Here is a 56,112-nt window from a genome sequence, read left to right as displayed (position 1 = left end):
GACATGCAGCGGCGGGCCTCGTAGGCGGCCGTCTCGGCGTCGAGCCCCTGGACGACCTCCTCGAACCCGGAGGTGCGTCGGGCGGCCTCGAGGCGTGGTCGGACCGCGTGCGGGGCGTCGGCGTAGTACCAGGTGTTGAGCGACGCGTACTCGGCGATCGGTGCCTCGGTCGGCTCCGCCACGGGGCTCTGGCGCAGCCACGCGTCGATCGCGCGGGCCGCGCGCGCCCCGTGCCCGACGCCGACGGTCACCGTCCGCTGGGCGGGCACCACGTCGCCGCCGGCGAAGATGCCGGGGTGGCCGGTCATGAAGGACGAGTCCACCTGGACCGACCCGTCGCTGAGCGCGACGTCCGGCACGTCGTCGACGAGCGTCAGGTCGCTCTCCTGGCCGAGCGCGAGGACGAGGGAGTCGGCCTCGAGGTCCTCGAACTCACCGGTCGGTTGCGGGAAGCCGCTCTCGTCGAGCTCCATCCGCTCGACGCGCAGGTGCCCGGCGTCCGCGTGCGCGACCGTGGACAACCACTTCACGACGACGCCCTCCTCCAGCGCCTCCGCCATCTCCGAGTCGTGCGCGGGCATCCGGTCGCGGGTGCGGCGGTAGACGATGACCGCGTCGGTCGCACCGAGGCGCTTCGCGGTCCGCGCGGCGTCGACCGCGGTGTTCCCGCCGCCGTAGACCACCACCCGACGGCCGAGCAGGGGCGGCTCGCCCTGCGCGACGTCGTGCAGCATCGAGACGGCGTCGACGATCCGCGCGGCCTCGCCGGCCGGCACGTACGCGCGCTTGCCGAGCTGCGCGCCGACCGCGAGGAACACGGCGTCGAACCCCTCCGCCATGGCGGCCAGCACGTCGTCCACCCGCCGGCCCAGCTCGAGCGTGATGCCCAGGTCGATGATGCGGGCGACCTCCGCGTCGAGGACGTTGCGCGGCAGCCGGTACGCGGGGATGCCGTAGCGCATCATCCCGCCGGGCTTCGGCGAGGAGTCGCGGACGGTGACGTCGTGGCCCAGCCGGCGCAGCTGGTACGCCGCCGACAGGCCCGTGGGGCCGGCGCCGACGACGAGCACGTGATACCCGGTCGTCGTCGCAGGTGCGGGAAGCGTCCACCCCTGCTCGATGGCGTGGTCGCCGAGGAACCGTTCGACGGCGTTGATGCCCACCGCCTCGTCGAGGAAGGTGCGGTTGCAGGCCGTCTCGCACGGGTGGTAGCAGACGCGTCCCATGATCGCGGGGAACGGGTTGGACTCCACGAGCGTGCGCCAGGCCTGCTCGTACGAGCCGTCCTCGGCGGCGTACAGCCACTTCTGGGGGTCCTCCATGGCGGGGCACGCGTGCGCGCATGGCGGCGTGAGGTCCACGTAGACCGGTCGCTCCTGGCGCCAGGCACCCGTGTGGTTGGCCAGGCTGGAGCCGACGTCGAGCGTGATGGCGAACGGCTTGGTCATCAGTGCACCTCCTCCAGCAACCCGTACCGGGCGATGTTCCGGTCCGCGATGGCCTGCAGGCGGTCGATCACGTCGTCGCGCCGGACCGGCGAGAACAGGTGCGCGTAGCGGCCCTGCAGCGCGAGGTACTCCTCGACGGGGACGCGGTGCCGGATCGGGCGCACCGACGTGACCTCGCCGCGCTCGGCCTCGAAGACCGGGAAGTAGCCGCTCTCGGTGGCCAGGCGCGCGATCCGCACGGTGTCCTTGGCCGCCGACGCCCAGCCGAGCGGGCACGGGACCAGCACGTGCAGGTAGCGGGCGCCGTGCATCCCCATGGCCTTCTCCACCTTCGCCTCGAGGTCGCGCAGGTCCGCGACGGTGGCCGTCGCGACGTACGGGATCTCGTGGGCCATCGCGATGCGCGGCACGTCCTTGCCCTGGCCGAAGACGTTGCCGGGGTGCTCGCCGACGGCCTGCGTGGTCATGGTGCGAGCGGCGGGAGGCGTCGCGCCCGAGCGCTGCACGCCGGTGTTCATGTAGCCACCGTTGTCGTAGCAGACGGCGAGCACGTCGTCGTTGCGCTCGAACATCCCTGACAGGCACGCGAAGCCGATGTCCACCGTCGCCCCGTCACCGCCCTGCGCGACGACGCGCACGTCCGGCTTGCCGGTGGCACGCAGCCCGGCCGCGACGCCGGTGGCGACCGCGGGTGCGTTGCCGAACAGGGAGTGCAGCCACGCCACGCGCCAGGACGTCTCCGGGAACGGCGTCGAGAAGACCTCGAGGCACCCCGTCGCGTTGACGGTGACCATCCGGCCGCCCGACGCGCGCATGGCCGCGTCGAGCACGTACCGGGCGCCGAGCGCCTCGCCGCAGCCCTGGCAGGCGCGGTGACCGGAGGTCAGCGAGTTGGCGCGGCCCTGCTCGGACTGCGCGCTGCGCAGCTCCGGGTCGAGCAGCCGGTTGCCGACCGCGAAGCTGCCGACCTGGTAGAACTTCACCGGCGTGGCGCTCATGACCGCACCTCCCTCAGGCTCGGGTGGAGCCGGGCGAGCTCGCGGTCGACGACCGCGGTGTCGAGGTCGAGGAACGTGAGCTCGGGGAGCTCGTCGCGGACCGCGCGGCCGAGCAGCTCGCGCAGCGACGTCGTCGTGACGGGCCGGCCGCCCAGCCCCGCGATCACCGTGCGCTGGCCGATCCCGGTCCCGGCGAGTGCGAGACGGACGTCGCCGGAGACGATCCCGCCCGCACCGACGGCGAGCGCCCGCTCGATCACGACGACGCGCCGCACCCCCGCCAGCGCGTCCGCCAGCGCCGCGTACGGGAACGGCCGGAACGACGTGACCCCGAGCAGCCCGACGCTGACTCCCTCGTCGCGCTCGGCGTCGACCACGTCCTGGAGGGTCCCGAACACCGATCCGAGCGCGACGACGACGGTCTCGGCGCCCTGGGTCCGGTAAGGCCGCAGCAGACCGCCCGAGTCCCTGCCGAACCGAGCCGCGAAGTCGGCGGCGACACGGGGGATGACCTCGAGCGCCTCGAGCTGGCGCAGGTGCGCGAGGTAGCGCACCTCGGTGAACGCGTCCGGGCCGACCATCGACCCGATCGACACCGGCTCGTCTGGATCGAGGATCTGGCGGGGCTCGAACGGCGGCAGGAACGCGTCGACGCCCGCCGCGTCGAGCACGTCGATCCCCTCCGTGGCATGCGTCAGGACGAACCCGTCCATGCACACCATGACCGGGACGGACAGCTCCTCGGCGATGGCGAACGCCTGCGGGTGCAGGTCCGCGGCCTCCTGGTTGCTCGACGCGTACAGCTGGATCCAGCCGGAGTCGCGCTGGGACATGGAGTCGCCGTGGTCGTTCCAGATGTTGATGGGCGCCCCGATGGCCCGGTTGGCCACCGTCATCACGATCGGCATCCCCATGCCGGACGCGTTGTACACGGCCTCGACCATGTACAGCAGGCCCTGGCTGGAGGTCGCCGTGTAGGACCGCGCTCCGACGGCGCTGGCGCCGATCGCCCCGGACATCGCGGCGAACTCCGACTCGACGTTCACGTACTCGCAGCCCGTCAGCTCGCCGGCCTTCACCAGCCGGCTGAGCTCCTCGACGATGTGCGTCTGCGGCGAGATCGGGTAGGCGCAGATGACCTGGGGCCGGCACGCGGCGACGGCGGCCGCGACGGCCTTCGAGCCCTCAACCTGCCGGAGCATGAGCGGCCTCCTCGACGACGAGCCGGTAGGCGGCCTCGGCGGCCGCGGCGTTGGACCGGGCGAGCGGTCCGGGGAAGCGCTCCTCGAGGGCGGCGACGACCCCGTCGAGGGTGATCACCCCCGTCAGCGCCGCGAACGCGCCGAGCAGAGGGACGTTCGGCACAGGCCGGCCGACGTGCTCCATCGCCAGCTCCGACGCGGGCACCGTCACGACGTGGCCGGGTGGCAGGGCCGCCACCGCCGACCCGAGCCCGAGCTCGGCGGGCGTCCGCACGGTGTTGAGCAGCACGTAGCCGTCTGGCACCATCCCGGCGAGCACGTCGACCCGTCCCAGCAGCGACACGTCCTGGATGATCAACGCGTCCGGCGCGGCGACCGGGTCGTGCGAGCGGATCGGCTCGTCCGCGATGCGGCAGAAGGACACGACGGGGGCGCCGGTGCGCTCGGAGCCGAAGCTGGGGAACGCCTGCGCGTGACGGCCGGCGCGGAACGCGGCCACCGAGAGGAGCTCGGCGGCCGTGACCACGCCCTGCCCGCCCCGTCCGTGGATGCGCACCTGGAACATGCCGGTCACCGGCCCTTCGCCTTGCTTCAGGGAACGCCTCCAGGACCTGCTCGCAAGAGGGCCGAACGTCCCGTCTCGCGCGTCCCATTCGTCCGGGATGCCCCCGAGACGCGCCCGGCCTAGCCTGCGCTGAGGCGGCCACCCAGACCGCCCCTCACCATGGGAGGCAACGTGCGCAAGACCCTCCTCGCGCTCACCGCGCTGGTCGGCCTGCTCCTCGCGTCGGCGACACCCGCTGCCGCGATCACAGGCAACTACGTCAAGGACGTCGAGCACCCCTACGTGGGCCTGCTCACCACCTTCGACGCCGACGGTGTGTTCGCGGGCCGCTGTTCGGGTTCGCTGCTCACCCCGACCGTGTTCCTCACGGCCGGCCACTGCACCGAGGACGTCGCGACCGCGGTCGTCTACTTCCAGCAGGACGCGGGCGTGAACTACGACCCCGCGACGGGGCTCGACCCGATCACGGGCTACCCCGAGTTCTGCGCCGGTGACACCCTCGGTGTCGTCTGCGCGACGTCCGACGAGACCTACAACTGGGGCTTCGACGACTTCGCCGGCTTCCCGGACACCAAGGACGTCGGGTTGGTGATCCTCGACCAGCCGATCGAGCTGGCGGAGTACGGGTCGCTGGCCGCGGTCGGGTCGCTCGACAGCCTTGCGACGGCGCAGGGCACCAAGAACGTGACCTTCACGGCGAGCGGGTACGGGTTGTCCTACAGCAGCCCGGTCGCGGTCGAGTCGTTCCGCGAGCGGCTGATGGCGTCCGCTCGCCTGACGAACCTGACCAGCAACAACACCGGTGGGTTCAACATCCAGACCACGGGGAACGGCAAGGGCAAGGGCGGCACCTGCTCGGGTGACTCCGGCGGCCCGGTGTTCTACGGCGGCTACACGTCGAACACGATCGTGGCCGTGACCTCGTTCGGTCTGAACTCGTACTGCCGCGGCACCGACTTCGGCTACCGCGTCGACACCCAGGCGGCGCAGGACTGGATCCGGTCCGTCATCGGCGACGAGGAGTTCGCGCAGATCGACATCGTCGCGATCTGAGCGGGTCGTCGGCCCTCCCCCGGGAACCTTCGTGGTCCCGAGGGAGGGCCGCGCCGTCGCGTTCTGGGACCTTGTACCCCCACGGCTGCGAGATCACCCGCTGGCAGCGCGGACGACCGGGTGATCCGCGGTCCTGGCGCGCTGATCGGCGCTCGCGCAGGAGGAGAGTGGAACCGGCCACAAGCCGCTCTACCTGCCATGAGTGCTCAACGAGGAGACCCTTCATGCACCCGGACCTTGCCATCGCCATGTACCGCCACGAGGAGCACCAGCTCGAGGTCCGCCTCGAGCAGCGCCGGTCGCACCTCGAGAAGGCAGGCCCGGGTCTCCCTCGTCGGCTGCGGCCGCACCGGCACCCGCTGCGCGCGCGGCGGTAGCCCCGACCCAGCCGCGGGGTCGTCCTGGGCTAAACGCTTAGGCGGGGTTGTGATCGTGGAAAACGCTCTCCTACTGTCGTGAAACCGGTCTCTCGCAGCCCGGGGAAGCTCCCACGACGAAGTGAGGCAACGATGAGACGACCACTCGCACCCCGGCTCCTGGCAGCGGGGACCACGGTGGCGCTGGCGACCGCGATCGGCGTGACGGCCCTGACGGTCTCGGCTGCGCAGGCGGCGACGGGCCCGGCGACCGGCTTCGCGTCCGTCAACAGCGGCACCACCGGAGGTGCGGGCGGGCAGACGGTCACCGCGACCACCGGCACCGCGATCCACACGGCCCTGTGCAACCGCGCGAGCAGCAGCACGCCGATCACGATCCAGGTGCAGGGCACCATCAACCACGCCAACACGGCCAAGGTGTCCGGCGACAGCTGCAGCACCGCGGCCGGCGTGATCGAGCTCAAGCAGATCAGCAACGTGACGATCGTCGGCGTGGGCAGCGGCGCCGTCTTCGACCAGCTGGGCATCCACATCCGCGAGTCCAGCAACATCATCATCCAGAACGTCACCATCAAGAACGTGAAGAAGTCGGGCTCGCCCACGTCCAACGGCGGCGACGCGATCGGCATGGAGAGCGGCGTCCGCAACGTGTGGGTGGACCACGCCACGCTGGAGGCCTCGGGCGGGGAGTCGGAGGGCTACGACGGCCTCTTCGACATGAAGGACAACACCCAGTACGTGACCTTGTCCTACAGCATCCTGCGCAACTCGGGCCGCGGCGGGCTCATCGGCTCGAGCGAGAGCGACCGGTCGAACGGCTTCGTGACGTTCCACCACAACCTGTACGAGAACCTGGACTCGCGCACCCCGCTGCTGCGTGGAGGCATCGCGCACATCTACAACAACTCGTACTCGAAGCTCAACGAGTCGGGCATCAACTCGCGTGCCGGCGCCAAGGCGAAGGTGGAGAACAACTACTTCAAGGACTCCAAGGACGTCCTCGGCACCTTCTACACCAGCGAGGCCGGGACGTGGCAGGTGGCCGGGAACGTCTTCGACAACGTGACATGGTCCGCCCGCAGCGGCGACAACCAGCCGGCCGGCCCGAACCCGACGTCCACGACGACGGTCGGCATCCCGTACTCGTACACGCTGGACGGCGCGAGCTGCGTGCCGGCGATCGTCAAGGCGACCGCCGGGGCGGGCACGGGCCTGAAGGTCTCGAACGGCTCGTGCACCCCCACGACGCCGACCCCCACCCCGACGACGCCGACCCCGACGCCGACGACCACGACCCCCGTCCCGACGCCCACCCCGACGTCGACGGCGCCCACCGGCACCAACCTCAGCATCGGCGCGGGCGCGGACGGCTCGAGCAAGGCGAGCGGGACCAGCTACGGCAACGTGATCGACGGGTCCACGAGCACCTACTGGTCGCCCAACGGCTCGACGGGGAGCATCTCCGTCAAGTGGGGATCAGCGAAGTCGGTGTCGACGATCACCATCCGTGAGGCGTCCGGGGCCACCGGCCGGATCGGCACCTGGCGCGTGCTCAACGGTGACACGGGCGCGGTGCTGAAGACCGGCAGCGGCGCGGGTGTCATCAGCTTCACGACGACGTCGCTGAAGAAGGTCACGTTCGAGATCACCGGGTCGTCGTCGACGCCTCGGGTGGCCGAGTTCGAGACGTACGCCACGTAGTCCCCTCAGCGCGGCCCCCGGTCCACGGACCGGGGGCCGCGACTGTGTCCCATCGGCCCTCCGACCCGGCATCCTGTGCTCATGCAGGTCACGGTCGTCGGCGCAGGGATCGGTGGGCTCGCGGTCGCGGTGGGACTTCACCGCCGAGGGCACGACGTCACGGTGCTGGAGCGCAGCCCCGACCTGACGGCGCCCGGCGCCGGGATCTCCCTGTTCGCCAACGGGCTCGCCGCGCTGGGAGTTCTCGGCCTGGCCGACGAGGTCCGCGCGGTCGCCGCGGCGTACGACTCGACCCTGCGGACCGGCCAGCGGCAGCCGTCGGGGCGGTGGCTGGTCGAGGTCCCCGCGAGCTCCACGCAGGACCTCGCGGTGGTGCACCGGCAGGACCTGCAGCGCGTGCTGCTGCGCGCGCTGCCCGCGGGCACGGTGCGCACGGGCGTGACGGTCACCGGCGTCGAGCACGCGCGCGGGGTCGTCGTCGACTCCTCGGGCGGCCGCACGGCCGGGGACCTCGTCGTCGGCGCCGACGGTCTGCGCAGCGCGGTCCGGGGGACGTTCGCCCGCGGAGCGTCGCCCCGGTACGCCGGCTACACCGCGTGGCGGGGGGTCACCGAGGGTGCCGTCGACCTGCTCGGCGGCGCGGGCGAGACGTGGGGCCGTGGCGAGCGCTTCGGGTACGTGCCGCTCCGGGACGGCCGCGTGTACTGGTTCGGCGTCGCGAGCGCCCCCGCGGGCACCCGGTTCGCCGACGAGGGCGCGGAGGTCCGTCGGCGCTTCGACGACTGGCACGACCCCATCCCTGCGCTCGTCGCCGGCACCGACCCCGACGCGGTCCTGCGGCACGACATCCACGACCTCAACCGGCGGCTGCCGTCGTTCGTGCAGGGGCGGGTGGCCCTGCTCGGGGACGCCGCGCACGCGATGACGCCGGACGTGGGGCAGGGCGGCGGGCAGGCGCTCGAGGACGCCGCGACGCTCGCCGTCCTGTGCGACGGCGACCTGCGCGCGGCGCTGCGGGAGTACGACCGGCTGCGGCGTCCGCGGACGCAGGCGATCGCGCGCCGGGCGCGGATGGTCGGGCGCGTGGCCAAGCTGGGCTGGGGGCCCGCCGCCGCGGCACGGGACCTGCTCCTGCGGGCGATGCCCGACTCCGCCTCGGCCCGGGCGGCCGCAGCCGTGCAGCGGTGGGACCCGCCGGCCTGACCGATCCGGCCCTCCCCGGCGAGCCCACCACCGAGTGTCAGTGGTCGGCTGCACCCTGGTGGACATGATCACTCTGTCCTGCTCCTGCGGCTCCGCCGGCTCCACCCGCCGCCACCCCCTGCGCGGGATGTCGGCCGACGAGCGTGCGGCGCTCATCCGGGACGCGTTCTCGGTCAGCGGCGGCTTCCTCGCGCTCGAGGTCGACGCCTCCTGGCACCCGGGGGCCGACGAGCCGAGCGAGGGGTGCGTCGTGCTCGCGGACCTCGACTCGCTCGACGCCTCGGCAGGCCTCGACGCCGCCGGCGCGAAGGCGATCCGCGACCTGCTCGAGATCGGTCACGTGCGCGGCCAGGCCCTCCCCGCGCCGGTCGAGGTCGGGTCGGTGCGCTTCCGTGTGGCACCTGCCGACGAGTTCGGTCCGGCGATGGCGTACATGGTGACCGACGGCACGGAGACACTCCTCGACGCCACGGTGCCGGTCCCGCACGAGGACCTGCTCGCCGACCTCGTGGACCTGCACCGCGACCTGGGCGCCGACGCCCTGGTGCACGTGGACGCGCTCGCAGCCCGTACGGGACTCGCCGCGGCGATCCGCCGCGTGCGGACGGAGCGTGGCGCCGCCGTCGCCTGATCGGGCGGACGGCTGAACGGTCCGGGCGGCGGTCAACCGGGCGCGCCTGACGACCGATGTCGCCAGCATGCGTTCCCACCGGTCGCTCGTCGCCCTCCTCGGTCTTCTCGTCGCAGCCACCGCGACCGGCTGCAGCGCGGCCGCCGCCTCCGACCTCGGTGCCGGTAACGACGCCGTGACGGTCGTCGGGGTGGTCGACGGGAACACGGTCGAGCTGGAGCAGGACGGGACCTCGACCGCCGTCACGCTGCTCGGGCTCGACTCGCCGGCGCTGGACGAGTGCCTCGGGGCCGAAGCGGCACAGGCGCTCGGGGAGCTGCTGCCCGCCGGGGCGGAGGTGCGCGTCGAGGTCTCCGGCGAGAACCTCGCCGCCGTCTACGCCGACGACGTGCTGATCAACGCCGAGCCGGCTCGGCTCGGGCTGGGGCACACGCTCGCCAACACGATGGTCACCGACGAGGTGCTTGCCGCGGAGGAGGAGGCGATCGCGGCCGGGGTCGGGCTGTTCGGCGCGGATGCGCAGTGCACGGTGTCGGCGCAGGTGAGCGCGCTCGAGGTCGCCGGCGAGGAGCCCGTCGCCGCGGCGGCGTCGCTGCCTGCCGGTGCCGGGCTCGACGAGGTGGACCGGCGTGGAGCCGCGGTCGCGGCCGCGCTGGTGACGGCAGCGGCGGTCACCTCCCAGCTGGACGGGGACGCGGCGTCGGGGCTGCCGGCGGTGATGGTCGCGGACCTGCGCAGTCGGACGGCTGCGGTGACCGAGCGTCTGCGAGCAGCCGAGGCCGCCCTGCAGCAGGCGCGGGTCGCGGAGGAGCAGCGCGTCGAGGCGGAGCGGGTCGCTGCCGAGGCAGCCGCGGCCAAGGCTGCTCAGGCGGCGGCGGACGAAGCGGCCCGGCAGGCGCAGGCGGCCGCCGACGCGGAGGCCGCTCGCGTCGCCGCCGAGGCGGTAGCGGCGAGCAAGGCACCCGGCACGTCGTCGGGCGGCGCGGTCTCCTACAAGAACTGCGACGCGGTCCGGGCTGCGGGCGCAGCGCCGCTCCGCGTGGGCGACCCCGGCTACAGCGACAAGCTCGACCGCGACGGAGACGGGGTCGCCTGCGAGAAGAAGTGGTGACCGCAGCCCGACCTCACACCTGCGGCGCGTGCCGGTCCAGGAATCGGTAGACCTCGGTCGTGTCGACCCCGGGGAACACCCCCACGGGCAGCGCGGCCAGCAGGGAGGCGTGCGGGCGGGCGCTCGGCCAGGACTTGTCGGACCAGCGCTCGGCCAGGTCGGTCGGCGGCTGGCGGCAGCACGTCGGGTCCGGGCACTTCGACGCCGCGCGCTCGGTGGTCTCGCGGCCCCGGAACCAGCGGACCTGGGCGAACGGCACCCCGACGGACACGGAGAACGCGCCCTGCGACGACGGCTGCACGCGGCTCGTGCACCAGTACGTGCCGGACGACGTGTCGGTGTACTGGTAGTACGGCGAGAACCGGTCGGGCAGGGTGAACACCACGCGGGCGGTCCACTGCCGGCAGACGGGCTGCCCCTCGATGGCGCCCAGCGGGTCCGCCGGGAACTTCACGCCGTCGTTCTCGTAGGCCTTGTGCAGGGTGCCACCCTCGTGGACCTTCATGAAGTGCACGGGGATGCCCAGGTGGCGGGTGGCCAGGTTGGTGAACCGGTGCGCGGCGGTCTCGTAGGGCACGGCGAAGGCGTCGCGAAGGTCCTCCACCGACAGCCGGCGCTCGGCCTTGGCCTCCTGCAGGAACGGCACCGCGCCGTCCTCCGGGAGCATCAGCGCGGCGGCCAGGTAGTTGGCCTCGACGCGCTGGCGCAGGAAGTCGCCGTAGTCCTTGGGCTCGGCATGACCGAGCACGTGGCTGGCGATGGCCTGCAGGAGCGGTGAGCGGGCGTCGCTGGTGCCGGGGTTGCCCTGCGGCAGGTAGATGCGGCCGTTGGCCAGGTCGGTGACCGAGCGCGTGGAGTGCGGCAGGTCGGGCACGTAGTGCAGGCCGAAGCCCAGGTGCGCGGCGATGTCCGCGGTCGCGCGCTGGGACAGCGGGCCGCCGGGGTGGTCGATCGCGGCGAGCAGGCGGCGGGCGTGGTCCTCGAGCTCCGGGAAGTAGTTGTCCTGCGCGCGCATGCGGATGCGGAGCTCCGCGTTGGCGCGGCGGGCCTCCTCCGGCGTGGCGGCGTTCTCCGTGAGCAGGCGCTGGATCTCGGCCTGCAGGCGCACCAGCGCCTCGAGGGCGTCGGCCGGAAGGGAGCGACCGACCTTCACGGGTGAGACGCCGAGGGACGCGAAGAGCGGTCCCCGCTGCGCGCGCTCGAGCTCGACCTCCAGGGCGGCGCGGCGCGTGGGCGGCTCGGTGCGCAGCAGCTCGGAGAGCGGGACGTCGAGCGCCTCCGCCACCTGGGCAAGCAGCGAGAGCTTGGGCTCGCGGTGACCGTTCTCCAGCATCGACACCTGCGAGGGCGCGCGACCGATCGCCGTGCCCAGGTCGTCGAGCGTCATGTTCCGGCCCGTGCGCAGGTGCCGGATCCGTCGTCCCAGCACCAGCGTGTCGAGGCCGCCGTTGGCCGTCGTCGTCATGCGTCCACCATCGCCTGCCGTCTGCGCTTCTGTCCAGGAGAAGGAACGCCGATCTTCTGCCGACTTTGCCAGGGAAGAACCGTGGAACAGCGAGGAAAGTCGAGGTCAGGCCGAAGGGCCGAGAAGAACCGCCAATGACGGAGGATCACGATGAGCACGTACAGGCACGGCGACCAGACCGAGACCGCGGCCGAGCTCGCGGCGAGCTGGGACCTCGACGCGCGGTGGGCCGGCATCCGCCGCACCCACACCGCCGAGGACGTCGTCGCCCTCCGAGGGTCGGTCCGCGAGGAGAGCACGCTCGCCCGCAGGGGGGCCGAGCGCCTGTGGCAGCTCCTGCACTCCCGCACCCTGGTGCCGGCGCTGGGCGCGCTGACCGGCAACCAGGCCGTGCAGCAGGTCCGCGCCGGGCTCGAGGCCATCTACCTGTCCGGCTGGCAGGTGGCGGCCGACGCCAACCTGTCGGGCCAGACCTACCCGGACCAGTCCCTGTACCCGGTCAACTCGGTGCCGGCCGTCGTGCGCCGCATCAACAACGCGCTCCTGCGCGCCGACCAGATCGAGTTCGCCGAGACCGGTCGCCGCACCCGGGAGTGGCTGGCGCCGATCGTTGCCGACGCCGAGGCCGGGTTCGGTGGGCCGCTGAACGCCTACGAGCTCATGCACTCGATGATCCAGGCGGGTGCGGCGGGCGTGCACTGGGAGGACCAGCTGGCGGCCGAGAAGAAGTGCGGCCACCTGGGCGGCAAGGTCCTGGTGCCGACGTCGCAGCACGTGCGGACCCTGTCCGCAGCGCGGCTCGCGGCCGACGTCGCCGGCGTGCCCACGGTCATCGTCGCGCGCACCGACGCCCTTGGTGCCGACCTGCTGACGTCGGACATCGACAGCCGCGACGAGCCGTTCCTCACCGGGGAGCGGACCGCCGAGGGCTACTACCGGGTGCGCCCGGGACTGGACCCCGTCGTCGCCCGCGCCGAGGCGTACGCGCCGCACTCCGACCTCATCTGGGTGGAGACGTCGACGCCGGACGTCGCGGCCGCGATCGAGTTCGCCGAGCGGATCCACGACCGGTTCCCCGGCAAGCTGCTCGCGTACAACTGCTCGCCGTCGTTCCACTGGCGCTCGCAGCTGGACGACCTGCAGATCGCGCGGTTCCAGCGGGAGCTGGCCGGCCACGGGTACGTGTTCCAGTTCATCACCCTGGCCGGGTTCCACGCCCTCAACCACTCGATGTTCGATCTCGCCCGCGGCTACGCCGAGCGCGGCATGAGCGCGTACGTCGAGCTGCAGGAGGCCGAGATCGCCTCCGAGTCCGACGGCTACACCGCCACGCGCCACCAGCGCGAGGTCGGCACCGGCTACTTCGACCGCGTCGCCACGGCGATCTCCCCGGAGAGCGCCACCCTCGCGCTCGCGGGTTCGACGGAAACAGCCCAGTTCACCCACTGACCTCCCTTCCCCAGGCCGCGAGTTCGGTGGTTCGCGTCGAGTTCGGCAGCTGTAGCAACCGAGCTCGACCGGAACTGCCGAACTCGCGGCCCCCAGCACCAGGAGCACCGCCATGACCATCACCATCCCCCCGCCGCTGATCCGACCTCATCTGGAGCAGACCGGGCCGTCCGTGCCCGGCGCGACCGAGATCCTCACCACCGAGGCCATCGACTTCCTCACCGACCTGCACCTGCGCTTCTCCAGCCGACGCCACGACCTGCTGCTGGGCCGCCAGCACCGCCGGACGCGGTTCTCCAACGGAGCCGACCCCGACTTCCTGCCCCTGACCGCGGGCATCCGGGCCGACCCCAGCTGGCGCGTGGCCGGTCCGGGTCCGGGCCTGGAGGACCGGCGCGTCGAGATCACCGGCCCCACCGACCGCAAGATGACGATCAACGCGCTGAACAGCGGCGCGAAGGTCTGGCTGGCGGACATGGAGGACGCCACCAGCCCCACGTGGACCAACGTCATCGGCGGGCAGCACAGCCTGTTCGACGCCATCCGCGGGCAGATCGACTTCACGTCGCCCGAGGGCAAGGAGTACGCGGTCGGTGCGGTGACCCCGACGATCGTCTTCCGTCCCCGCGGCTGGCACCTGACCGAGAAGCACCTGGAGTTCACGGACCGCGCGGGTCAGACGTGTGCGGCCTCCGCGAGCCTGGTCGACGCCGGCCTGTACCTGTTCCACAACGCGCAGGCGCTCATCGACTCCGGCCGCGGCCCCTACCTCTACCTGCCCAAGCTGGAGGGGCACCTGGAGGCGCGCCTCTGGGACGAGGTGTTCCGGTTCACCGAGACCTACCTGGGCCTGCGGTACGGCACCATCCGCGCGACGGTGCTCATCGAGACCATCACGGCCGCGTTCGAGATGGAGGAGATCCTCTACGAGCTGCGCGACCACTGCGCTGGCCTGAACGCCGGCCGCTGGGACTACATCTTCAGCGTCATCAAGAACTTCCGCGCTCGCGGACCGCGCTTCGTCCTGCCGGACCGTGGCAGCGTGACGATGACGGTCCCGTTCATGAAGGCGTACACCGAGCTGCTCGTCGCCACCTGCCACAAGCGGGGCGCCCAGGCCATCGGCGGCATGAGCGCGTTCATCCCCGACCGCCGCGACCCGGAGGTCACCGACAAGGCGCTGGCGCAGGTCAGGGCGGACAAGCAGCGGGAGGCCGGGCAGGGGTACGACGGCACCTGGGTGGCTCACCCCGACCTCGTGCCCGTCGCCCGCGAGGTGTTCGACGAGGCGCTCGGCGACCGGATCGACCAGCGTCACCGGCTGCGGTCGGAGGTCCACGTCACCGCCGCGGACCTGCTGGACATCCCGTCGGCCGGCGGCGGCGAGCCCGGAGCTGTCACCGACGGGGGCCTGCGCGGCAACGTGTCGGTGGGCGTCCGGTACCTCGAGGCGTGGCTGCGGGGCATCGGCGCCGTCGCGATCGACCACCTCATGGAGGACGCCGCCACGGCCGAGATCTCGCGGTCGCAGGTGTGGCAGTGGGTGCACCAGGAGGTCGTCACCGCCGAGGGCACGCGCATCGACGCCGAGCGGGTCGAGAAGGTGCTGGCCGACGTGCTGGGCGAGCTGCCGCGGTGGGACGGGGACCGGTACGACGACGCGGCCGACCTGTTCCGGCAGGTGGCCCTGGCGGAGGACTTCCCGACGTTCCTCACGGTGCCGGCGTACACGCAGTTCCTGGTCGACCGCGCCTGAGCGACGACCGCGACGCGGCCCGGGTCAACGCCGACCCGGGCCGCGTTCGTGCCCGAACCGGGCCGCACCGGGTACCGGTCTCCAGGCACCCCAGCGGGCCTGGCCGTCACAGGCGCGGCCGGATCGACCGCTCCTGCGGGCTCGTCGGCACCCCGAAGCGTGCGCCAGGATGGCGGGCATGGCCGACGACGAACGCCCCGTGCTGGTCACCGGTGGCACCGGGACCCTGGGCCGAGCCCTCGTGCACACGCTCCTCGACGCCGGCCGGCCGGTGCGGGTGCTCAGCCGGCGTGGTCCGTCGCCCGCCGTCCCGGACGCGGTCGAGTGGGTGGTCGGCGACCTGCTCACCGGCGACGGTCTGCGCGAGGCGCTCGGCGGCGTCGCCGCGGTGGTGCACTGCGCCAGCGACCCGCGCAAGCCCGACCGCGACCTCGACGCCGCGGTGCAGCTGCTCCTCGCGGCCCGCGCAGCCGAGGTGCCGCACCTGGTCTACATCTCGATCGTCGGCGTCGACCGGGTGCCCTTCCCGCTCTACAAGGCCAAGCGCCGGGTCGAGGAGATCATCGAGGACGGCGGCGTGCCGTGGACCATCCAGCGCGCGACCCAGTTCCACGACTTCGTCGCCACCCTCCTGGAGGTCCTGTCGCGGGGACCGGTCGCGCTCGCCCCGGCGGGCATGGACGACCAGCCCGTCGACGTCCGCGAGGTCGCTCGGCGGTTGGTGGAGCTGGTGGACGCCGGCCCGTCCGGCCGCGTGGACGACCTGGGCGGGCCGGAGGTGCTCTCCACCACGGAGCTCATGCGCACGTACCTCGCGGCGACCGGTCGGCGCCGACCGGTGTGGAGCGTGCCGGTGCCGGGGCTGGGCGGGTTCCGCCGCGGCGACCACCTCACACCCGAGAACGCGATCGGTCGGGTGACGTTCGCGCGGTGGCTCGAGACCGTCAGCTCTCGAAGAGGCAGAACGGGTGGCCGGCCGGATCGAGCATGACGCGGACGTCCTCCTGCGGCTGGAGCTCCGCGAGCGTGGCGCCCTCGGCGAGCGCGTGCTCGACGCCGCGCGGCATGTCGTTCACCCAGATGTCCAGGTGCTCCATCATCTGCTGGTGGTCCGTGGTCGCCGGCCAGACCGGTGCCTCGTAGAGCGGGTCGGAGCTGAACGCGACGCCGGTCCCGCCGCCGGGCGGTCGGAGCAGCACCCAGCCGGGCTCCTCGCCCATCACGCGCCAGCCCAGCAGGCGTCGGTAGAAGTCCGCGAGCGCGTTGGCGTCGCGCGCCTCCAGCACGGTCGTCGAGAGGGAGAGCTCCAGGCCCGCGTGCCGCGTGATCGGCTCGCGGACGGCCGGCCCGCCGAAGATCGTGAGCGGTGACGGGTGCCGCGGCTCATACAGCCCGAGCGACCCGCCGCTGGGCAGCGGGATCCGGGTGACGACGCCCCAGTCCTCGGTGTGCGGGTGCCCGATCGGCCGCACGCCCTTGGCCGCCAGGTCGGCCAGCGTCCGGTCCAGGTCGTCGCACATGAGGTGCAGCGTCGCGCCGTCCGCGCTGTCGCCGGGATGCACCCCGAGCTCCGCCGGCGGGAGCGCGAAGATCAGCCACCCGTCGCCCGACGTCGCGTCCTCGACCGACGACCACCCGAGCACGTCACGCAGGAACGCCCGGTCGGCCGCGGGGTCGGAGCTGGCCAGCAGCACGTGCAGCGCGGAGATCACCCGTCCAGGGTCGCCACGTGTTCCCGTGTTCGCCACCCGGAAAACCCCTTGGCGCCGTCCGGATCCGGACGTACGGTCGTCGCACACGGGAAGGAGGTGGTCCAGGACATGTTCTATTCCAGGACGCGTGAGGTGACTGTCCGCTAGTCGCCCGAAAGTACTCGGACGGATTGCACAGACGATCCGCCCGCAGGCCCACCCGGACCGGCGAGCGAATCCATGGCAGTCACCGCAGCCCGTGGGAGCCGCGACCTCGTCCTTCGCGGCAGGGCCTCTTCGGAGGCCTGGCCCACGGGCTGTTGCCTGCCCATCTCGTGGCAGGCTGGAGGCGTGGCTCTCAAGAACCCCTCCCAGATCGACCAGATGCGCCCTGCCGGGAAGTTCGTCGCCGGCGTGCTCTCCTCCTTGCGTGACGTCGCCCGCGAGGGGATGACCCTCAAGCAGCTGGACACCCACGCGCACCAGATGATCGACGCCGCCGGCGCCCACTCGGTGTACCTGGGCTACCACCCGTCCTTCGGCGCGATGCCGTACCCGGGCGTGCTGTGCACCTCCGTCAACGACGCCGCCCTGCACGGCCTGCCGTCCGACTACGTGCTCGCCGACGGGGACGTGCTCAGCATCGACTTCGCCGCGCAGGTGCAGGGCTGGGTGGCCGACTCCGCGCTGACGTTCCAGATCGGCACGCAGGACCCGACCGTGCAGAAGCTGATCGAGACCACCGAGCGGGCTCTCGACGCCGGCATCGCCGCGGCCCGGCCCGGAGCGCGGATGGGCGACATCTCGTCGGCCATCGGCACCATCGGCCGCGCCGGTGGGTACGGGATCAACGCCGACTTCGGGGGCCACGGCGTCGGGCGGACCATGCACGAGGACCCGCACGTGCCCAACCTCGGGCGCCGCGGCACCGGGCAGAAGCTCAAGGCCGGCCTGGTGATCGCGATCGAGCCGTGGTTCATGGCCGGCGGCGACGAGTACACGATCGACGACGACGGCTGGACCATCCGCACCGGCGACGGCTCCCTGGCCGCCCACGCGGAGCACACGGTGGCGATCACCCCGGACGGCCCGCTGATCCTCACGGCTCGCGACTGATCCCGATCCTCCCGCAGCGTCCGCACTCGATCGGCCTCTGCCCCGCACTAGTGCGGACGTTCCGTGTTCTTGACGGCGGACTTAGATTGGCTCGATCCGGCAACGCCGGCGGATCCGCACGGAAGAGGGCCTCTGATGTCCGCGCTCGTCGAAACTGCTCCGCTCATCGGTCACGTCGTCGGGGGCCAGGTGACGACCCCCGAGGGGTCCCGGACCCAGGACGTGTTCGACCCCGCGACCGGGGAGGTGTCGGGCCGGGTGCTCCTGGCGGAGCAGGCGGACGTCGACGCGGCCGTCGCGGCAGCGGTCGTCGCGGCGAAGAGCTGGTCGCAGGAGCCGGTCGCCAAGCGGGCCGCGGTGCTGTTCGCGCTGCGCGAGCAGATCGTGCAGCACACCGACGAGCTGGCCGCGATCATCACCGCGGAGCACGGCAAGGTGCTGGCCGACTCCCACGGGGAGATCGCCCGCGGGCTCGAGGTCATCGAGTACGCCTGCGGCATGCCGCAGCTGCTCAAGGGCGAGTACTCCGACCAGGCGGCGACGGGTGTCGACGTGTTCTCGTTCCGGGAGCCGCTGGGCGTCGTCGCCGGCATCACCCCGTTCAACTTCCCCGCCATGGTGCCGCTGTGGATGTCGCCGATGGCCATCGCCACGGGCAACGCCTTCGTCCTCAAGCCGTCCGAGCGGGACCCGTCGTCGTCCCTGTTCCTGGCGAAGATGTGGAAGGCCGCGGGGCTGCCGGACGGCGTGTTCTCGGTGGTGCAGGGCGACCGGGTGGCCGTCGACGCGCTCCTCACCCACCCGGACATCGCGGCGGTGTCGTTCGTCGGTTCGACGCCGATCGCGCAGCACGTGCACGCCACCGCGACCGCGCACGGCAAGCGGGTGCAGGCGCTCGGCGGGGCCAAGAACCACGCGGTCGTGCTGGCCGACGCCGACCTGGACCTCGCGGCCACGCACCTGACCGGCGCGGCGTTCGGCGCGGCCGGCGAGCGGTGCATGGCGATCTCGGTGGCGGTCGTGGTCGACGAGGTCGCGGACGCGCTGCTCGAGCGCCTGCGGGCCGGGGCGGAGAAGGTGCGGGTCGCACCCGGCACGGACCCGAACAGCGACATGGGTCCCGTCATCACCAAGGCGTCACAGCTGCGGATCGAGGAGATCGTCACCGACGCGGTCGCCAACGGGGCCTCCGCGGTCGTCGACGGTCGCGGGCACTCCGTGGCCGGTCACGAGAACGGGTTCTTCGTCGGCCCCACGGTCCTCGACGGCGTCTCCACCGACATGCGGGCGTACGTCGAGGAGATCTTCGGGCCGGTGCTCGTGGTGATCCGGGCGGCGGACCTCACCGAGGCGATCGCCCTGGTGAACGCCAACCCGTACGGCAACGGCACGGCCCTGTTCACGTCCTCCGGCGACGCGGCCCGCACGTTCCAGCGCGCGGTGAACGTCGGCATGATCGGGATCAACGTGCCGATCCCCGTGCCGGTGGGGTGGCACTCCTTCGGCGGGTGGAAGAACTCGCTGTTCGGCGAGAGCCACATCTACGGCCCCGAGTCGGTGCGCTTCTACACGCGCGGCAAGGTGGTCACCAGCCGCTGGCCCAGCAGCCCGGCGACGGCCAAGTTCCACTTCGGCCGCACCACCTCCCACTGACCGCAACGTCCGCACTCGAGAAGGCCTGAACCCGACGGAGTGCGGACGTCCCTGCCAGGGACCAGCAACGTCCGCACTCGAGCGGGTCTGAACCCCATCGAGTGCGGACGTTGCGGGTTCTACAGCGAGCGCTGGTACAGGCGCATCGCGGCGACGGACCACCACGCGACCAGCGTCGCCAGAGCCAGGAGCAGTGCGCCCCGGGTGGCGACGAGCGACCAGTCCACCGACGGGGACATCGCCGTGCGGGCGATCTCCGTCGCCCACGTGAGCGGGTTGTACCGCGCGGCCGTCTGCACCCAGTCGGGCAGCAGGGCGGCGGGCATGAGGGCGGTCGAGACGAAGGTCGCCGGCAGCACGATGATCGTCGAGATGCCGATGAGCGCCGTCTGGTCGCGGGCCAGCAGAGCGACGGCGGCCGACAGCGAGCAGAACGCCGCCGCGAGCAGCAGGGACGCGCCGATGGCGAGGGCCATGCCTCCGACACCTCCGGCGTAGCGCGCACCCGCCAGCGCGCCGATCCCGATCACGCAGATCCCCTGCACCACGCAGACGAGCAGCTGCTGCACCAGCTGACCGGCCACCAGCGACGACCGCGACACCGGGGACGTGAGCATCCGGTCCATCACGCCGGAGCGGATGTCGTCGATGAACCCGGTCCCCGCCCACGCGCCGGAGTACAGGACGGTCATCATGAGGATGCCCGGCACCAGGAAGGTCAGGTAGTCGTCGGTGCCGAACCCCGGCACGGTGCCGACGGACGAGAACACGTTCCCGAACAGGACGAGCCAGATCACCGGCTGGATGATCGCCACGCCGAGGCCCCACGGCTGCCGGATCGCGTCGACGGTCCAGCGGCGGGTGATCTCCACGGTCTGCGTGACCCAGGACGCGCGGGTCGGCGTGGAGACGGGACGGGTGACGGTGAGCGTGCTCATCGGGCGACCTCCTTCGAGGCGACGTCGGCCGAGGTCCACGAGCGGCCGGCGTGCCGCAGGTAGACGTCGTCGAGGGTGGGGCGGGAGACGGCGACGGCTCCGTGCCGCACGCCGGCCGCCTGCAGGGCGGAGATGACGGTGCCGACGACGGCCGGTCCGTCGGTGGTGCGTGCGACGAGGCGACCGGTCGGCCCCTCGACGTGGACGACGACCTCGCGCAGCGCGGCGATCGACGCGACCGCGGACCGCACGAGGTCCGGCGTCGGCTCGACCAGGTCGACCGTGAGCGTGTCCCCCTCGAGCGTGGCCTTCAGCGCGTCCGGGGAACCGGACGCGACCACCCGGCCCCGGTCCACGATCGTCAACCCGTCGGCCAGCCGATCCGCCTCCTCGAGGTAGTGGGTGGTGAGCACGACGGTCAGCGAGTCCTCACCCGCGAGCCGTCTGATCTCCGCCCACATCGCGGCGCGCGCCTCGGGATCGAGCCCGGTGGTGGGCTCGTCGAGGAACAGGACCTGCGGGGTGCCCACGAGGCCGAGTGCCACGTCGAGCTTGCGCCGCGTGCCGCCAGAGAGCTTGCCGGCGCCACGGTCGGCAGCCTCGGCGAGCCCGAACCGGTCGACGAGGGCAGCTGCTCGGTCGGACGAGGCTGCGCGAGAGAGCCCACGCAGACGTGCGGCCATGACGAGGTTCTCGCGCGGGCTGAGCAGCGGGTCGGCGCCGGTCCCCTGCGAGACGTAGCCGATGCTCCGGCGGACGGCGTCGGCGTCGCGGACGACGTCACGACCGCCCACGCGGGCGACCCCGGAGTTGGCACGCGCGAGGGTGGTGAGCACCTTCGTGGTGGTCGACTTGCCGGCGCCGTTGGGGCCCAGCAGCCCGTGCACGGTGCCGCCGGGGATGCTGAGCGTGAGGCCGTCGAGGGCCCGGACGTCCGGTCGGCCGCGGCCGCCGGGGTAGGTCTTGACGAGGTCGAGCGCTTCGACCACGGGTGCTGCGGGCATGGTGCCGCCTTCTCGGTCGTGCCGTCCGGGGACGGCGGGTGGTCCGACCGAGCTGCCACCTATGCTGATTCGTGCGGCGGATCGCACAGGTGCCCTCACGGGTCCCGGTCGGTTCGTGGTGGTCGGCCCGGGTGTTCCAAGCACCTGGGCCGACCTTCTTCATTGCGGAGGGCTCAGATACGGCGCGAGCGCCTCCGCAAGCTCATCGGGGTCCAGCCGGCCGTGCGTGCTGGCGCGTCGGTGCAGGTCCCTCCACAGGTCGACGCCCTCGAACGACCCGTCCGCGATGCTCGTCGCGAGCGCGGTGACGAACCCCAGCTCGGCGCGGACGATCGTGACCTCGTACTCGCTCTCCAGCGAGAAGATCGCCGGGAGGCCCATCGCGCGCGCGTCGACGAGCCCGCTCTCGAGGCCGGCGACCTGCCGTTCGAGGGACGTCTGGCGCAGGCGCAGCAGGCGGACGACGTCGTCGGGACCGAGCAAGGGCAGGAACGACAGCGCGGCCTCGAACTGCGGGAACTCCTTGGCCGGCGTGCGGACCAGGTCGGTCAGCCAGTCGATGGCCTCCGTCGCGCCCGCGTCCGTGATCCGGTACACCGTGCGCGTCGGGCGGTTGCCCTCCCGCTCGGTCGACGCGGCCTCGATCAGCCCGTGCTTCACCAGCGAGTCGACCACCGAGTACAGCGAGCCGAAGTTCAGCCGGACCGACTCGTCCTTGCGGCGCTCGCGCAGCGTCATCGACATCTCGTACGGGTGCATCGGGCGCTCCCACAGGAGCGCGAGCACGGCGAGAGCCAGCGGGTTGGTGCGGCTGCGTGACGCCACGGCTCCTCCTGCTCCAGTTCGAATGCTCGATTCAGAATATATCTCGACTAGTACGCGTCTGCCAAGCACGAACGGCCCGCACCCTGGGGAGGATGCGGGCCGTTGCGGGAGCGAGGGTCAGTCGACGCGGACGACGACCTTGCCGCGCACGTGGCCGGTCTGGCTGGCTTCGTGGGCCGCGGCGGCGTCGGCCAGCTCGAACACCTCGGCGACCTCGACCTTCACCGTGCCCGCGTCGATCAGGGCTGCGAGGGCGTCGAGGTCCGCGGTGCTCGGTCGGACCCAGACGTAGTGGCCGCCGAGCTCATCGCGCGCGGCGGCGTCGACGATCGAGGCCACGACCCCGCCGTCGGCCAGCAGGGCCTTCGAGGTCTCGACGAGGTCGTCACCACCGAAGTCGAGCACGACGTCGATGCCGTCGGGCACCAGCGCGCGGACGCGCTCGACCAGCCCGTCGCCGTACTCCACGGGCTCGGCGCCGAGGCCACGCAGGTACTCGTGGTTGCGCGTGGACGCGGTGCCGATCACCCGGGCGCCCACCGAGCGGGCGATCTGCACGGCGAACGCGCCGACCCCGCCCGCGGCGGCGTGCACGAGGACGGTCTGACCGTCGCGGACGCCGGCTCGTCGGATCGCCTGGAACGCGGTCAGGCCGGCCAGCGGCACGGCCGCAGCCTCCTCGAACGAGAGGGTCGACGGCTTCCGCGCGAGGGTCCGCACGGGCGCGGCGACGTACTCCGCGAACGTGCCGCCCTGCACCCAGTCGCGGCGCACGTACCCGTAGACCTCGTCGCCGACCTGGTACTCGGGGGTGTCGAGGCCGACGCGCTCGACCACGCCGGCCACGTCCCAGCCGGGGACCGCGGGGAACGTCACGTCCATGATCGCGTCGAGGTACCCGGCCCGGACCTTCCAGTCGACGGGGTTGACCGAGGCGGCGCGCACGCGGACGAGCACGCTGTCGGGGCCGACCTTCGGGGTCGGCTGCTCGGTGAGCTCGAGGACGTCGGACGCGCCGTAGCGGGAGTAGGTGATGGCTCGCATGCTCCCGACAACCGGGCGACGACGGGCCGTGATTCCCTCCGTGGCAAACGTCACGTCGCCGCCCACCCCCGTTCACCTGCCTGCCGCAACTCGGACATCCGGCCTGGTCACCCTCGGTGCACACCGATCGAAGGGGACCTCGATGCCGTACGCCCGCCGCACCCTTGCCGCGCTGACCTGCACCGCCGTGCTCTGCGCGGGCCTGGGAGCGACCGCCGCGGCGGCGCACCCCCAGCCGTCCCCCCAGGCTCTGTTCCACCGCCTCGCCACGTACCCCGTCTACCTGAACCGCCCGGCGGACGTGCCGGCAGCGGACCCGACCGTCGCGGAGATCTCCGCAGTCAGCGAGGACGGTCGGACGTTCATCCACACCGACGCGCTCGCGGGCCGGATCGGCTTCGTCGACCTGACGGACCCGGCGAAGCCGCGGGGCCTGGGCACGCTCGACCTGGCGGCGGACCTCGGGGTGGGCGACCACGCGGAGCCGACGTCGGTGGCCGTGGTCGGCGGCTACGTGCTCGTCGTCGTCGACACGTCGGAGAGCTTCACGAATCCGTCGGGACTGCTCGCGGTGGTCGACCTGGCCACGCACGCGCTGGTGCGGACGATCGACCTCGGCGGCCAGCCCGACTCGATCGCGCTCACGCCCGACAAGACGCACGCGGCGATCGCGATCGAGAACCAGCGCGACGAGGACGTGAAGCCGACGGGCGGCGCCAAGGGCGATCTGCCGCAGCTGCCCGGCGGGTTCCTGCAGCTCGTGGACCTGCCCGGGACCGACCCCGCGACCTGGACCACCCGGGCGGTGCCGTTCACGGCGGAGGCGCTCGCCGGGCTCGACACCCCGCAGGACCCGGAGCCGGAGTACGTCGCGATCGACCCCACGGGGACCACGGTCGCGGTGACCCTGCAGGAGAACAACGGCGTCGCGCTCGTCGACATCGCCTCCGGGACCGTCTCGCGCGTGTTCAGCGCGGGCAGCGTCGCGGTGACCGGCATCGACACCGCGCAGGACGGTGTCATCAACCAGACCGGGTCCATCCCGGCCACGCCGCGCGAGCCCGACGCCGTCGCGTGGCTCGACGCGACGCACCTGGCGACCGCGAACGAGGGCGACTGGAAGGGCGGCACCCGCGGGTGGACCGTCTTCGACACCTCCGGCGCGGTGGTCTGGGACGCCGGTGCGGAGCTCGAGCGGCTGGCCGTCCGGACCGGGCTGCACTCCGAGTCGCGCGCCGGGAAGAAGGGCGTCGAGATCGAAGGGCTAGCGGTCGCGACCCTCGGCGGGAAGCGGTACGCGTTCGTCGGCTCCGAGCGGTCGAACTTCGTCGCGGTGTACGACGTGGACGACGCCGCGCACCCGCGGTTCGTGCAGGTGCTGGCGACGACCAACGGGCCGGAAGGCATCCTGCCGGTGCCGTCGCGGGACCTGGTGCTGGTCTCCAGCGAGACCGATGACGCGTCGGTCCTGGTCCGCTCGTCGGTGACCGTCTTCGGCCGTGGCAAGGCCTATGCCAGGACGGCGGGCACCCCGAAGTTCCCGAGCGTCGTCTCCGCCGACGACGCCGCGGGCAACCCGATCGGCTGGGGCGCGCTCGGTGCGCTGAGCGCGGACCCGACCGACAGGAAGCACCTGTGGACCGCGTCGGATGCGGCCTACTCCACGGCGCACCTGCTCCGGCTCGACGTGTCGCGGACGCCGGCGGTGATCGACCGCGACGTCGTCGTGACGCAGGGGGGCACGACGGCTTCGCTGGACATCGAGGGCGTCTCGGCGCGCCGGCGGGGCGGGTTCTGGCTGGGGTCCGAGGGGGCGACGGGCGCCGCGAACGCCCTGGTCCGCACCGACGCGAGCGGCGCGATCCAGCAGACGGTGCCGCTGCCCGCGGACGTCTCGGCGGGGCTGAGCAAGTGGGGCATCGAGGGCGTCGCCGCCACGGAGGACTCCCGCGGCGAGCACGTGTGGGTCGCGCTCCAGCGCGGGCTCACCGGCGACGAGACCCGGGCGCGCATCGGCCGCTACGACGTCCGCACCGGCACCTGGGCGTGGTTCGCCTACCCGCTGGGCACGACGACGACCGCCGGCGACTGGATCGGCCTGTCGGAGATCACCGTCGTGGACCGCGACACGCTCGCGGTCGTCGAGCGCGACAAGCTCAACGGCCCGGACGCCAAGGTCAAGGCCGTCTACACGGTGCGGATCCCGGCCAGGGACCCCGCACCGGGCACCGTCGGCACGCTGACCAAGACGCTGGTCCGCGACCTGGTCCCGGACCTGCGGGCGACCAACGGGTGGACGCAGGAGAAGCTCGAGGGCCTGACCATCGGTGGCGACGGCCAGGTCTACGCGATCACGGACAACGACGGGCTCAAGGACGCCACCGGCGAGACCGTGCTCCTGCGGCTCGGCCCGGCGGCGAAGGTGTTCCGGGCGCACAGGTGACGCCGAGCGGCGATCATGGCGGGATGCCCACCCCGTACTCCGTCATGGTCGTCTGCACCGGCAACATCTGCCGCTCCCCGATGGCCGAGGTGGTCCTGCGCGAGCGGTTCGCCGCCGCCGGCCTGGGCGACCGGGTGGTCGTCGACTCCACCGGCATCAGCGCCGAGGAGCACGGCAACCCCGTGGACCGTCGCGCGCGGGCCGTCCTGCAGGCCCACGGCTACCCCGCGGGCGACGGCCACCGGGCGCGTCAGGTGCGGCCGGGCGACGAGCGCGACCTGGTGCTGGCCATGACGAACGCGCACGCGCGGGCGCTGCGGCGGCTGGACGTCGAGCCGGTGCTCTACCGCTCGTTCGACCCGGCGGCGACCGGCGACCTCGACGTCGCCGACCCTTGGTACGGCGGCGCGCAGGACTTCGAGGACTGCCTCGCGCAGATCGAGGCAGCGGCGGACGGGATCGTCGACCATGTTCGAGCGGCGCTGGGGAATGCGCAGGTCAGTCGCCATGGTTGACCGAGGCATGTCCCTCGACGAGATCCCGCTGACCACCCTCAAGGGCGAGCCCACGACGTTCGGCGCCTACGCGGACAAGGTGAAGCTGGTGGTGAACGTCGCGTCCCGGTGCGGGCTGGCCCCGCAGTACGAGACGCTCGAGCAGCTGCAGAAGACCTACGGCGACCGCGGCTTCACCGTGCTGGGCTTCCCGAGCAACCAGTTCCTCCAGGAGCTCGGCTCCGAGGAGGCCATCGCGGAGTACTGCTCGGCCACCTGGGGCGTGACGTTCCCGATGTTCGAGAAGGTCAAGGTCAACGGCCGGCACCAGCACCCGCTGTACTCCGAGCTGACCAAGACGCCGGACGCGTCGGGCAAGGCCGGCCGGGTCACGTGGAACTTCGAGAAGTTCGTCGTCACGCCGGACGGGTCGGTGCACCGGTTCCGCCCGCAGACCGTTCCGGACGCGCCCGAGATCGTCGAGCTGATCGAGGCGTCCCTGCCCGCGTAGCTACAGCCAGCGGTTGCGCCGGAAGGCTCGGTGCAGTCCGACGCAGACGACGCCGATACCGGCCAGCACGATCCAGAACCCGAGCGCCCAGTCCGAGGCCGGCAGGTAGTCGAAGTTCATCCCGTACAGGCCGGCGATCGCGGTGGGTACCAGGGCGATCGCCGCCCACGCGGAGATCTTGCGCATGTCGGAGTTCTGCTGTACCGTCACGCGGTTCTGCTCGACGGTCACCTGCGCGAGGTCGGCCTGCAGGACGCCGGTGAGCAGCGCGTCCGCGGCCTCGATGAGCTCCGCGGCCCGCAGGGCGTGGTCCTGGACGTCCCGGAAGTACGGGCGTGAGTAGGCCGGGATGCACGGCATCTGCTGCTCAGCCAGCCGGGTCAGCGGCTGGACCAGCGGCACGACCGCGCGGCGGAACTGCTGCACCTCGCGCTTGAGCTTGTAGATCCGCTCGGCGTGGTCGTTGCCCGGGTCGTCGCCGAACACCTGGTCCTCGATCTGGTCCAGGTCCTCGTCGATCGCCGCGGTGACGTCGAGGTACTGGTCGACGGCCTTGTCCAGGATCCCGTGCAGCACCGCGGGCGGGCCGTGCTGCAGCATCTCGGGGTCGGCCTCGAGAGCCGCCCGCACGAGCGCCGGGATCCTCGTGTCCCCGTGCCGGACCACGATGACGAACCGCTCGCCCAGGAAGATCGCGAGCTCGGTGACCTCGACCACCTCGACGTGGTCGACGTAGTGCACGGGCTTGACCACCGCGAACGTGACCCCGCCGTACTGCTCGAGCTTGGGCCGCTGGTGGGCCCGGATGGCGTCGTCGATGGCCAGCTGCGGGAGCTCGAAGCCCTTGGCGAGCTGGTCGAACTCCTCGGCGGTGGGCTCGACCAGGCCGATCCACACGAAGCCGTCCTCCGCCTCGGCCTCCTGGAGGGCCAGGCGCAGGTCATCGATGTGGTGCCGCCGGCGTCCGGCGGAGTAGAGCGCGCAGTCCACGATCACGACATGAAGGCTAGACCGGGCGGTGGACCGTCCAGCACGACAGACTGGCAGGGCCGTCGACGAACGCCGGCGGCACCCGCGGAAGAACTCCCGGAGGTTGTCGTGAAGTTCGAGATCTACAAGGACAAGGCGGGCGAGTTCCGGTTCCGGATCGTCGCCACCAACGGCAACGTCCTCGCATCGAGCGAGGGCTACTCGGCGAAGGCGTCGGCCCAGAACGCCATCGACCGCATCAAGTCCGACGCGGCCGGGGCGGACACCGTCGACAACAGCTGACCGTCGGGTGCACGGGTCCGGCGCCGATGCCGGGCCCGTGCGCCACGATGAGCCCATGAAGGTTGCCGCTCGCGCCCACGTCCCGCCCTTCGCCGTGATGGAGATCCTGGCCGCCGCCAACGCGCGGCGGGCAGCGGGCGAGGACGTGCTGAACCTCTGCGCGGGCGAGCCGTCGACGGGGGCCTCGGAGGTCGTGCGGCAGCGCGCGATCGACCTGCTGACCTCGGGCGACCTCGGGTACACCGAGTCACTGGGTGCCCCAGCCCTGCGCGCGGCGATCGCGCAGCACTACCGCGACACGTACGACGTCGACGTGGCGCCCGGCCGGGTCGCCGTCACCACGGGCTCGTCCGGCGGCTTCGTGCTCGCGTTCCTCGCGGCGTTCGACGTCGGCGACCGGGTGGCGCTCGCGGTCCCCGGCTACCCCGCGTACGCGAACATCCTCGCGGCCCTCGGGTGCGAGGTCGTGGTGATCCCGTGCGGGCCGGAGACCCGGTACCAACCGACGGTCGCGCAGCTCGAGGCGCTTTACCCGCCGGTCGAGGGGCTCGTGATCGCCAGCCCGGCCAACCCGACCGGCACCATGATCGACCCCGACGAGCTGGCCGCGATCGCGGACTGGTGCGCCGGCAGCGGCGTCCGGCTGATCAGCGACGAGATCTACCACGGGATCACCTACGGCTCCGAGGCGACCGCGACCGCCGCCCGGTACCTGGACCGCGGCGCCGTCGTCGTGAACTCGTTCTCCAAGTACTGGGCCATGACGGGCTGGCGCCTCGGCTGGCTGGTGCTCCCGGACGACCTGATCACGACAGTCGACGCGCTGGCCGGCAACGTCGCCCTCTGCCCGCCGGCCCTGGCCCAGCACGCCGGGGTCGCCGCGTTCAGCCCCGCCGGCTACGCCGCCGCCCGGGAGAACGTCGAGCGCTACGCCGCGGCACGGGCACACCTGCTCGACCGGCTGCCGGAGCTGGGCTGGGCGCGCATCGCCCCGGCCGACGGTGCGTTCTACCTGTACGGCGACATCTCCGCGAGCGGCCTGGACTCGATCACCTGGTGCGCGCGGCTGCTCGACGAGGCGGGGGTCGCCCTGACGCCGGGCACCGACTTCGACCCGGTGGACGGGCACCACTGGGTGCGGCTGTCGTTCGCGTCGTCGGTGGACGTGGTGCGCCAGGCCGTGGACCGGATCGTCGCCTGGCAGCGAACCCTGGCGTAACACGCGCCCCCTACAGTCGCGGCCATGGACGTGGCGGTGCTCGGTGCGACGGGCGATGTGGGACGGCAGATCTGCACGCAGCTGGTGGAGCGGCGGATCCTGCCGACGAGCTCGCGGCTGCAGCTGGTCGGCCGGCTCGACGGCGCCTCCGGCCGCGCGGTGCACGGGCTGCGCGCGGACCTGATCGACGCGTACGACGAGCACGCGCCGCTGCTCGACGTGGCCCTGGACCCGGCGGACGTGGTCGCGGACGTCGTGGTGGTCGCCGCGGGCGCGACCGCACCGGCGTCGGCGGGGGCCCCGATGACCAGGGCGGAGCTCGCGGAGCAGAACCTCGCCGCGTTCACGGCCTACGCGGACGCGCTGGCCCGGTACGGCTCGGGCCAGGAGGTCGTCGTCGTGGTCTCCAACCCCGTCGAGCTCGGGGTCGCGGTCATGGCCTCCGCGCTCAAGCGGCACCGCGTGATCGGGATGGGCGCGTGGCTGGACACCCTGCGGTTCCGGCGGGAGATCGCGGTGTCGCTCGGGGTCCGACGCCACCGCGTGGCCGGGTTCGTCGCCGGGCAGCACGGGGACGACCTGGTGCCGCTCTGGTCGTCCGTGCGGATCAGCGGGCTCGACGTGGACGAGCGGCGGCGGGCGGTGGCCCGGCTGCGCGGCGGGCGGTCGCTCGACGGGTTCGGCGCGGAGATCGCGGCCGCCAAGGAGCAGCTCGGGGCCACCCGGGACATCGGTGAGGCGTTCGCGCTCATCGACAGCTGGCCGCCGGACCTGCGGGTGGTCGCCCGCCCGTGGATGACGCACCAGAGCGGGGCCAAGACCGCCGCCGGCACCGCGAGCGCGACGATCGACCTGGTCGACACCATCCTGGACGGCCGGGACATCGTGGTGGCCGGGCAGGTGGCGCTCGCGGGTGAGGTGCTGGACCGCACCGGGGTGCTCGGCGTCCCGGTGGTGGTCGGGCAGGAGGGCTGGTCGCGGGTGCTGCTGGACGAGCCGGCGCCCGACGAGGTCCGCCGGCTGACCGCCGTGGCCGACCGGATCGACGCGGCGAACGCGCCGTGGCTGGGGGGCGGCGCATGATCTCCGACGACGACGACCGCTGGGTGGCGTTCGTGCGGGCGGACCACCGCACCGGCACGATCGCGGCGCTCGCCGGCGTGTTCGCCACGCGCGGTGTGAACTTCGAGTCGCTGGCCACGGGGGACGTCGCCGGTGACGACGGGCTGGTGGTCGTCACGTTCCGCACCAGCGAGCGTCGTCAGCGCGTGCTGGTCCGCAGCGTCGAGCGGCTGGACGCGGTGCGCAGCGTGCGGGTGCGCCGGGCCGAGGACCTGGGCGTCCGGGCGGCGGCCGTGGTGCACCTGCCCCGCACAGTCGACTTCCGGCCGCCCAAGCACGCGGCCGTGAGCTGGTCGGGCTCGTCGCTGCAGGGCCAGCCCGTGCTGGTCGAGGGGCCGCTGGTGGACGTCGAGGCGGTCGTGGCCGCGGCGCGTGCTGCGGGTGCCCGGTCCGAGGCGACGGTCATCCAGCCGCCCGCCGCGACGTAGGTTGGATCTCGTGCCTCTGTCCGCCCTGGTCCCCCCGGGTCCGCCCCTGACCCCTGCGCAGACCGAGCGCGGGTCCCGCCACCTGCTGCTCGCGGAGATCGGGGTCGACGGCCAGCGCCGGCTGCGCAACGCCCGGGTGCTCGTCGTGGGCGCCGGTGGCCTGGGCGCCCCGGTGCTGCAGTACCTCGCGGCGGCCGGCGTCGGGACGATCGGGATCGTCGACGACGACGTGGTCGACGTCAGCAACCTGCAGCGCCAGGTCATCCACGGGTCCGCCGACGTGGGCCGTGCCAAGGTCGACAGCGCGCGCGACTCCGTGGTCGCCCTCGACCCGGACATCCGCGTGGTGGCGCACCGCACGCGGTTGACCAGCGACAACGTGGACGAGATCCTGCGCGGCTACGACGTGGTCGTCGACGGGACCGACAACTTCCCCACCCGCTACCTGGTCAACGACGCGTGCGTCCGGCTCGGCCTGCCCGAGGTGTGGGGCTCCGTGCTGCGGTTCGACGCCCAGACCACCGTGTTCTGGGGACGGGCGGGCGTGGAGCTGCGCGACCTGTTCCCCTCGCCGCCCGCGCCCGACGAGGTCCCGTCCTGCGCGGAGGCCGGCGTGCTCGGCGCGCTCTGCGGACAGGTCGGCTCCGTCATGGCCACCGAGGTGGTCAAGCTGATCACCGGCACCGGCGAGAGCCTGCTCGGCCGCGTGCTCGTCATCGACGCGCTGCGTGGCCGGTGGACCGAGATCCCCCTGGCCGCACGCCCCACCGCACGCCCCAGATCCGAGGAGCCCGCCATGTCCGACGTCCCCGTCGTCACCGCCCCCGAGCTGGTCGCGAGGCTGGCCGCCCGCGAGGCCGGCACCGACGACTTCCTGCTCATCGATGTCCGCGAGCCCGCCGAGCACGCCCAGGCGTCCATCCCCGGCGCCGTCCTCGTCCCGCTGGGCACCCTGTTCGATGGCACCGCCCTGGCCGACCTGCCGCACGACAAGGAGATCGTCGTGCACTGCCAGGTGGGCGCTCGCTCCCTGACCGCCGCGCAGATCCTGCGTGGAGCGGGCTTCGACGCGTCGAACGTCGACGGCGGGATCCTGGCCTGGATGGACGCGCGCTGACTGTGCGCTCCCTCACCGAGCACCGCGCGGCCGCCCTCGCGCTGGCCTCGCCCCTGCCCGCGGTCGAGGTGCTCCTCGACGACGCGGACGGCCTCGTGGTCGCCGACGACCTGCGCACCGACGAGCCGCTGCCCCGCTGGGACAACTCCGCGATGGACGGCTACGGCGTGCGCCACGCGGACGTGGTCGAGCTGCCGGCGACCCTCCGGGTGGTGGCGGACCTGCCCGCGGGCACGGCCGACGAGCCCGTGGTCGGTCCCGGCACCGCGGCGCGGATCATGACGGGTGCACCGGTCCCCGCGGGCGCGGACACGATCGTGCCGGTCGAGCTGACCGACGCCGGGACCGCGACCGTGCGGGTGCGCGAGGCGCCGGCGGCCGGGGTCCACATCCGCCGGGCGGGCGAGGACGCCGTGCCCGGTGACGTCGTCGTGGCCGCCGGAACCCTGCTCGGACCCGCCGCGATCGCCGCCGTCGCCTCGCTCGGCCGGGCCACCGTCCGGGTGCACCGCAGGCCGCGCGTCGGGGTCGTCTCCACCGGCGACGAGCTCGTGGCTCCGGGCACCCCGCTGCGCCGCGGCCAGCTCCCCGACTCGAACTCCTGGCTGCTCGCGTCCGCGGTCCGGGACGCCGGTGGCACGCCGGTACGGATCGGTCCCGTGCCCGACGACGTCGACGCCCTGCGGTCGGTGCTCGCGGACCTCGACGGGTCGGTGGACGCGATCATCACGTCCGGCGGGGTCAGTGTCGGTGCGTACGACGTGGTCAAGGCCGCGCTGGCCGACGAGCCGGGCGTCGAGTTCCTGCCCGTCGCCGTCCAGCCCGGCAAGCCGCAGGGCCTGGGCCGGCTCCCCGGCGGCACCCCGATCTACACGCTCCCGGGCAACCCGGTGAGCTCGTTCGCGTCGTTCGAGATGTTCGTGCGCCCGGCGCTGCTGCGGATGCGCGGGCTGGCCGAGGTCGAGCGACCCACGGTCCAGGCGGTGGCCGACGAGGGCTGGACCACCCCGCCCGGACGCGCGCAGCTCATGCCCGTGCGCTGGGTGGGCCCCGACCGCGTGGTGCGCGCGACCGCGCGCGGCTCCGGCTCGCACCTGGTCGCCCGCCTCGCCCTGGCCGAGGGGCTCGCCGTCATCCCCGCCGAGATCGACGCGGTCGTCGCCGGCGACCGCGTCACCGTCCTGAAGGTGAGCCCATGACCGAGCAGTTCACGCACCTCGACGCCGCCGGGCACGCCCGGATGGTCGACGTGACCGCCAAGCAGCCGACCGTCCGGGCGGCCACCGCCAGCGGCCGGGTGCAGTGCGGGCCCGCCGTGATCGCGGCGTTGCGCGACGGCGCGGTGCCGAAGGGCGACGTGCTCGCGGTCGCCCGGATCGCCGGCATCGCCGCCGCCAAGCGCACCCCCGAGCTGCTCCCGCTGGCGCACGTCATCGGGGTGCACGGCGTGGTGGTCGACCTCGAGATCACCGACGAGGGCGTGTCCATCACCGCCACCGTCCGCACGGCCGACCGCACGGGCGTCGAGATGGAGGCCCTCACGGCCGTGTCGGTGGCGGCGCTCGCGGTCGTCGACATGGTCAAGGGCCTGGACAAGTCCGTCCGCATCGCCGACGTGCAGCTGGAGGCGAAGTCAGGCGGCCGCTCGGGCGAGTGGCGGCGCGAGGCGTGACCTTCGACGCGATCGTGCTGGCCGGCGGGCGGGCGCGGCGGCTCGGCGGCGCCAGCAAACCGGAGGTCGAGGTCGGCGGGGTCGCCCTGCTCGACCACGCGCTCGCGGCGGTCGCCGGTGCCTCCCATGTCGTCGTCGTGGGTCCCCCGCAGCTGGCGAGGCCGGGGATCGTGACCGTGCTGGAGGACCCCCCGGACGGTGGCCCGGTCGCGGGCCTCGCCGCCGGGCTCGACCGGCTGCCCGACGACGGGCCTGAGCTGGTCGTCGTCCTCGCGTGCGACGTGCCCTTCGCCGGACGCGTGCTGCCCGCGCTGCTGGCCGCCGTGCAGGATGCGGACGGCGCCCGGATGGTCGGTGCCGAGGGTAGTGCGCAGCACCTGGTGGCCGTCTACCGGCGGGCCGCGCTGCGGTCCGCGCTCGACGCGCTTCCCGACGTGCGCGGCGCCGCGATGCACCGACTGGTCGGCGGACTGCGGCTGGTGGACGTCCCCGACGAGCACGGCGCGACCGCCGATGCCGACACCTGGGCCGACGTCGAACGACTCGACGCGTCGCTCAGTGACAGGATCGAGCCATGACCGACGACCCCCGCCGCGCACCCGGCGCCGACCTGCCCGCCTGGATCGAGAGCCTGACCGCGGCGCTGGGCGTGGACCCCGCGCTCGTGGACACGGACCGGCTCCTCGGGGTCGCCGCCGACGTCGCGCACCAGGTGGCCCGGCCGGCCGTGCCGATCACCATGTTCATCGCGGGTCTCGCGGCTGCGGGTGCCGACCCGGCGCCGATCCTGGCGCGGATCGAGGCGGAGGCCGGAGCCTGGACCGTCGAGCAGTGATCACGGTCCGCTACTTCGCCGCCGCCGCGGAGGCCGCGGGGGTGGACACCGAGCAGCTGCCCGCGGGGTCGGCCGCTCAGGTCAGGGCCGCGATGGTCGCCGCGCACGGTCCCGGGCTCGATCGCGTGCTCGGCCGGTGCTCGCTGCTCGCAGACGGCACTCGCGTGGAGGCCGACGACCCGGTTCCGGCCGGCGCCACGCTCGACGTGCTCCCCCCGTTCGCGGGCGGCTGACCGCAGCGCGCCGTTCGAGCGCGGCCGGGATCCCTCGCGTGAAGACTTCGTTGCACCAGACGAGACGAACTCTTCACGCGAGCGCGACGGCGACGACGACGGCCGGACGAGCGTGCGGGCGCCTCAGCCGCCGATCGCGCTCATCGGGCGGTCCGGCTGCAGGAAGCTCGGGTCGTCGATGTCGTGCCCGGCCTTCTTGCCCGCCAGGCAGCGGCGGTACGCGTCCGCCAAGGCGGTGTCGACGTCGGCCGGGGTCGCAGCGGGCCGGACAGGGGCGTCGGTGCCGATCCGCACTGCCTGACCAGGCCCGACGCCGATCTGGGCGGGGGGTTCCTCCGAGCCGCGCAGCAGGTCCCGCACGTTGGTCTCCGTCTGCGAGAACAGGCACGCGCGCAGCTGTCCGTCGGCCGTGAGGCGCAGCCGGTCGCACGCGCCGCAGAAGGGTGCGGTGACCGACGCGATCACGCCGACCGTCGCGGGTCCGCCGTCGACGGTCCACAGCTCTGCGGGGGCGGCACCGCGACCGGGCACCTCCTCGAGCGTGAACTCCGCGCGCAGCCGCGCCAGGATCTCCGCCTGTGTCACCATCTCCGCGCGGTCCCACGTGTGCCCGGCGTCGAGCGGCATCTGCTCGATGAACCGCATCTGGTAGCCGCGCTCCACGGCGAACCTCGTCAGCTCCACCACCTCGTCGTCGTTCACCCCGCGCATGGCCACCGCGTTGATCTTCACGGGGTGCAGCCCGGCGGCGTCGGCGGCGGCGATCCCGGCGAGCGTCTCCACCAGCTTGTCGCGGCGGGTCAACGACAGGAACTTGGCGCGGTCGAGGGTGTCCAGGCTGATGTTCACGCGCGACAGGCCGGCGTCCTTGAGGTCCGAGGCCAGACCGGGCAGCCGCAGCGCGTTCGTCGTCAGCGACACCTCGGGGCTGCCGGCCGGGCCGGTCAGCGCAGTGAGCCGACGGACGACGTCCACGATGTCCACGCGCAGCAGCGGCTCGCCGCCGGTCAGGCGGATCTCCGTGATGCCCAGGGAGACCCCGACGCGCGCGACGTGCACGATCTCCTCGGTGCTCAGCATGGTGGAGCGCGCGAGCCACGGGACGCCCTCGGCGGGCATGCAGTAGGTGCAGCGCAGCGAGCAGCGGTCGGTCAGCGAGATCCGCAGGTCGCGGTGCACGCGCCCGAACCGGTCCACCAGCTGCTCCGTCATGACATCCCCACCCATACGTGCGAGCCGTCCTCGAGGACCTCACGCTTCCACACCGGCAGCTCGGCCTTGACGGTCTCGACGAGCGCGCGGCACACCTCGAACGCCTCGGCGCGGTGCGCGGTGGCGACGGCGGCCACGATCGCTGCCTCCCCGACCGCCAGGTGCCCGACGCGGTGGCTGACGGCGATGCCGAGCACGTCGTCGGTCAGCGCGTCGTGCGCGATCCGCTGCAGGACGGCCTCGGCGGTCGGGTGCGCGGTGTAGTCCAGCCCCACCACCCGTCCCTCGACCGACGGGTCGTGATCGCGCACCAGCCCGACGAACGTCGCGACCGCTCCGGCCCGCCGGTCGCTCACATGTTCCACGTGGAACTGCAGGTCGAGGGGCTCGTCGACGACGCGCGCGATCACGAGTGGTCCCCTCCGACGAGCTGGTCGAGCAGGTGGTCGACCAGCGGGAGCAGCACGTCGAGGCCCTCCGCCACGCCGGACGGCGACCCCGGCAGGTTCACGACGAGTGCGCCGCCCTCGGTGACCCCGGCGATCCCGCGCGAGAGGACGGCGGTGGGCACGGTCGTCGCACCCTCGCGCCGGAGCAGCTCCGCGATACCCGGCAGCTCGCGGTCGAGCACCGGCCGGGTGCCCTCGGGGGTCCGGTCGCGGGGCCCGACGCCGGTCCCGCCGGACGTCACGACGAACCGCGCACCGCCCTGCAGGGCCGCCCGCACCGCCCGCTCGACGGACTCAGCACCGTCGGGCACCACCGCCACCCCGTCCACCGCGAAGCCGGCGGTGAACAGCTTGTCCACGGCCACCGGACCGGACCGGTCCTCGCGCTCGCCGGCGGCGGACCGGTCGGACACGACGATCACCGCAGCCAGGGGTGAGGTGGGCGTCTGCACCGGGCCAATCTACGCACGCGACCCCACCACGTGGACGGTCGGCCTGCCCCCTGGACATCGCCCGGTACGCTGGCCACACAACTTCACACGCTGCTCGAACCGCGGCGGGAGAGCTCCCGCAGAAGGTTGCGGGGCGCCGAAGGAGCAACCCTCCCCGGGAATCTCTCAGGCCCCTGTACCGCCACGGCGAGGCAACTCTGGAAAGCGGACCCACTCGGTCATCCGACGAGGTCCCACCGACGGTGCAAGCCGGCGCGCCCCGACAGGCGGACCGGCAAAACTCTCAGGTTTGCACGTGCGTACGCGCGTGCAGGTGACAGAGCGGGGAGCCCACCCACCGTCCCGGCACGTCCGGACGACCCTGCGGAGCAGCCCGTGACCGATCTGAGCCAGTTGCACGACGCCGTCGTGAACGGTGTCCCTGCCCTCCACCTCGACGAGTCCCACGACGTCGTCGCGTTCACCAGCATCGAGCACACGCCGGCCGCCGAGGTGTTCGCGGACCGCCACATCGGCCCCCGCGGCGGCGAGACGGCGCACATGCTCTCGGTCGTCGGCTACCACTCGCTCGACGAGCTGGTCGACGCCGCCGTCCCCGCGAGCATCCGCACGGACCGCGCGCTGGACCTGCCCGCCGCGCGTTCCGAGGAGGACGTGCTCGCCGCGCTGCGCACCATCGCCGGCCGCAACCGCGTGATGACGCAGATGAGCGGCCAGGGCTACTCCGACACCATCACCCCCGCGGTCATCCGCCGGAACGTGCTCGAGTCGCCCGCCTGGTACACCGCGTACACCCCGTACCAGCCGGAGATCTCGCAGGGCCGGCTGGAGGCGCTGCTCAACTTCCAGACGATGGTCACCGACCTCACCGGTCTGGACCTGGCCAACGCGTCGCTGCTCGACGAGGCCACCGCGGTCGCCGAGGCGGTCGCGCTCATGTGGCGCGCGGCCCGCGGCAAGGCCGGCACGGTGGTGCTCGACGCCGACCTGTTCGGCCAGTCGCTCGCCGTCACGCTCGGCCGCGCGGAGGCCATCGGCCTGCCGGTCGTCGTCGCGGACCTCTCCGACGGACTGCCCGAGATCGAGGGCGACCTCATCGGCGTCGTCGTCCAGCAGGTCGGCGCCTCGGGCCGCGTCCGCGACCTCCGGCCGGTCATCGAGGACACCAAGGCGCGCGGCGGCCTGGTCACCGTCGCAGCGGACCTGCTCGCGCTCACCCTGCTCACCTCACCCGGCGAGCTCGGAGCCGACGTGTCCGTCGGCTCCGCCCAGCGCTTCGGCGTCCCGCTGTTCGGCGGCGGCCCGCACGCCGCGTTCATGGCCGTGCGCACCGGTCTCGAGCGCATGCTGCCCGGCCGGCTCGTGGGCGTCTCCATCGACGCCGACGGCGCTCGCGCCTACCGCCTGGCCCTGCAGACGCGTGAGCAGCACATCCGCCGCGAGAAGGCGACGAGCAACATCTGCACCGCCCAGGCGCTGCTGGCCATCGTGGCGTCGATGTACGCGGTCTACCACGGGCCTGACGGCCTGCGCGCGATCGGCGAGCGCGTGCACGCACGGGCGGCGGGCCTGGCCGAGCTGCTCGACGGGGTCGGCGTCACGGTCGAGCACGCCACGTTCTTCGACACGGTCCGCACCGTCGTCCCCGGGAAGGCGCGCGCGGTCGTCGCGCAGGCCGCCGAGGCCGGGGTCAACCTCTGGGCGCCCGACGACGACCACGTGCAGATCGCGTGCGACGAGCGCACCACCGACGACCACCTGCTGCGGATCGTGCTCGCCTTCGCGGCCGCCGGGGTGACCACCCTGGAGGCCGAGGAGGGCACGTACGCGTTCGGGTTCCTCGGCACCGACGGCTCCGACGCCCTCCCCGCCGGGCTGCGTCGCACCAGCGCCTACCTGCAGCACCCCGTCTTCCACCTGCACCGCTCCGAGACCGCGATGCTGCGCTACCTGCGCCGCCTCTCGGACAAGGACCTGGCTCTGGACCGCACGATGATCCCGCTGGGCTCGTGCACCATGAAGCTCAACGCCACCGCGGAGATGGAGCCGATCTCCTGGCCGGAGTTCGCCACCATCCACCCGTACGCCCCCACCGACCAGACCGAGGGCTACGCGGAGCTGGTCACGGAGCTCCAGGACTGGCTGGCGGAGATCACCGGCTACGCGGCCGTCTCCGTGCAGCCGAACGCGGGCAGCCAGGGCGAGCTCGCCGGGCTGCTGGCCATCCACGGGTACCACGCGTCCCGCGGCGACCAGCGCGACGTCTGCCTGATCCCCGCGTCTGCGCACGGCACCAACGCGGCGTCGGCGGCGCTCGCGGGCATGCGCGTGGTGGTGGTCGCCACGGCCGACGACGGCTCGATCGACCTGGACGACCTGCGCGCCAAGCTGGAGCAGCACGGCCCGAAGGTCGCGGCGATCATGATCACCTACCCCTCGACGCACGGCGTCTACGAGGAGGGTGTCCGCACCGTCTGCGACCTCGTGCACGAGGCCGGCGGTCAGGTCTACATCGACGGCGCCAACCTCAACGCGCTCGTCGGCCTGGCCCGTCCGGGCGAGCTCGGTGGCGACGTCAGCCACCTCAACCTGCACAAGACCTTCTGCATCCCGCACGGCGGCGGCGGACCCGGCGTCGGTCCGGTCGCGGTCGCGGCCCACCTGGCCCCGTTCCTGCCGGGCGACCCGACCCCCGCGTCGGCCACGACGAACACTGTCGCCCCGGTCAGCGCCGCCCCCTGGGGATCGGCCGGCATCCTGCCGATCTCGTGGGCCTACGTCGCGCTCATGGGTCCCGACGGCCTCAAGACGGCCACCGAGACGGCCGTCCTGGCTGCGAACTACCTGGCCACACGCCTGTCGGGCCACTTCCCCGTGCTCTACACCGGCCCCAACGGGCTCGTCGCGCACGAGTGCATCCTCGACCTGCGGGACATCACCAAGGACACGGGGGTGACCGCCGAGGACGTGGCCAAGCGCCTGATGGACTACGGCTTCCACGCCCCGACCCTGTCCTTCCCGGTGGCGGGCACGCTCATGGTGGAGCCGACCGAGAGCGAGGACCTGGCCGAGCTGGACCGGTTCGTCGACGCCCTGGTCTCGATCCGGGGCGAGATCGACGCCATCGAGGCCGGTCGGTGGCCGCTCGCCGACTCCCCGCTGCGGAATGCGCCGCACACCGCCGCGGCCTTGTCCGCCGACGTGTGGGACCACGCCTACCCCCGTGAGCTCGCCGCGTTCCCCGTGGCCGCGCTGCGCGAGGGCAAGTACTGGCCGCCCGTGCGCCGGATCGACGGCGCACACGGCGACCGGAACCTCGTGTGCTCCTGCCCGCCCATCGAGGCCTACGCCGAATGAAGGACGAGACCGTGGACGTAGAGAGCCCCCTGCACGCCGAGCACGTCGCCCTCGGCGCCGCCCTGACCAGCTTCGCCGGCTGGCAGATGCCCCTGCGCTACACCAGCGACATCGCCGAGCACACCGCGGTCCGCACGGCCGCCGGGCTGTTCGACCTGTCGCACATGGGCGAGATCGGGGTGGCCGGGCCGGACGCCGGCCGGTTCCTCGACCACGCCCTCGTCGGCAACCTGTCCACGCTGAAGCTGCTGGGTGCCCGCTACACCATGATCTGCGCGGAGGACGGCGGCGTCGTCGACGACCTCATCGTCTACCGGGACACCGAGGACACGTTCCTGGTCGTCGCCAACGCGTCCAACCACGACACCGTCCTGGCCGCGTTCGCCGAGCGCACGGCAGGCTTCGACGTGACCGTCGAGGACCTCTCCCCGCAGACGGCTCTCATCGCCGTGCAGGGCCCGCGCGCCCTGGAGATCCTGCGGGCGACGGAGGGGCTCGCCGAGGCCGGTCACGACGCCGAGACGCTGAAGTACTACGCCGCCATGCCGATGACGTTCCAGGGCGAGCCGGTCCTGGTCGCGCGCACCGGCTACACCGGCGAGGACGGCTTCGAGTTCTTCCTCGACGCGCCCCTGGCCCCCGCCCTGTGGCAGGCGTTCCTCGCGGCCGGAGAGCCGTTCGGGCTGGTCCCCGCCGGCCTGTCCGCGCGCGACAGCCTGCGCCTCGAGGCCGGCATGCCGCTGTACGGCAACGAGCTCGACCGGACCACCACCCCCCACGACGCCGGGCTCGGCCGCGTGGTGAAGCTGGACAAGGTCGACGCCGACGGCAACCCGCTCCCGTTCGTCGGCCGCGCCGCGCTCGAGGCCCGCGGTCAGTCGGAGCCGGCGCGTGTCCTGGTGGGGCTCGAGGGCCTCGGCCGACGGGCTGCCCGACACGGCTACCCGGTGAAGCACTCCACCGCCGCCGACGCTCCGACGGTCGGTACCGTCACCTCGGGAGCGCCCTCGCCGACCCTCGGCCACCCGGTGGCGATGGCCTACGTGACCCCCGAGGTGAGTGCCCCGGGCACGGAGCTGGCGGTTGACGTGCGCGGACGCTTCGAACCCGTCCGGGTCGTGGCTCTTCCCTTCTACCGCCGACCCCGGTAGACCAAGCCCTAGAGAAGTCGACAGGAGCCAGACACATGACAGCGGAGCTGCCCACCCACCTGCACTACACGGTCGAGCACGAATGGCTGGATGACGGCGCCCCGGCGACCGTCGGCATCACCGGGATCGCTGCGGACGCGCTCGGCGACATCGTCTACCTCGAGCTCCCTGCCGTGGGTGAGGAGATCACCGCCGGCGCGGTCGTCGGCGAGATCGAGTCCACCAAGTCGGTCTCGGAGCTGTACTCGCCGGTGTCCGGCACGGTCGTCGAGGTGAACCAGGCGGCCGTCGACGACCCGTCGGTGGTCAACTCGGACCCCTACGGACAGGGCTGGCTGCTCAAGGTCGAGGTCACCTCGACCGGGCCGCTGCTCACGTCCGAGGAGTACACGGCTCAGAACGCGGGCTGAACCCAGCGGGCAGCTGCACCGTTGCACCAGTGTCACGTGCGTTCGCGCGCGTCAGCCATTCGGGTGAAAACCCGCAGGTGCTCACGCGCTCGGCGTATCTGACTCAGCAGTCGACGTTCATTGTGGGTGGCACGCGCGATCGGGCGCATGGCGGGGGGGAACCCGCGCATGACGAGATTGCTGGAAGTGGCGTCATGGCTCACGACCAGCCCTCTCTCATCCGGTACGCAGCCCAGAGCGTGAGCCGGAACCCCCGGATCCACGCAGCACACCGGAGGACATCATGAGCATGTTGGAGACGAGCAGGACTGTCGGTGTCGCGAACGACGCACTCACGCGTCGCGAGCGCGTCGTGCTGGCGGAGCTCGCCGAGGACGTCACGCTGGAGGAGATCGCGACGCGCCTCTTCGTGACGAGGAACACCGTGAAGTCGCAGGTCCGCAGCGTGTACCGCAAGATCGGTGCCTCGACGCGCGCGGAGGCCGTCGCCTGGGCTATCGCGCACGGCATCCGCTGACCGTGCTCCGACGGCTCGAGACACCGGGCCGTCCCACTCTCGCCGGCCCCGCGTTGCGCGGGCCTGGCAGACTCACCGCATGACCTCACCCGTGCTCGTCGTGGCCGCCGCGATCGTCGACGACCTGGACGACCCTCGTGAGCTGTTGGCCGCGCGCCGGGCTGTGCCGGCGCGGCTGGCCGGCCGCTGGGAGTTCCCCGGCGGCAAGGTGGACGGCGACGAGTCGCCCGAGGACGCGCTGCACCGCGAGATCCGCGAGGAGCTCGGCGTGCGGATCGGCCTCGGCGACGAGCTCGTCGGTCCCGACGACGGCCTCTGGCGCCTGTCGGACGAGTACGTGATGCGCATCTGGCTGGCCGAGGTGGTCGAGGGCACGGCGGAGCCTCTCGTCGAGCACGACGAGCTGCGGTGGCTCCCCCTGCACCAGTGGCACGACGTGCCCTGGCTCGACGCGGACGTGCGCATCGTGGACAGGCTGGCGAGCCTGACCGTCCGCCTCGGCTGAGGCCGGTGGTGCCTGCCCCCTCCGGTGGCGGGTGCGCTGGCTAGATCACCAGCGGTGGTTGGCGTTCTTCATGCACGTCTGGCCGGTGCCGCGGCAGTAGCTGCACTCGCCCGACCAGCGCTTGCGACCGGCGCCGTCACACCGCTCGCACACCTGCACGGCGGCGCTGCACTCGTCGCACTTCACCATGTCGATCTCCCATTACGTCGTTGTACGGCCCTGCTGTGGGAGTGATCGGCACGTGCCCAGGGGGGACATGAGCCCGGGTGGGTGGCGGTTGGTCACGAATCGGTCTCAGTTCGCCAGGGCAAGAGCCGTGCGGCTGACGGCCTCGGTGAGGGTCGCGGTCGAGGCGGCCAGGTTCAGCCGGACGAAGCCGGTGCCCTCGACGCCGAACGTGAGGCCCTGGTTGAGGGCCACCCGACCGCGCTGCAGGGCGAGCCGTGCGGGGTCCGCACCCGCGCGCACCGCCGGCACCGCGCGCAGGTCCAGCCACGCGAAGTAGGTGGCCTCGGGAACCGCCCAAGCGGCCTCGGGCAGCGTGTCGGCGAGCAGACCGGCGAGCAGCCGCTGGTTCTCTCCGAGCCCGCGCAGGACCTCGTCCAACCACGGGCCGCAGTCGCGGAGCGCCGCGATCTGCGCGACGGCACCCAGGTGCATCACGCCGTGGCCGACCAGCTCCGGGAGACGGGCCAGGTCCTCGGCCGCCGCGGGACCCGGCACCGCGAGGGCGGCCCGCAGACCGGCCAGGTTGAACGCCTTCGACGCCGAGTGCAGGGCGATGGCGTCGGGGATCTGCGTCGTCGTCGGCACGAACTGCGGGGCCGAGCCGTCCGCCGCGGTGGGGATCAGGGGCGCGTGGATCTCGTCGGCGACGACCCGCACGCCGTGCCGGGCCGCGAGCTCGCCGACCGACCGCAGCTCGGCCGCCGTGTGCAGGGTGCCCGTCGGGTTGTGCGGGTGGCAGAGCAGGTACGCCGCGCGCCGCCCCTGCGCACGCGCGTGCGCGAACGCCTCCCCCAGCACGGCCAGGTCCAGCCGTCCGTCCGGGCACAGCGGAGCCGTGACCACCCTGCGGCCGGCGCGCTCGACGAAGCCCCGGAACGGCGGGTACACCGGCGGGTTGATGACGACGGCGTCGCCGGGACCGGTGAGCAGCCCGAGGACCTCGACGATCCCGAGCATGACGTCCGGCACCGTCCGGGTGGCCGGCACGTCCACGTCCCAGCCGTAGCGCTCGGCGGCGAACGCCGCGAAGGCCTCGGCGTACGCGGTGCCCTCCGCGTAGCCCGTGTCCCCCGAGCGCAGCGCGTCGGTGACCGCCCGGATCACGGGCTCCGGCTGGGGGACGTCCATCTCGGCGACGAACAGCGGCAGGACGTCCGGCGGGTAGTGCCGCCACTTCACGCTCGTCCGGCGACGCAGCTGGTCGAGCGGGACGGAGTCGAAGATCGTCACCCGACCGACCCTAGGACGCACGACGGCCCCGGACACCTGCTCGTGTCCGGGGCCGTCGGGTCGATCAGAGGGTGGCGCGCACCGCTCGCGTGGCCGCGAGGATGTGCTCCAGCGACGGGGCGACCTCCTCGTAGCGACGGGTCTTCAGGCCGCAGTCCGGGTTGACCCAGAGCTGGTCGACCGCGATGGCCTTGACCGCCTCGGTGAGCAGCTCCTCGACCTCGGACTCGCTGGGGACGCGCGGCGAGTGGATGTCGTAGACGCCCGGGCCGATCCCCCGCGGGTAGCCGGCCGCCGAGATGTCGCCGAGGATCTCCATCTTCGAGCGGGCCGCCTCGATGGAGGTCACGTCCGCGTCGAGCCCGTCGATCGCGCCGATGATCTCGCCGAACTCCGAGTAGCACAGGTGCGTGTGGATCTGCGTGTCGGGGCGGACGCCGGCCGTGGCCAGCCGGAACGAGCGCACCGACCAGTCGAGGTAGGCGGCGTGGTCCTCGACCCGCAGCGGCAGCAGCTCGCGCAGCGCGGGCTCGTCGACCTGGATCACGGCGATGCCGGCGGCCTCGAGGTCGGCGATCTCGTCGCGCAGGGCCAGGCCCACCTGGTTGGCCGTGTCACCGAGCGGCTGGTCGTCGCGGACGAACGACCAGGCCAGGATGGTGACCGGGCCGGTGAGCATGCCCTTGACCGGCTTCTCCGTGAGCGACTGCGTGTACGACGACCACTCGACCGTGATCGGCTTCGGCCGCGAGACGTCGCCCCACAGGATCGACGGACGCGTGCAGCGCGAGCCGTAGGACTGGACCCAGCCGTTCTGCGTCACGGCGAACCCGTCGAGGTTCTCCGCGAAGTACTGGACCATGTCGTTGCGCTCGGGTTCGCCGTGCACCAGCACGTCGAAGCCGATCTTCTCCTGCAGCTCGACGACGCGGCGGATCTCCGCCTTCATCTCCTCGTCGTACTGCGCCTCCGTCAGCTCGCCCTTGCCGAACGCGGCGCGTGCCGTGCGGATCTCGGTGGTCTGCGGGAACGAGCCGATGGACGTCGTCGGCAGCGGGGGCAGGTTGAGCCGGGCGGCCTGCGCGACCTTGCGCTCGTCGAACGAGCCGCGGCTGAACGCGTTCTCGCCGAGGGCGGCGACGCGGTCGCGGACCTCCGGGTTGACGACGCCGGGCGCGGTCCGGCGGGAGTTGACCGCGTCCGTGGCGGTGAGCAGCTGCTCGTGGATGGCCTCGCGGCCCTCGGTCAGGCCCTCGGCCAGGGTGACGACCTCGACGACCTTCTCGTCGGCGAACGCCAGCCAGGTCTTCAGGGTCTCGTCGAGGTTCGGCTCGTCCGTGAGCGTGTGCGGCACGTGGAACAGGGACGTCGACGTGCCGACCGTGACGGCGGCGGCGCCGAGGCCCTCGAGCTGCTCCAGGACGGCCAGCTTGGCGTCCAGGTCCGCGCGCCAGATGTTGTGGCCGTCGATCACGCCGGCGACCAGCGTCTTGGTGGACAGGCCGGGGACCGACTCGGCCGGCGCGTGGCCGCGGACCAGGTCGATGCCGATGGCCTCGACGTCCGTGGCGGCGAGGACCGGGAACGCCGCGCCGAGGTCGCCGTAGGGGGCCGCGACCAGGATGGCCGGGCGCTCCGGGCGGGTCAGCTCGGTGGCCAGGGCGCGGTACGCCTCGATGACGGACGCGAGCAGCTGCTCGGCCGGGACGGCGACGGAGTCGGAGACCAGCGCGGGCTCCTCCAGCTGCACCCAGGTGGCACCCGCGGCGGCGAGGTCCTTGAGCAGCTCGGCGTAGACCGGCAGCAGGTCCGCCAGGCGGTCGATCGGGGCGAAGCCCTCGGGGGCGTCCTCGGTGGCCTTGGCCAGCGCGAGGTACGTGACCGGGCCGACGATGACCGGACGCGTGAGGACGCCGTCCGCGAGGGCCTCGGTGAACTCGCGCACCGGGCGGGTGCTCGCGTAGCGGAAGGTGGTCTCCGGGCCGATCTCGGGGACCAGGTAGTGGTAGTTGGTGTCGAACCACTTGGTCATCTCGAGCGGCAGGTCGTCGCCGCGGCCGCGCGCCACGGTCGAGTACCCGGCCAGGTCGAGGGCGCCGTCGGCGCCGACGACGTCCGCGAAGCGGGCCGGCACCGCACCGACCACGGCGGTGGCGTCGAGCACCTGGTCGTAGAACGAGAACGCGCTCGGGATCGCCGGCACGTCGGTGGCCAGGCCGAGCTCGGCCAGCCGCGTGCGGGTGCGGCGGCGCAGCTCGGCGGCGGTCGCCTCGACCTCGTCGGCCGTCGTGCGACCGGCCCAGAACGCCTCGAGGGCCTTCTTCAGCTCGCGGCGCGGGCCGATGCGGGGGTAGCCGAGCACGGAGCTGGCGGGAAACTTCGGGCTGTTCTCGGTCATGTGGTTCAGTCCCTCGGGGGTCGGGCGGGTGCCGTGTCCTGCGGCCAGCTGGCCAGGTCGGGAGCTGTCCGAGCTCCGCCGTCGAGGTGTGCACCCTCGAGCAGGTCAAGTGCGGCGTGGTGCTGGTTGAACGTGTAGAGGTGGACGCCGGGTGCGCCGCCGTCCAGGACGCCGTTGACCAGGTCGACGCTGGCCCGGATGCCCCGCCGATGACGGTCGAGCTCGTCGTCGGCGGATCCGAGCAGGTCGATCAGGTCCTTCGGTACCGGGACGCCGGTCAGCTCCTGCACGCGCAGCAGCCGGGCCGGGTCGGTGGTCGGGATGATGCCCGGGATGATCGGGATGGTCACGCCGGCCTCACGGGCCTCCGCGACGATACCGAGATAGTCGTCCGCGTCGAAGAACACCTGCGTGATCGCGAAGTCCGCACCCGCCTGCTGCTTGGCCAGCAGCGACGCGACGTCCTGCGCGCGTGTGCCGCCCGTGGCGTGGTTGCCCCGCGGGAACGCCGCGACCGCGACGGACAGGGGTCGCACGCGCGCCCGCACCGCCTGCGACGGGCTGTCCAGGCACCGCTGCGCCTCGATCTCGCGCAGGAGCTCGACCAGCTCGCCCGCGGTCTGCAGGCCGTCCGGGTGTGCCTGCCAGTCGCTCTGGTCGGTGGGCGGGTCACCCCGCAGGGCGAGGAACGACCGCAGGCCCTCGTCGAGGAACTCCCCGACGATCGTCGTGATCTCCTCGCGCGAGGTGCCGACGCAGGTCAGGTGGGCGATCGGGTTGAGCGACGTCTCCTGCAGGAGGCGGCGGACCAGCGCGCGCGTGGTGACCCGGGTCTTGCCCGAGGCGCCGTAGGTGACCGAGACGAAGTCGGGGTGCACCGACTCGAGCTCGCGGATGGTGGCCCACAGGCGCGGAGCCGCATCGGGGTTCCGGGGCGGGAAGAGCTCGAACGAGATCGTCGGGCGGTCGTTCGCGTTCTGCGCCCGCCGGGCGGTCGCGGTGTGCAGCCCGGGGGTGCGGGGCTCAGCCACGGCTGCGCTCACGGCGCGACCGGCCGGGTCGTCGGCACCGCGGTGGTGCGGGGACACGTGTCCTGTGGGGGCATGACTCACTCCATCGCCCCTGGCGGAAGCACCCACACCCTCGCGAGGAGGGGGGTTGCTGCGGCGTCGTCGAGCCAGGTCTCTCGGCCGCTCTGGATGGTAGGCGCGATGGTAGTCCGCAGATCACATGCTGGGCAACAGTGATCGACCCGTGAGACGTCGCCGTCCGCGGGAGCATGCCTGGTTCGGCGGCCGTCTAGTGCGGGCGGCGCGGGACCAGGTTCGAGGAGCGCATGCGGCTGCGCTGGGACGGGACGTCGAACCACGAGTTCGGCGAGCCGGCCGGGACGGACAGCAGCCCGACCTGGACGGCCTCGAGGATCTCTGCGTCGGGGACGACGTTGTCCGTCAGCGCCTCGGCCGCCGCGCGCGCGGCATCACGCCGAACGTCGGGGTCGGGCATCTCCGTCATGGCGGCACTGTAGTCCGCAGGGCGCGCGGTGCCGAGAGGGCGGCCCGCACGATCACCCGCCAGAAGCAAATCTCACCCGGCGAGCGCTCCGGTGCCGGCGGAGCCCCACGCCGACGGGCACGTGGCCAGGTGGTCGTCGACGACCCCGCACGCCTGCATCGCCGCGTAGGCGGTGACCGGGCCGACGAACCGGAACCCGAGCGACTTCAGCTCCTTGGCCAGCGCGCGGCTCTCCGGCGTCTGCGCGGGCACCCCGGCCCAGCCGGCGGGGCGCTGGTACCCCGTCCGGTCGGGCGCGTGCGACCAGAGCACCTCGTCGAGCGTGCGTCCCGCCGCGTGCAGCTCGCGCAGGGCGCGGCCGTTGGCGATCGTCGCCTCGATCTTGGCGCGGTTGCGCACGATGCCGGCGTCGGCCATCAGGCGGGCCACGTCCTCGTCACCGAACTCCGCGACCACCTCCGGGTCGAAGTCCGCGAACGCCGTGCGGAACGCGGGCCTCTTGCGCAGGATCGTGATCCACGCGAGGCCCGACTGGAAGCCCTCCAGGGCGAGCCGTTCGTAGAGGGCGTGCTCGTCGTGGACGGGCTTGCCCCACTCCTCGTCGTGGTACTGCTCGTACAGCGGGGTGCCGTCGCCGAAGCAGCGGCCGGTGAGCGGGACGTCGGGCGAGGTCATGCGTCGAGTCTGCCCGGCGGGGCTGACAAGTGGGCGCCGCCTGTGCACGCGATGGGGCTGTGGGCGGCTCACGAGGCCAGGGCGATGAGCCTCTCGATCCCGTCGAGGATGAGCACGGTGCCGAAGTCCAGCTGGTCGTCCTCGGGCGCGTCCTCCGGGAAGGAGAAGGCCCCCGCGTTCGCTGCCCGGCGCAGTGTGGGGTGCTCGTCCGGGGAGGCGAGCATCGTGATGAGCTCTCCCAGGTCCGGCGGCAGGGCTCCCCCGGCGGTGGTGCCGACGGCCGCGGTGCGCCCGGCGCCGCTCAGCTCCTCGCCGATCCGCAGCTGGTCCAGGGTGTGCGAGGCGAGCAGGCCGATGGCTCCCACCTTCTGGTGCTCCGTCAGCGGGGTGCCGTCGAGCGCCGAGAGCATCGCCTCCATCCAGGCGAGCCGCCCGGGCCCGACCGCGTGCAGGACCGCGGACGCGCGCGCCAGCCACGGGTGCGCGCGCAGGATCGGCTGCTGGACGGCGAGGACCAGCTCGAGCCGTTCCCGCCAGCCGCCCACCTCGGGCCCGAGCACGGGCGGCCGCCCCGACGCCCGGTCGGACATCAGACTGAGCACCTCGTCCTTGGACGAGACGTACCGGTAGAGCGACATCGTGGTGAACCCGAGCGACTCGGCGAGCCGGGCCATGGAGACCGACTCGATCCCCTCGGCGTCGGCCAGCGCGATGCCGGCGTCGGCGATCTGCTCGAGCGTGAGGCCCGGCCGGGGTCCGGGTCGGCCGGGCGCCGGTGTGCGCCACAGGACGGCGATCCCGGGTGGGAGGTCCATCGGCGCGCCCTCGGAGCCGGCGACGCGCACGGCGTGCCGGCGCGCCTTCTCCGCCTCGCGCGCGGCCTGCTGCTGGGCCAGGGCCGCGGCACGCTGCGCCTTCTCGGCCTCCCGGAGCTGCCGGGCCGCCTCCTTGACCGCCTGCTGAGCGGCGCGCTCCTGCTCCTTGCGCCGGCGCTCCTCCTCCTTGGCGGCGTCCTGCAGCGCCTTCAGCCGGTCGCGCTCGCGACGCTCGACCTCCTTGCGAGCGTCCCGGTCGGCCTTCTCGAGGTCGCGCCTGGCGCGCTCGGCCGCCTTGGCCTCGGCCCGCTCGGCCTTCTCGCGGTCGCGTCGCAGCAGCTCGGCCTCGCGGCGGGCCTCCTCGGCCTCACGTGCCTCGTCGTCGTCCACGGCACCTCCTTGACCCGTGATCCTACAAGTGTGTATGAAGTACACACACAGTTTACGCCATACACAGAAAGCGAGAGTTGCGATGACTGCTTCTGTCGTCGTCGCCCGGGGGCTGCGCAAGTCCTACGGCGACCTGACCGTGCTCGACGGCGTCGACCTCGACGTCGGCAAGGGGGAGGTGCTCGCCCTGCTCGGCCCCAACGGCGCCGGCAAGACCACGACGGTGCGCATCCTGTCCACGCTCCTGAAGCCCGACGGCGGCACCGCGCACGTCGCCGGCGTGGACGTGGTGCGTCAGCCGGCGCAGGTCAGGGCGGCCATCAGCCTCACCGGGCAGTTCGCGGCGGTCGACGACCTGCTGACGGGCACCGAGAACCTGCACCTCATGGCGAGGCTCGCGCACCTGGGGCGCGCCGAGGTGCGCACCCGTAGCGCCGAGCTGCTCGAGCTGTTCGACCTCACCGACGCGGGCAAGCGCGTGGTCAAGACGTACTCCGGCGGGATGCGGCGGCGCCTCGACCTGGCCGTGGGTCTCCTCTCCCGGCCGCAGGTGGTGTTCCTCGACGAGCCGACCACCGGCCTCGACCCGCGCAGCCGGAACGACCTCTGGGACGTCATCCGCTCCGTGGTCGCGTCGGGCACCACCGTCCTGCTCACCACGCAGTACCTCGAGGAGGCCGACCAGCTGGCCGACCGCGTGGCCGTCATCGACCACGGCCGGGTGATCGCGGACGGCACCGCGCGCGAGCTCAAGCGGGCGGTCGGCTCGGCGCACGTCGAGCTGCGGCTCAAGGACGGCACCGAGGAGCGCATCGTCACGGACGGGTCCGTGCCCGACGTGCGGCGGATCCTCGCCGACGTCGAGCGCCGGGGGATCGACGTCGAGCACTGGGAGGTCCGCTCCCCCACGCTCGACGACGTCTTCCTCACCCTGACCGGCCGGTCCACCGAACCCGTCCTCGTCGCCTCCCGGGAGTCCTGATGACCACGCTCGCCCCTGCACCTCCGGCCCTCGGCTGGACCGCGCACGACACGACCGCGCTGATCGGTCGGTGCATCCGCCGGTCGCTGCGCCAGCTCGACACCGTCCTCATGGCGGTGATGCTCCCGGTGATCCTGCTGCTCCTGTTCGTCTACGTGTTCGGCGGCGCCATCCAGACCGGGGGCGACTACGTGAACTGGGTGGTCCCCGGGATCGTCCTGCTCACCGCGGGCTACGGCTCGTCGACGACGGCCGTCGACGTCGCCAGCGACATGACCGGCGGCATCATCGACCGGTTCCGGTCCCTGCCCATCCGCTCCACCGGGGTGCTCACCGGGCACGTCGTCGCCAGCATGGCGCGCAACGCGGTCTCGACCGCCCTGGTGATCGGCATCGCGTTCCTCATCGGGTTCGACGCGTCGGCGACCGTGTGGGAGTGGGTGGCCGCGATCGGTCTCATCGGGCTGTTCGTCCTGGCGCTCACGTGGGTGGCCGTCGCCATCGGGGTCGTCGCGTCCGGGCCGGAGGCGGCCAGCGGGTTCACGTTCGCGATCCTGTTCCTGCCGTACGTGTCCAGCGCGTTCGTGCCGCCGGAGTCGATGCCGTCGGTGCTGGAGGCCATCGCGACCTACAACCCGATCACCCCGATCACCGACACGCTCCGCGGGCTGCTGCTCGGCACCGGCGCGGGGGACTCGGCGCTCGCGGCCGTGGTGTGGTGCCTGGGGATCTTCGTGGTCGCGCGGCTGGCAGCGGCTGTGCTGTTCCGACGGGGTCAGTAGGCGGCGAGCGCCTTCTTGATGCGGGTGGTCGACACCGGGACGGGGGTGCCCAGCTGCTGGGCGAACAGGCTGACGCGGAGCTCCTCGAGCATCCAGCGGATCTCCGTCAGCCCCGCGTCCTGCGGGTGCTTCGCGACGAGCCGGCGGTAGAGCGCCTCGACGTCCTGCGCCTGCCACGCCAGGTCGGCGTCGCGCTGCGGGTTGTCCGCGGCCTTGACCAGCCGGTGCCGGGCCGCCCGCAGGTAGCGGGTCAGGTGCGGGAGCCGCGCGGCGCCGACCTCGCTGACGAACCCGTCGTGCACCAGCCTCGCCGCCTGGGCGCGGATGTCCTGGGCGGTGGCCAGCAGGGCGAGGCTCGACCGGGCGCGGATCTCCGCGTCCAGCTCGCGCCACGCCGTCAGGACGGCGACCAGGTCGGTGACGACGGCGAACACCGTGTCCTCGAGGCGGTCCCGCGTCGTCGTGCGCAGCGCACGGTAGGCCTCCGCGGTGCGGATGTTCGCCGCCGGTTCGGTCATCAGGCTCTCGATCGCGGCGAGCTGCACGTCCCTGACCAGCGCGTCCGTGCTCGGGTACGGGCTCGCGGCGAGCGTGAGGGCCTGCGTGCCGGTCCAGCGCGTGGTGATCCGGGCCTGCGCCAGGCCGACGTCGAGCAGGAGCAGACGGCGCAGCCCGCGACGCGCGGCCTCGGGGCGAGCGGACTCGTCGGCCAGCGCGCGGATCGCGACCGACTGCTCCTCCTCGACCAGGGACGGGAAGGCGCGGACGCGGCCGACCTCGACGACGTCGGGGAGCTCCGGCAGGTCGGCGGGCCAGGTGGTCAGGCCGGTGCGTTCGATGTCGATCGCGGGCGCGGGCGTCGGGGCGGGTGCCTCCGCGGGTGCCGCCTTGCGTGCCTCCTCCATCGCCGCGCGCACGGCGGTGCGGACGGCGTCGTCCACCGCCTTCTGCGTGCGGTCGGCGAGCCGTCGCTGCAGGACGAGCAGGTCCTTGCCCTCGTCCACCACTCCCCCGCGGTCACCCACCACGCGGAACGTCATCCGCAGGTGCGCCGGCAGGCGGTCGTCGTCGAACGCGTCCTCGGGGACGTCGACGTCCCGGAGCTCGCGGACCGCCCGGCGGAACACGTCCCGGAACGACGGAGCGGCGTCCCCCGCGCGGACGGTGTCCTCCCAGTCGGCGGTGTGCTCGGTGATCCAGGCGTCCACGCCGCGGGCGACGTCGGGCGCGGGGACCAGCTGGACACGGACCGGCTTGGGCAGGGAGCGGATCGTGGCGGTGATCAGATCCTCGCGCAGGCCCGGGACCATCCAGCCGAACCCCTCGGGCATCAACCGGGCGAGCGTCGACAACGGGATATGTACAGTCACGCCGTCGGCTTCTGTACCAGGCTCGAACTGGTACGTGAGCGGCAGGCGCAAATCACCCTGCGGCCAGCGCGACGGGAACGCGGACTCGTCGATCGCGCCGGCCTCGCCGACCAGCAGCTCGCGTGTGAAGGTCAGCAGGTCGGGGTCGTCGCGCCGGGCCGTCTTCCACCACTGGTCGAAGTGTCGGCTGGAGACCACGTCGTCCGGGACGCGCTCGTCGTAGAACGCGAAGAGGGTGTCGTCGTCGACCACCAGGTCCCGCCGGCGCGCGCGCGCCTCGAGGCCCTCCGCCTCCGCGAGCAGGCGCCGGTTCTCGTGGAAGAACTCGTGGTGGGTGGTCCACTCGCCCTGCACCAGCGCGTGCCGGATGAACAGCTCGCGCGCGTGCTCGGGGTCGACCTTGGAGAAGAGGACCCGGCGCTGGTTGACGATCGGGACGCCGTACAGCAGCACCTTCTCGAAGGCCGTCGCCGCACCCTGCCGCGTGGACCAGGCCGGCTCGGAGTAGGTGCGTTTCACCAGGTGAGCGCCCACGTCCTCGGCCCACTCGGGCTGGATGCGGGCGACGTCGCGGCCCCAGAGGCGGGAGGTCTCGACGAGCTCGGCGGCCATGACCCAGGCGGGAGGCTTCCGGGCCAGACCTGACCCGGGGAAGATCGCGAACCGCGCCCCACGGGCGCCCAGGTACTCGTTGCGGGCGCGTCGGTCAGGCCTTCCCTGCGTCCGACCCTTCCCCGTCGCAGAGACCTCCGTCGCCTCCTGCATCCCGATCTGCGACAGCAGCCCGGCCAGGATCGCGACGTGGATCCGGTCGCCGTCCCACTCGAGCTGGAGCCCGTCCGACTCGGTGGCCTGGCGCGGGGCGTTCATCATGATCCCCAGCGGCTTGGCCAGCTCGCGCAGCTGCGTCACCACGTCCTGCCACTCGCGGATGCGCAGGTAGTTGAGGTGCTCCGACCGGCACAGGCGGCGGAACGCGGACCCCGACAGGTCGCGCTGCTGGTCCTTCAGGTACTGCCAGAGGTTCAGGTAGCTGAGCAGGTCAGACGTGGGATCTGCGAACCGGGAGTGCGACAGGTCGGCCTTCTCGCGCTCGTCGGCCGGCCGCTCGCGCGGGTCCTGGATGGAGAGCGCGGCGGCGATGATCATGACCTCGCGCGCCACCCCACGGCGGCCGCCCTCGACGATCATCCGCGCGAGCCGCGGGTCCATCGGCAGCTGCGCGAGCGCCCGCCCGACGTCGGTCAGCCGGCCGTCCCCCAGCGCGCCGAGCTCGGTGAGCAGCTGCACGCCGTCGCGCACCGCGCGGGTGTCCGGGGGGTCGACGAACGGGAAGTCGCCGATGTCCTCGGGGGTCGTCGCCACCCCGACCGCGATCATCTGCAGGATCACGGATGCCAGCGATGTACGAAGGATCTCCGGCTCGGTGTACAACGGCCGCGCGTCGAAGTCGTCCTGCGAGTACAGCCGGATCGCGATGCCGTCCGCGACACGGCCGCACCGCCCGGAGCGCTGGTTCGCCGACGCCTGCGAGATGGGCTCGATCGGCAGGCGCTGGACCTTCGTCGCCTTGGAGTACCGGGAGATGCGGGCGGTGCCGGGGTCGATCACGTACCGGATCCCCGGGACGGTCAGGGAGGTCTCGGCCACGTTGGTGGACAGGACCACGCGGCGGTTCTGGTGCCGCTCGAACACCCGGTGCTGCTCGGCGGCGGACAGCCGGCTGTACAGGGGGAGCAGCTCGACGGCGCCCGGGGTGCGCGGGTCGCTGACGCGCGCGCCGAGCGACGAGCGGAGGGCGTCCTCGGCGTCCCGGATCTCGCGCTCGCCCGACAGGAACACGAGGATGTCGCCAGGCCCCTCGAGGCTCAGCTCGTCGACCGCCTCGCAGATGGCGGTCATCGGGTCGCGGTCCTCGGCACCCCGCTTCTTGACCGGCGCGCCCTCCTCGACGTCCGGCGACAGCGGCCGGTAGCGGATCTCGACGGGGTAGGTGCGTCCCGTGACCTCGACGACGGGCGCGGGCTGACCATCTGCGGAAGCGAAGTGCTTGGCGAACCGGTCGGAGTCGATGGTCGCCGACGTGATGACGACCTTCAGGTCCGGTCGTTGGGGGAGCAGCCGCGTGAGGTACCCGAGGATGAAGTCGATGTTGAGCGACCGCTCGTGGGCCTCGTCGATGATGAGCGTGTCGTACGCCCAGAGCATCGGGTCGCGCTGGATCTGGGCCAGCAGGATGCCGTCCGTCATCACCTTGACCAGCGTCGACTCGCTCGACTCGTCGGTGAACCGCACCTGGTAGCCGACGATCCCGCCCAGCGGAGCGTCGCCGACCAGCTCCTCGTTGATGCGCTCCGCGACGCTGCGCGCGGCGATCCGGCGCGGCTGCGTGTGCCCGATCTGGCCCGCGCGCCCACGGCCCAGCTCGAGCGCGATCTTGGGGATCTGGGTCGTCTTGCCCGAACCCGTCTCGCCGGCCACGACGACGACCTGGTGGTCGCGGAGCGCGTCGCTGATCTCGGCCCGACGGGCGCTGACGGGGAGCTGCTCCGGGTAGACGATCGGCGGGAGGTCGACGGCCTGCCGGATCGCGGCGGCCCGCGCGCGGCGGGCGGCGGAGCGGGCGGGGTCGTCGCGACCCGAGGACCGCCGACCCGACGAGCGTCGTGCCTGCTGCTCGGTCGCGTCCGGTGTCCGGCGCCCGCGACCCCGGCGCCTCGGGGGTCGCCCGCCACCGGACCCGGACGGGTCGGCGGGGGAGGGGGACGGCGCGCTCACGACGGTCCAGTCTCCCAGGTGAAGGGCGCGGACCGCTCGTTCATTCGTCGCGGGCGAACGCGCGGTAGGGCCCGACGGGCGCGGCGGACTCCCCCCACTCCTCATCGGCCCACGCTGCCGCGGCCCCCAGCAGGCCGGCCACACCCGGCAGGGACGTGTGCAGCCGGACCGCGCCCCAGCGCCAGCGCGTGGTGAGCAGCTGCCGGTAGGACGGCGACGGGACACCGGGCGGACCGACGCGCGGGCGGTCCTCGTCGGCCCCGTCGATCAGCCAGCCCGTCATGGCGAGGATCCACGCCGCGCAGGCGCGGTCGACGGCC

Annotated in this window: 54 protein-coding genes and 2 riboswitches (2 of these 56 only partly in view); of the genes, 31 read left to right on the top strand and 23 right to left on the bottom strand. The window is 72.9% G+C overall.

Annotated elements, in window-relative coordinates; genetic code table 11:
- The 4 genes in view from ASD18_RS02395 to ASD18_RS02380 are tightly spaced (each overlapping or abutting the next) and all read right to left on the bottom strand, a layout consistent with a single transcriptional unit that may run on beyond the window.
- Positions 1-1,448: the 5' portion of an NAD(P)-binding protein gene (locus ASD18_RS02395; RefSeq protein ID WP_056086153.1), read on the bottom strand. Its footprint begins 175 nt before the window's first position; only the first 1,448 of its 1,623 coding nucleotides appear in the window; it begins with the start codon at positions 1,446-1,448; its stop codon lies beyond the left edge, outside the window.
- A complete protein-coding gene (locus ASD18_RS02390) occupies positions 1,448-2,446 on the bottom strand; it encodes a thiamine pyrophosphate-dependent enzyme (protein ID WP_056086150.1) in 999 nt (332 codons plus the stop codon). Before ASD18_RS02390 ends, ASD18_RS02395 begins: the two co-directional genes overlap by 1 nt.
- Positions 2,443-3,648: a pyruvate ferredoxin oxidoreductase gene (locus ASD18_RS02385; RefSeq protein ID WP_056086147.1), complete on the bottom strand. Its 1,206-nt coding sequence runs from the start codon at positions 3,646-3,648 to the stop codon at positions 2,443-2,445. The genes ASD18_RS02390 and ASD18_RS02385 overlap by 4 nt, the downstream gene beginning before the upstream one ends.
- Positions 3,632-4,213, bottom strand: coding sequence for a 2-oxoacid:acceptor oxidoreductase family protein (locus ASD18_RS02380; RefSeq protein ID WP_056091399.1), 582 nt, complete (start codon positions 4,211-4,213; stop codon positions 3,632-3,634). The genes ASD18_RS02385 and ASD18_RS02380 overlap by 17 nt, the downstream gene beginning before the upstream one ends.
- A 171-nt stretch (positions 4,214-4,384) precedes the next feature.
- Here ASD18_RS02380 and ASD18_RS02375 point away from each other — a divergent pair, with 171 nt between their 5' ends.
- From ASD18_RS02375 to ASD18_RS21430, 6 genes are all read left to right on the top strand, one after another.
- Positions 4,385-5,266, top strand: coding sequence for a trypsin-like serine protease (locus ASD18_RS02375; protein ID WP_162251720.1), 882 nt, complete (start codon positions 4,385-4,387; stop codon positions 5,264-5,266).
- A 224-nt stretch (positions 5,267-5,490) separates the two neighbouring features.
- The gene (locus ASD18_RS20940) at positions 5,491-5,643 is read left to right on the top strand and encodes a hypothetical protein (RefSeq protein ID WP_156387857.1); all 153 of its coding nucleotides are present in this window, start codon (positions 5,491-5,493) and stop codon (positions 5,641-5,643) included.
- A 132-nt stretch (positions 5,644-5,775) separates the two neighbouring features.
- Entirely contained in the window at positions 5,776-7,344 is a 1,569-nt protein-coding gene (locus tag ASD18_RS02370; RefSeq protein WP_056086143.1) for a polysaccharide lyase family 1 protein, read from the top strand.
- Positions 7,345-7,425: 81 nt separating this feature from the next.
- Entirely contained in the window at positions 7,426-8,547 is a 1,122-nt protein-coding gene (locus tag ASD18_RS02365) for an FAD-dependent monooxygenase (RefSeq protein WP_056091396.1), read from the top strand.
- A 64-nt stretch (positions 8,548-8,611) separates the two neighbouring features.
- On the top strand, positions 8,612-9,178 hold the full coding sequence (locus ASD18_RS02360) for a hypothetical protein (RefSeq protein WP_156387856.1): 567 nt from the start codon (positions 8,612-8,614) through the stop codon (positions 9,176-9,178).
- 67 nt (positions 9,179-9,245) lie between these two features.
- Positions 9,246-10,289, top strand: coding sequence for a thermonuclease family protein (locus ASD18_RS21430; protein WP_056086137.1), 1,044 nt, complete (start codon positions 9,246-9,248; stop codon positions 10,287-10,289).
- A 13-nt stretch (positions 10,290-10,302) separates the two neighbouring features.
- On the opposite strand, the gene ASD18_RS02350 is transcribed toward ASD18_RS21430, so the two are convergent.
- Complete coding sequence (locus tag ASD18_RS02350) at positions 10,303-11,754, bottom strand: XRE family transcriptional regulator (RefSeq protein WP_056086134.1); 1,452 nt, start codon at positions 11,752-11,754, stop codon at positions 10,303-10,305.
- A 150-nt stretch (positions 11,755-11,904) separates the two neighbouring features.
- On the opposite strand from ASD18_RS02350, the gene aceA reads away from it, so the two are divergent.
- From aceA to ASD18_RS02335, 3 genes are all read left to right on the top strand, one after another.
- On the top strand, positions 11,905-13,203 hold the full coding sequence (aceA, locus tag ASD18_RS02345; protein ID WP_056086131.1) for an isocitrate lyase: 1,299 nt from the start codon (positions 11,905-11,907) through the stop codon (positions 13,201-13,203).
- 112 nt (positions 13,204-13,315) lie between these two features.
- A complete protein-coding gene (gene aceB / locus ASD18_RS02340; RefSeq protein WP_082573460.1) occupies positions 13,316-14,959 on the top strand; it encodes a malate synthase A in 1,644 nt (547 codons plus the stop codon).
- Positions 14,960-15,137: 178 nt separating this feature from the next.
- The gene (locus ASD18_RS02335; RefSeq protein WP_056086128.1) at positions 15,138-15,950 is read left to right on the top strand and encodes an SDR family oxidoreductase; all 813 of its coding nucleotides are present in this window, start codon (positions 15,138-15,140) and stop codon (positions 15,948-15,950) included.
- On the opposite strand, the gene ASD18_RS21425 is transcribed toward ASD18_RS02335, so the two are convergent.
- Positions 15,904-16,671, bottom strand: a complete 768-nt coding sequence (locus ASD18_RS21425) for a VOC family protein (protein WP_235522228.1) — start codon at positions 16,669-16,671, stop codon at positions 15,904-15,906. The two genes, ASD18_RS02335 and ASD18_RS21425, sit on opposite strands and share 47 nt — an antisense overlap.
- A gap of 330 nt (positions 16,672-17,001) precedes the next feature.
- On the opposite strand from ASD18_RS21425, the gene map reads away from it, so the two are divergent.
- Both map and ASD18_RS02320 read left to right on the top strand, forming a co-directional pair.
- Positions 17,002-17,766: a type I methionyl aminopeptidase gene (gene map, locus ASD18_RS02325; protein ID WP_082573459.1), complete on the top strand. Its 765-nt coding sequence runs from the start codon at positions 17,002-17,004 to the stop codon at positions 17,764-17,766.
- A 135-nt stretch (positions 17,767-17,901) separates the two neighbouring features.
- Positions 17,902-19,419 (top strand): CoA-acylating methylmalonate-semialdehyde dehydrogenase, encoded by a 1,518-nt coding sequence (locus tag ASD18_RS02320; RefSeq protein WP_056086125.1) that lies wholly within the window; start codon positions 17,902-17,904, stop codon positions 19,417-19,419.
- 119 nt (positions 19,420-19,538) lie between these two features.
- Here ASD18_RS02320 and ASD18_RS02315 read toward each other — a convergent pair whose 3' ends face one another.
- The 4 genes from ASD18_RS02315 to ASD18_RS02300 all read right to left on the bottom strand — a co-directional run bounded on the left by ASD18_RS02315 (position 19,539) and on the right by ASD18_RS02300 (position 23,230).
- Positions 19,539-20,357, bottom strand: a complete 819-nt coding sequence (locus ASD18_RS02315; RefSeq protein WP_056086122.1) for an ABC transporter permease — start codon at positions 20,355-20,357, stop codon at positions 19,539-19,541.
- Positions 20,354-21,361 carry an ABC transporter ATP-binding protein gene (locus ASD18_RS02310; protein WP_056086119.1) on the bottom strand — a complete coding sequence of 336 codons (1,008 nt, stop codon included), beginning with the start codon at positions 21,359-21,361 and terminating at the stop codon, positions 20,354-20,356. The genes ASD18_RS02315 and ASD18_RS02310 overlap by 4 nt, the downstream gene beginning before the upstream one ends.
- A gap of 159 nt (positions 21,362-21,520) precedes the next feature.
- Positions 21,521-22,186, bottom strand: a complete 666-nt coding sequence (locus tag ASD18_RS02305; protein ID WP_056086117.1) for a PadR family transcriptional regulator — start codon at positions 22,184-22,186, stop codon at positions 21,521-21,523.
- 117 nt (positions 22,187-22,303) lie between these two features.
- Positions 22,304-23,230, bottom strand: a complete 927-nt coding sequence (locus ASD18_RS02300) for an NADP-dependent oxidoreductase (RefSeq protein WP_056086112.1) — start codon at positions 23,228-23,230, stop codon at positions 22,304-22,306.
- Positions 23,231-23,372: 142 nt separating this feature from the next.
- Between ASD18_RS02300 and ASD18_RS02295 the strand changes: the two genes are divergently transcribed.
- From ASD18_RS02295 to ASD18_RS02285, 3 genes are read left to right on the top strand one after another with little or no spacing between them, the layout of a single operon-like run.
- Positions 23,373-25,673 (top strand): esterase-like activity of phytase family protein, encoded by a 2,301-nt coding sequence (locus tag ASD18_RS02295; protein ID WP_056086109.1) that lies wholly within the window; start codon positions 23,373-23,375, stop codon positions 25,671-25,673.
- A 23-nt stretch (positions 25,674-25,696) separates the two neighbouring features.
- The gene (locus ASD18_RS02290; RefSeq protein ID WP_056086105.1) at positions 25,697-26,188 is read left to right on the top strand and encodes a low molecular weight protein-tyrosine-phosphatase; all 492 of its coding nucleotides are present in this window, start codon (positions 25,697-25,699) and stop codon (positions 26,186-26,188) included.
- A 7-nt stretch (positions 26,189-26,195) separates the two neighbouring features.
- On the top strand, positions 26,196-26,678 hold the full coding sequence (locus tag ASD18_RS02285; protein ID WP_056086102.1) for a glutathione peroxidase: 483 nt from the start codon (positions 26,196-26,198) through the stop codon (positions 26,676-26,678).
- Here the strand turns inward: ASD18_RS02285 and ASD18_RS02280 are convergent, their stop codons facing one another.
- On the bottom strand, positions 26,679-27,674 hold the full coding sequence (locus tag ASD18_RS02280) for a magnesium and cobalt transport protein CorA (RefSeq protein WP_082573457.1): 996 nt from the start codon (positions 27,672-27,674) through the stop codon (positions 26,679-26,681).
- Between the two features lie 102 nt (positions 27,675-27,776).
- On the opposite strand from ASD18_RS02280, the gene ASD18_RS21420 reads away from it, so the two are divergent.
- From ASD18_RS21420 to ASD18_RS21240, 10 genes are read left to right on the top strand one after another with little or no spacing between them, the layout of a single operon-like run.
- Positions 27,777-27,950, top strand: a complete 174-nt coding sequence (locus ASD18_RS21420; RefSeq protein WP_082610719.1) for a DUF1508 domain-containing protein — start codon at positions 27,777-27,779, stop codon at positions 27,948-27,950.
- Positions 27,951-28,005: 55 nt separating this feature from the next.
- Complete coding sequence (locus tag ASD18_RS02275) at positions 28,006-29,169, top strand: pyridoxal phosphate-dependent aminotransferase (protein ID WP_056086099.1); 1,164 nt, start codon at positions 28,006-28,008, stop codon at positions 29,167-29,169.
- 24 nt (positions 29,170-29,193) lie between these two features.
- Positions 29,194-30,252 (top strand): lactate dehydrogenase, encoded by a 1,059-nt coding sequence (locus ASD18_RS02270; RefSeq protein ID WP_056086096.1) that lies wholly within the window; start codon positions 29,194-29,196, stop codon positions 30,250-30,252.
- The gene (locus ASD18_RS02265) at positions 30,249-30,719 is read left to right on the top strand and encodes a hypothetical protein (RefSeq protein ID WP_056086094.1); all 471 of its coding nucleotides are present in this window, start codon (positions 30,249-30,251) and stop codon (positions 30,717-30,719) included. The genes ASD18_RS02270 and ASD18_RS02265 overlap by 4 nt, the downstream gene beginning before the upstream one ends.
- Before the next feature lie 10 nt (positions 30,720-30,729).
- Complete coding sequence (moeB, locus tag ASD18_RS02260; protein WP_056091380.1) at positions 30,730-31,836, top strand: molybdopterin-synthase adenylyltransferase MoeB; 1,107 nt, start codon at positions 30,730-30,732, stop codon at positions 31,834-31,836.
- Between the two features lie 2 nt (positions 31,837-31,838).
- Positions 31,839-33,035: a gephyrin-like molybdotransferase Glp gene (gene glp, locus ASD18_RS02255; protein WP_056086090.1), complete on the top strand. Its 1,197-nt coding sequence runs from the start codon at positions 31,839-31,841 to the stop codon at positions 33,033-33,035.
- Positions 33,032-33,508, top strand: coding sequence for a cyclic pyranopterin monophosphate synthase MoaC (gene moaC, locus ASD18_RS02250; RefSeq protein ID WP_056086087.1), 477 nt, complete (start codon positions 33,032-33,034; stop codon positions 33,506-33,508). The genes glp and moaC overlap by 4 nt, the downstream gene beginning before the upstream one ends.
- Positions 33,505-34,086, top strand: a complete 582-nt coding sequence (locus tag ASD18_RS02245; RefSeq protein WP_056091377.1) for a molybdenum cofactor guanylyltransferase — start codon at positions 33,505-33,507, stop codon at positions 34,084-34,086. Before moaC ends, ASD18_RS02245 begins: the two co-directional genes overlap by 4 nt.
- Positions 34,083-34,343, top strand: a complete 261-nt coding sequence (locus tag ASD18_RS21245; protein WP_056086084.1) for a DUF6457 domain-containing protein — start codon at positions 34,083-34,085, stop codon at positions 34,341-34,343. The genes ASD18_RS02245 and ASD18_RS21245 overlap by 4 nt, the downstream gene beginning before the upstream one ends.
- Positions 34,340-34,576 (top strand): MoaD/ThiS family protein, encoded by a 237-nt coding sequence (locus ASD18_RS21240; RefSeq protein WP_082573454.1) that lies wholly within the window; start codon positions 34,340-34,342, stop codon positions 34,574-34,576. Before ASD18_RS21245 ends, ASD18_RS21240 begins: the two co-directional genes overlap by 4 nt.
- Positions 34,577-34,699: 123 nt before the next feature.
- Here ASD18_RS21240 and moaA read toward each other — a convergent pair whose 3' ends face one another.
- From moaA to ASD18_RS02220, 3 genes are read right to left on the bottom strand one after another with little or no spacing between them, the layout of a single operon-like run.
- Entirely contained in the window at positions 34,700-35,788 is a 1,089-nt protein-coding gene (gene moaA / locus ASD18_RS02230; RefSeq protein ID WP_056086081.1) for a GTP 3',8-cyclase MoaA, read from the bottom strand.
- On the bottom strand, positions 35,785-36,198 hold the full coding sequence (locus tag ASD18_RS02225; protein ID WP_056086078.1) for a molybdenum cofactor biosynthesis protein MoaE: 414 nt from the start codon (positions 36,196-36,198) through the stop codon (positions 35,785-35,787). The genes moaA and ASD18_RS02225 overlap by 4 nt, the downstream gene beginning before the upstream one ends.
- On the bottom strand, positions 36,195-36,689 hold the full coding sequence (locus tag ASD18_RS02220) for a molybdenum cofactor biosynthesis protein B (RefSeq protein ID WP_056086075.1): 495 nt from the start codon (positions 36,687-36,689) through the stop codon (positions 36,195-36,197). Before ASD18_RS02220 ends, ASD18_RS02225 begins: the two co-directional genes overlap by 4 nt.
- Before the next feature lie 95 nt (positions 36,690-36,784).
- A riboswitch (glycine riboswitch) is annotated at positions 36,785-36,880 on the top strand.
- Positions 36,881-37,157: 277 nt separating this feature from the next.
- Between ASD18_RS02220 and gcvP the strand changes: the two genes are divergently transcribed.
- The 5 genes from gcvP to ASD18_RS02195 all read left to right on the top strand — a co-directional run bounded on the left by gcvP (position 37,158) and on the right by ASD18_RS02195 (position 42,629).
- Positions 37,158-40,046: an aminomethyl-transferring glycine dehydrogenase gene (gene gcvP / locus ASD18_RS02215; RefSeq protein ID WP_369817274.1), complete on the top strand. Its 2,889-nt coding sequence runs from the start codon at positions 37,158-37,160 to the stop codon at positions 40,044-40,046.
- Entirely contained in the window at positions 40,043-41,197 is a 1,155-nt protein-coding gene (gene gcvT / locus ASD18_RS02210; protein ID WP_056086073.1) for a glycine cleavage system aminomethyltransferase GcvT, read from the top strand. Before gcvP ends, gcvT begins: the two co-directional genes overlap by 4 nt.
- Before the next feature lie 35 nt (positions 41,198-41,232).
- On the top strand, positions 41,233-41,607 hold the full coding sequence (gcvH, locus tag ASD18_RS02205; RefSeq protein ID WP_056086070.1) for a glycine cleavage system protein GcvH: 375 nt from the start codon (positions 41,233-41,235) through the stop codon (positions 41,605-41,607).
- Positions 41,608-41,890: 283 nt separating this feature from the next.
- Positions 41,891-42,124 carry a helix-turn-helix transcriptional regulator gene (locus ASD18_RS02200; protein WP_056086066.1) on the top strand — a complete coding sequence of 78 codons (234 nt, stop codon included), beginning with the start codon at positions 41,891-41,893 and terminating at the stop codon, positions 42,122-42,124.
- Between the two features lie 79 nt (positions 42,125-42,203).
- A complete protein-coding gene (locus ASD18_RS02195) occupies positions 42,204-42,629 on the top strand; it encodes a (deoxy)nucleoside triphosphate pyrophosphohydrolase (protein ID WP_056086063.1) in 426 nt (141 codons plus the stop codon).
- Between the two features lie 45 nt (positions 42,630-42,674).
- Here the strand turns inward: ASD18_RS02195 and ASD18_RS20935 are convergent, their stop codons facing one another.
- The 7 genes from ASD18_RS20935 to ASD18_RS02165 all read right to left on the bottom strand — a co-directional run bounded on the left by ASD18_RS20935 (position 42,675) and on the right by ASD18_RS02165 (position 49,880).
- Positions 42,675-42,818, bottom strand: coding sequence for a hypothetical protein (locus ASD18_RS20935; protein ID WP_156387855.1), 144 nt, complete (start codon positions 42,816-42,818; stop codon positions 42,675-42,677).
- Positions 42,819-42,923: 105 nt separating this feature from the next.
- Positions 42,924-44,087, bottom strand: coding sequence for a MalY/PatB family protein (locus ASD18_RS02190; protein WP_200938431.1), 1,164 nt, complete (start codon positions 44,085-44,087; stop codon positions 42,924-42,926).
- A 64-nt stretch (positions 44,088-44,151) separates the two neighbouring features.
- Entirely contained in the window at positions 44,152-46,485 is a 2,334-nt protein-coding gene (metE, locus tag ASD18_RS02185) for a 5-methyltetrahydropteroyltriglutamate--homocysteine S-methyltransferase (RefSeq protein ID WP_056086059.1), read from the bottom strand.
- Between the two features lie 5 nt (positions 46,486-46,490).
- A complete protein-coding gene (locus tag ASD18_RS02180) occupies positions 46,491-47,528 on the bottom strand; it encodes a methylenetetrahydrofolate reductase (RefSeq protein WP_156387854.1) in 1,038 nt (345 codons plus the stop codon).
- A gap of 67 nt (positions 47,529-47,595) precedes the next feature.
- A riboswitch (SAM riboswitch) is annotated at positions 47,596-47,691 on the bottom strand.
- A 93-nt stretch (positions 47,692-47,784) separates the two neighbouring features.
- On the bottom strand, positions 47,785-48,000 hold the full coding sequence (locus ASD18_RS02175) for a hypothetical protein (protein ID WP_056086056.1): 216 nt from the start codon (positions 47,998-48,000) through the stop codon (positions 47,785-47,787).
- 72 nt (positions 48,001-48,072) lie between these two features.
- Entirely contained in the window at positions 48,073-48,675 is a 603-nt protein-coding gene (locus ASD18_RS02170; RefSeq protein ID WP_056086052.1) for a DNA-3-methyladenine glycosylase I, read from the bottom strand.
- Positions 48,676-48,743: 68 nt separating this feature from the next.
- A complete protein-coding gene (locus tag ASD18_RS02165) occupies positions 48,744-49,880 on the bottom strand; it encodes a TetR/AcrR family transcriptional regulator (protein WP_056086047.1) in 1,137 nt (378 codons plus the stop codon).
- Positions 49,881-49,962: 82 nt separating this feature from the next.
- Here ASD18_RS02165 and ASD18_RS02160 point away from each other — a divergent pair, with 82 nt between their 5' ends.
- Positions 49,963-50,862 (top strand): ATP-binding cassette domain-containing protein, encoded by a 900-nt coding sequence (locus ASD18_RS02160; protein ID WP_056086044.1) that lies wholly within the window; start codon positions 49,963-49,965, stop codon positions 50,860-50,862.
- The gene (locus ASD18_RS02155; RefSeq protein WP_056086041.1) at positions 50,862-51,644 is read left to right on the top strand and encodes an ABC transporter permease; all 783 of its coding nucleotides are present in this window, start codon (positions 50,862-50,864) and stop codon (positions 51,642-51,644) included. Before ASD18_RS02160 ends, ASD18_RS02155 begins: the two co-directional genes overlap by 1 nt.
- Here the strand turns inward: ASD18_RS02155 and hrpA are convergent.
- Positions 51,638-55,792 (bottom strand): ATP-dependent RNA helicase HrpA, encoded by a 4,155-nt coding sequence (gene hrpA / locus ASD18_RS02150; protein WP_056086039.1) that lies wholly within the window; start codon positions 55,790-55,792, stop codon positions 51,638-51,640. The two genes, ASD18_RS02155 and hrpA, sit on opposite strands and share 7 nt — an antisense overlap.
- Positions 55,793-55,832: 40 nt before the next feature.
- On the bottom strand, positions 55,833-56,112 hold the 3' end of the coding sequence (locus ASD18_RS02145; RefSeq protein ID WP_056086034.1) for a phosphotransferase. It continues 794 nt past the right edge of the window; only the last 280 of its 1,074 coding nucleotides appear in the window; its start codon lies off the right edge, out of view; the stop codon is at positions 55,833-55,835.

It is taken from the genome of Cellulomonas sp. Root137 (genome assembly GCF_001426725.1).
Classification (GTDB): Bacteria; Actinomycetota; Actinomycetes; order Actinomycetales; family Cellulomonadaceae; genus Cellulomonas.
Note: the sequence above shows the minus strand (reverse complement) of the source record. Positions and strands in the feature narration are given on the sequence as shown.

Excerpts from the sequence above, each read along its gene's own strand:
- ASD18_RS02390 (WP_056086150.1), bottom strand. The coding sequence starts at position 2,446 with ATGAGCGCCACGCCGGTGAAGTTCTACCAGGTCGGCAGCTTCGCGGTC.
- ASD18_RS02385 (WP_056086147.1), bottom strand. The coding sequence starts at position 3,648 with ATGCTCCGGCAGGTTGAGGGCTCGAAGGCCGTCGCGGCCGCCGTCGCC.
- ASD18_RS02380 (WP_056091399.1), bottom strand. The coding sequence starts at position 4,213 with ATGTTCCAGGTGCGCATCCACGGACGGGGCGGGCAGGGCGTGGTCACG.
- ASD18_RS20940 (WP_156387857.1), top strand. The coding sequence starts at position 5,491 with ATGCACCCGGACCTTGCCATCGCCATGTACCGCCACGAGGAGCACCAG.
- ASD18_RS02370 (WP_056086143.1), top strand. The coding sequence starts at position 5,776 with ATGAGACGACCACTCGCACCCCGGCTCCTGGCAGCGGGGACCACGGTG.
- ASD18_RS02365 (WP_056091396.1), top strand. The coding sequence starts at position 7,426 with ATGCAGGTCACGGTCGTCGGCGCAGGGATCGGTGGGCTCGCGGTCGCG.
- ASD18_RS02360 (WP_156387856.1), top strand. The coding sequence starts at position 8,612 with ATGATCACTCTGTCCTGCTCCTGCGGCTCCGCCGGCTCCACCCGCCGC.
- ASD18_RS21430 (WP_056086137.1), top strand. The coding sequence starts at position 9,246 with ATGCGTTCCCACCGGTCGCTCGTCGCCCTCCTCGGTCTTCTCGTCGCA.
- ASD18_RS02350 (WP_056086134.1), bottom strand. The coding sequence starts at position 11,754 with ATGACGACGACGGCCAACGGCGGCCTCGACACGCTGGTGCTGGGACGA.
- aceA (WP_056086131.1), top strand. The coding sequence starts at position 11,905 with ATGAGCACGTACAGGCACGGCGACCAGACCGAGACCGCGGCCGAGCTC.
- aceB (WP_082573460.1), top strand. The coding sequence starts at position 13,316 with ATGACCATCACCATCCCCCCGCCGCTGATCCGACCTCATCTGGAGCAG.
- ASD18_RS02335 (WP_056086128.1), top strand. The coding sequence starts at position 15,138 with ATGGCCGACGACGAACGCCCCGTGCTGGTCACCGGTGGCACCGGGACC.
- ASD18_RS02320 (WP_056086125.1), top strand. The coding sequence starts at position 17,902 with ATGTCCGCGCTCGTCGAAACTGCTCCGCTCATCGGTCACGTCGTCGGG.
- ASD18_RS02315 (WP_056086122.1), bottom strand. The coding sequence starts at position 20,357 with ATGAGCACGCTCACCGTCACCCGTCCCGTCTCCACGCCGACCCGCGCG.
- ASD18_RS02310 (WP_056086119.1), bottom strand. The coding sequence starts at position 21,361 with ATGCCCGCAGCACCCGTGGTCGAAGCGCTCGACCTCGTCAAGACCTAC.
- ASD18_RS02300 (WP_056086112.1), bottom strand. The coding sequence starts at position 23,230 with ATGCGAGCCATCACCTACTCCCGCTACGGCGCGTCCGACGTCCTCGAG.
- ASD18_RS02295 (WP_056086109.1), top strand. The coding sequence starts at position 23,373 with ATGCCGTACGCCCGCCGCACCCTTGCCGCGCTGACCTGCACCGCCGTG.
- ASD18_RS02290 (WP_056086105.1), top strand. The coding sequence starts at position 25,697 with ATGCCCACCCCGTACTCCGTCATGGTCGTCTGCACCGGCAACATCTGC.
- ASD18_RS02285 (WP_056086102.1), top strand. The coding sequence starts at position 26,196 with ATGTCCCTCGACGAGATCCCGCTGACCACCCTCAAGGGCGAGCCCACG.
- ASD18_RS02275 (WP_056086099.1), top strand. The coding sequence starts at position 28,006 with ATGAAGGTTGCCGCTCGCGCCCACGTCCCGCCCTTCGCCGTGATGGAG.
- ASD18_RS02270 (WP_056086096.1), top strand. The coding sequence starts at position 29,194 with ATGGACGTGGCGGTGCTCGGTGCGACGGGCGATGTGGGACGGCAGATC.
- ASD18_RS02265 (WP_056086094.1), top strand. The coding sequence starts at position 30,249 with ATGATCTCCGACGACGACGACCGCTGGGTGGCGTTCGTGCGGGCGGAC.
- moaC (WP_056086087.1), top strand. The coding sequence starts at position 33,032 with ATGACCGAGCAGTTCACGCACCTCGACGCCGCCGGGCACGCCCGGATG.
- ASD18_RS21245 (WP_056086084.1), top strand. The coding sequence starts at position 34,083 with ATGACCGACGACCCCCGCCGCGCACCCGGCGCCGACCTGCCCGCCTGG.
- moaA (WP_056086081.1), bottom strand. The coding sequence starts at position 35,788 with ATGACGGAGCAGCTGGTGGACCGGTTCGGGCGCGTGCACCGCGACCTG.
- gcvT (WP_056086073.1), top strand. The coding sequence starts at position 40,043 with ATGAAGGACGAGACCGTGGACGTAGAGAGCCCCCTGCACGCCGAGCAC.
- gcvH (WP_056086070.1), top strand. The coding sequence starts at position 41,233 with ATGACAGCGGAGCTGCCCACCCACCTGCACTACACGGTCGAGCACGAA.
- ASD18_RS02200 (WP_056086066.1), top strand. The coding sequence starts at position 41,891 with ATGAGCATGTTGGAGACGAGCAGGACTGTCGGTGTCGCGAACGACGCA.
- ASD18_RS02195 (WP_056086063.1), top strand. The coding sequence starts at position 42,204 with ATGACCTCACCCGTGCTCGTCGTGGCCGCCGCGATCGTCGACGACCTG.
- ASD18_RS20935 (WP_156387855.1), bottom strand. The coding sequence starts at position 42,818 with ATGGTGAAGTGCGACGAGTGCAGCGCCGCCGTGCAGGTGTGCGAGCGG.
- metE (WP_056086059.1), bottom strand. The coding sequence starts at position 46,485 with ATGACCGAGAACAGCCCGAAGTTTCCCGCCAGCTCCGTGCTCGGCTAC.
- ASD18_RS02175 (WP_056086056.1), bottom strand. The coding sequence starts at position 48,000 with ATGACGGAGATGCCCGACCCCGACGTTCGGCGTGATGCCGCGCGCGCG.
- ASD18_RS02170 (WP_056086052.1), bottom strand. The coding sequence starts at position 48,675 with ATGACCTCGCCCGACGTCCCGCTCACCGGCCGCTGCTTCGGCGACGGC.
- ASD18_RS02160 (WP_056086044.1), top strand. The coding sequence starts at position 49,963 with ATGACTGCTTCTGTCGTCGTCGCCCGGGGGCTGCGCAAGTCCTACGGC.
- ASD18_RS02155 (WP_056086041.1), top strand. The coding sequence starts at position 50,862 with ATGACCACGCTCGCCCCTGCACCTCCGGCCCTCGGCTGGACCGCGCAC.